This window comes from Herbaspirillum sp. CAH-3 (genome assembly GCF_009668275.1).
GTDB classification, from domain to species: domain Bacteria; phylum Pseudomonadota; class Gammaproteobacteria; order Burkholderiales; family Burkholderiaceae_D; genus Herbaspirillum; species Herbaspirillum aquaticum.
In genome coordinates, this window is sequence record NZ_VSWE01000007.1 from 114397 (window position 1) to 172067 (window position 57671).

Consider the following 57671-nt stretch of genomic DNA (forward strand, 5'->3'; position numbering starts at 1 on the left):
GGGGCAGGGCGGCGATCTTGCCGGCATCCGCCAGCGCGCCATGGGTCTCGATCAAGACCTGCACCGGCAGCTGCGCGCGGCCGGCCGCATTGGCGGCCCGATTGATGCTCTCCAGGGCGCGCAGGACGTCGTCGACCCCTTCGGGCTTGGGCAACATCACGTAAGCCAGTTCGCGCGCAGCCGCACCGCAGATGATGGCCACGTCCTGCTCGAAATGCGCATGGCCCACGTCGTGCAGGCGCGCGCCGATGCGGCGGTGGACATTGCCGGGGGCGGCGATGAGCGAGGCGACCAGTTCGGCGTGCGCGGTTTCATTGCCGGCGGCAGCGCCATCTTCGCAGTCGAAGGTGATGTCGAACAAGGGACCGAGCTCCTGCTGCAGGGCCATCGACTTGCGCATCAGCTTTTCGGAGCCGGCGTAGTGATCGCACACCGGAAGCGAAACCGGTTGCTGGGCACCTGGGAACAAGACCTGGGAAGGATGCATTGCTGCGATTGAGAGCGGGGTAAGGTTGTCGGAACGGTTGATGTCACGTACTGCAAAACTTCAAAACTGCAAAACGATCGGCGCGGCACCCGTACAGGGCCGCCGCGCCGTGGTCAATTAGCCGACCAGGTGCTTGACGCCTTCGCGCTCTTCCAGCAGTTCCTTCAGGGTGATGTTGATGCGCTCTTGCGAGAACTCATCGATCTCCAGGCCCTGGACGATCTTGTACTCACCGTTTTCGGTGGTCACCGGGAAGCCGAACATGGTGCCTTCGGGGATGCCGTAGGAACCGTCGGAGGGGATACCCATGGTGGTCCACTTGCCGTTGGTGCCCAGCACCCAGTCACGCACGTGGTCGATGGCGGCGTTGGCAGCCGAAGCGGCCGAGGACAGGCCACGGGCTTCGATGATGGCGGCGCCGCGCTTGCCGACGGTGGGCAGGAACACGTTCTTGTTCCATTCCTGGTCGTTGATGGTGTCCTTGACGGAGGCGCCATCGGCGGTCGCGAAGCGGTAGTCGGCGTACATGGTCGGCGAGTGGTTGCCCCACACGCACAGCTTTTCGATGGCCGAGACCGGCTTGCCGATCTTGGCAGCCACTTGCGACAGCGCGCGGTTGTGGTCCAGGCGCAGCATGGCGGTGAAGTTCTTGGCCGGCAGGTTGGGGGCCGACTTCATGGCGATGTAGGCGTTGGTGTTGGCCGGGTTGCCGACCACCAGCACCTTGACGTTGCGCGATGCGACGGCGTCCAGTGCCTTGCCCTGCACGGTGAAGATCTGGGCGTTGGCTTCCAGCAGGTCCTTGCGCTCCATGCCGGGGCCACGGGGACGGGCACCGACCAGCAGGGCGATGTCGGCATCCTTGAAGGCGGTCATCGGATCGCTGTGGGCGGTCACGCCAGCCAGCAGGGGGAAGGCACAGTCGTCGATTTCCATGATGACGCCCTTGAGCGCCTTCTGAGCCTTCTCATCGGGGATTTCCAGCAGTTGCAGGATGACCGGCTGGTCTTTGCCCAGCAGGTCGCCGTTGGCGATGCGGAACAGCAGGGAGTAACCGATCTGACCGGCGGCGCCGGTGACGGCAACACGCATGGGGGCTTTAGCCATGTTGAATCTCCAAAAGAGGTGATGAAAAAAAGCATTCAGACTGCAGCGAAGCGCAGCTTGCGGTCACGTCGCGCAAGGCGCGGCAGGGCCGTGTAGCGGTTGCTTCAGGGGTGCGCATGAGAAATGCGCGGTTTTCCTCGAATTCTTGTTAGGCCGCCATGATACCGTCGAAAACGCAGCGAGTCAGTTGCTTTCGGACCGGGCTCTGCCGACAAATCAAAAACCTGTCAAACTTGTGTTCTGCCTGCAGAAAACAGCCGCGCCGGAATGGTCTTGATGAGAGCGATTCTCGTTATCGTCTACTGACCGGTAGATCGCTCCCTGCCTGCCTTGCGGCTCTTCAGGTTGCTCGCGAGTGTAGGCTTGCGAAAGACTGCTGTCAATCAATATCTTATGTCTTATATAAGACATATTATTGCCTAGTTTTTGCTGGACGCCGGAAGGAGTTTTGTGGTGAAATTCGAGGTTATGAGCTCGATCCTGCCCAATTCGAACAACGTCGACGCGCACGCCGCGGGGGCGGGTGCTGCCAGTCCGGCGCCCACCTTCAGTCCGTTGTACCAGCAGATCAAGGCGCTCATCATGCAGCGCCTCGAAGCAGGGGAGTGGAAACCCGGTGAGCTCATTCCCAGTGAAGTCGAACTGGGTAGCCGATTCAAGGTCAGCCAGGGCACGGTGCGCAAGGCCATCGACGAACTGGCTGCTGAAAACCTGGTGGTGCGCCGCCAGGGCAAAGGGACCTTCGTGGCCACCCATCACGAGACCCAGGCGCAGTTCCGTTTCCTGCGGTTGATGGCCGACAGCGACGAGCCGCAGCGTCCCGAAAACAAGATCATCGAAGTCAAGCGCGTACGCGCCTCGGCCGAAGTGGCGCGTCAGCTCGACATGAAGTCGGGCGACTCCGTCATTTTCATTCGCCGGGTAAAATCCTTCAACGGCACTCCCATCATCCTCGAAGACATCTGGCTGCCTGGCGCCATCTTCAAGGGGCTGACGGCCGAGCGCCTCATGGAATACCGCGGGCCCCTGTATGGCCTGTTCGAGTCCGAGTTCGGCACGCGCATGATCCGTGCCGAAGAACGCATCCGTGCCGTCGGGGCGGATCCGGATGCCGCAGAGTTTCTGGGCGTGACGCCCCAAACGCCGTTGCTGAGTGTGGAGCGGGCTTCATTTACCTATGGCGACAAGCCGGTGGAAATGCGGCGCGGTCTGTACCTGACGACGAATCATCATTACCAAAGCGAGTTGAGCTGAGCAAACCGAAACCGGTCATCGCCGGGGGTGGACGGGCCTTGCCTGTCCAGCGCAGAAGGGCTGGTGTCAAGCCTTTTCGGCATGCTGCGAAGCGCAATAAAAGTTGATGGTGATTTCGAAAATCGGCGAAAATTGCATGATTGTTTTAAACTGAGGAGAACCTTGTATGTCTGAAGCCGCTAAACCACAACGGCCGCAATTTCGTAACATACACCTAACCCAAATTGCCGGCTATCGCATGCCCTTGGCCGCTCTGGTCTCGATCATGCACCGCATCAGCGGTCTGTTCCTGTTCCTGATGCTGCCTTTCATCCTGTTCCTGTTGGACAGCAGCCTGCTCTCGGAAGGTACTTTCGCCTATCTCAAGGGCTTCGTCTCGGGCTGGTTCGTCAAGCTCGTCATCCTGGCGCTGTCCTGGGCCTACCTGCATCACTTCTGCGCCGGCATCCGCCACCTGATCATGGACAACCACGTTGGCCTGGACAAGGACAGCGCACGCAAGTCCTCGGCAACTGTCCTGGTGGTCAGCATCGCGCTGATGATCCTGGTCGCATTGAAACTGTTCGGAGTGTTCTGAAAATGGCTGATAACAACATCGGACCCAAGCGCCTGGTCGTCGGCGCCCACTATGGCCTGCGTGACTGGCTGGCGCAACGCGCGACCGCCGTCGTCATGGCCGTCTACACCGTCATCCTGCTGGTGTGCTTCTTCACCTCGACCAACTTCAGCTACCAGGGCTGGGCGGCGCTGTTCTCGCATCAATGGTTCAAGGTGGCCACCTTTGCCGTGTTCATGGCGCTGTTCTTCCACGCCTGGATCGGCGTGCGTGACGCCCTGATGGACTACGTCAAGCCCGTTGGTACCCGCCTGGTCCTGCAAGTTGCCACTATCGTGTGGCTGATCGGTTGCGCTGGCTACGCTGCGCAGATTCTCTGGAGAAACTAATCGTGGCTGCTATCAAATCCGCCATCACTACCCGCCGCTTTGACGCGGTCATCGTCGGCGCCGGTGGCTCCGGCATGCGCGCCTCGCTGCAACTGGCCGAAGCCGGCCTGAACGTCGCTGTCCTGTCCAAGGTCTTCCCGACCCGCTCGCACACCGTGGCTGCCCAAGGCGGCATCGGCGCTTCGCTGGGCAACATGTCCGAAGACAACTGGTACTGGCACATGTTCGACACCGTCAAGGGCTCGGACTACCTGGGCGACCAGGACGCCATCGAGTTCATGTGCCGCGAAGCACCGAAGGCCGTCTACGAGCTGGAACACTTCGGCATGCCCTTCGACCGCAACCCGGACGGCACCATCTACCAGCGTCCCTTTGGCGGCCACACCGCCAACCTGGGCGAAAAGCCGGTGCAGCGCGCCTGTGCGGCCGCAGACCGTACCGGTCACGCGCTGCTGCACACCCTGTACCAGCGCAACGTGCGCGCCAAGACCCACTTCTTCGTGGAGTGGATGGCGCTGGACGTGATCCGCAACGAAGAGGGCGATGTCCTCGGCGTGGTGGCGCTGGAAATGGAAACCGGCGAAATCATGATGCTGCACGCCAAGACCACGCTGTTCGCCACCGGCGGCGCAGGCCGCATCTGGGCTGCATCGACCAATGCCTTCATCAACACCGGCGACGGCATGGGCATGGCGGCACGTGCCGGCCTGCCGCTGCAGGATATGGAATTCTGGCAGTTCCACCCGACCGGCGTGGCCGGCGCGGGCGTGCTGATCACTGAAGGCGTGCGCGGCGAAGGCGGCATCCTGATCAACAGCAACGGCGAACGCTTCATGGAGCGCTATGCGCCGACCCTGAAGGACCTGGCCCCGCGTGACTTCGTCTCGCGTTCGATGGACCAGGAAATCAAGGAAGGCCGCGGCGTCGGTCCCCACAAGGATCACGTGCTGCTGGATCTGCGCCACATCGGTGCCGATACCATCAAGAAGCGCCTGCCCTCGATCCTGGAAATCGCCCACAAGTTCGCCAACGTCGACGCGACCAAGGAACCGATCCCCGTCGTGCCGACCATCCACTACCAGATGGGTGGCATCCCCACCAACATCCACGGCCAGGTGGTCGCGCCCAAGGGTGGTTCGATGAAGGAAGTGGTGCAGGGCATGTACGCCATCGGCGAATGCGCCTGCGTGTCGGTGCACGGCGCCAACCGCCTGGGTACCAACTCGCTGCTGGACCTGGTGGTCTTCGGCCGCGCAGCCGGCAACCACATCGTCGGCAGCCGCCTGCAGGACCAGAGCCACAAGCCGATCCCGGCCGGCGCCCTGGACCGCTCGCTGGAACGCATCGCTCACCTGGAAAGCAGCACCGGTTCCGAACGTGTGCAGGACGTGGCCAACGACATCCGCGCCACCATGCAGAAGTACTGCGGCGTGTTCCGTACCGATGCCCTGTTGAAGGAAGGCGTTCAAAAGATCATGGAACTGGACGAGCGTCGCAAGCACGTCTCCTTCAAGGACAAGTCCAAGGTCTTCAACACCGCCCGCGTGGAAGCGCTGGAACTGGACAACCTGATCGAAACCGCCAAGGCCACCATCACCTCGGCCGAAGCCCGCAAGGAATCGCGCGGCGCCCACGCGCAAAGCGACCACGAGCAGCGCGACGACGTGAACTGGCTCAAGCATACGCTGTGGTTCTCCGAGGGGAATCGTCTCGACTACAAGCCGGTCAACATGCAGCCGCTGACCGTCGAGACTTTCAAACCTAAAGCACGTACTTTCTAAGAGGTCGCAACATGACTCGCACCCTGAAATTCAAGATCTATCGTTACGATCCGGACAAGGACGACAAGCCGTACATGCAAGACCTGACGGTGGAGCTGAAGCCCACCGACAAGATGCTGCTCGATGCCCTGCAACGCATCAAGTCCGACGTCGACGATTCTCTGGCGCTGCGCCGCTCCTGCCGCGAAGGCGTGTGCGGTTCCGACGCCATGAACATCAACGGCAAGAACGGCCTGGCCTGCATCACCAACCTGAACGAGCTGACCGAACCCATCGTTCTGAAGCCGCTGCCTGGCCTGCCGGTGATCCGCGACCTGATCGTGGACATGACCAACTTCTTCAAGCAATACGATTCGATCAAGCCCTACCTGATCAACGACAGCATTCCTCCCGAAAAGGAGCGCCTGCAGTCGCCCGAACAGCGTGAAGAGCTCGATGGTGTCTACGAGTGCATCCTGTGCGCCTGCTGCTCGACTTCCTGCCCGTCGTTCTGGTGGAATCCGGACAAGTTCGTCGGCCCCGCTGGCCTGCTGCAAGCCTACCGCTTCATCGCCGACAGCCGCGACGAAGCCACCGGCGCGCGCCTGGACAACCTGGAAGACCCGTATCGCCTGTTCCGTTGCCGTTCCATCATGAACTGCGTCGATGTCTGCCCCAAGGGTCTGAACCCCAACAAGGCCATCGGCAAGATCAAGGAACTGATGGTGCGCCGTTCGGTGTAAGCCGGATCGGCGTGTTGCCTGCCAGACCCGCCGTGCATGGCGGGCGGCAGCAAGGGGGAGCAGGGCTGCAAGCGGCTTCCCCGACCGGTTCCTTCAGTTTTGGCCCGGTTGAAGTGAATGGAAAGACTAGAAATGAGCGAGTTCATGACTGAACAGCGTCACCAGGATGATCCGGCCAAGCGGGCGCGACTGCGCTGGCGTGCGCGCCGCGGGCTGCTGGAGAACGATCTGATCCTCACCCGCTATCTCGACGCCAACGAGGCGCAGATGAGCGACGACGAGGTGGATGCCTTCTCGCGCCTGATGGACCTGACCGACAACGACTTGATGGACTTGCTGCTGGCCCGCAAGGAGCCCGAAGCGGCGGTTGACCTGCCCCAAGTGCATGCGTTGCTGAAGAAACTGCGTACTGCCTGACTGTTGCACGAATATTGCGCCTGGCCACAAGCCAGACCGATTTTGCCCGATCGCGGCCTGTTCCCACTCGCCACCCGGCGCATCTGAACCACGATGACGCCCGGCTTGCGGTCGCGGCGTTTGATTAACGGTTTCACCATCCCAGCAAAAGGAAAAGCTATGTCCAATACCGATATCAAAGCTACCCTGTCGTTCTCCGACGGCTCCCCGTCCGTAGATTTTCCTATCTACAAGGGCAGTATCGGCCCTGATGTGATCGATATCCGCAAGCTCTACGGCGCCACCGGCAAGTTCACCTATGACCCGGGCTTCATGTCCACCGCTTCCTGCAACTCGTCCATCACCTACATCGATGGCGACAAGGGCGAACTGCTGTACCGCGGCTATCCGATCGAACAGCTGGCAGTGAACTGCGACTTCCTGGAATCCTGCTACCTGCTGCTGCACGGTGAACTGCCCAATACCACCCAGAAGGAAGAATTCGTCAAGACCGTGACCCAGCACACCATGGTGCACGAGCAGATGAACTTCTTCTTCCGTGGCTTCCGCCGCGATGCGCACCCGATGGCCGTCCTGACCGGCTCGGTGGGCGCGCTGTCGGCCTTCTACCACGACTCGCTGGACATCTCCAACGCCAACCACCGCGAAGTCTCGGCCATCCGCATGATCGCCAAGCTGCCGACCCTGGTGGCGATGGCCTACAAGTACAGCATCGGCCAGCCCTTCGTGTACCCGCGCAATGACCTGTCCTACACGGCCAACTTCATGCGCATGATGTTCGCCAATCCGTGCGAAGAGTATCAGGTCAACGAAGTCCTGGTGCGCGCACTGGACCGCATCCTGATCCTGCACGCCGACCACGAACAGAACGCCTCGACCTCGACCGTGCGTCTGGCCGGCTCCTCCGGTGCCAACCCGTTCGCATGTATCGCCGCCGGTATCGCCTGCCTGTGGGGCCCTGCCCACGGCGGTGCCAACGAAGCTGCACTGAACATGCTGGAACAGATCGGTTCCGTGGACAAGATCCCCGAGTTCATCAAGCAAGTGAAGGACAAGAACTCGGGCGTGAAGCTGATGGGCTTCGGTCACCGCGTCTACAAGAACTACGATCCGCGTGCCAAACTGATGCGCGAAACCTGCTACGAAGTGCTGAACGAGCTGGGCCTGCACGACGACCCGCTGTTCAAGCTGGCCATGGAGCTGGAAAAGATCGCCCTGGAAGACGACTACTTCGTCTCCCGCAAGCTGTACCCGAACGTCGACTTCTACTCCGGCATCGTGCAGCGCGCCCTGGGTATCCCGACCTCGATGTTCACCTGCATCTTCGCCATGGCCCGTACCATCGGCTGGATCGCCCAGTGGAACGAAATGATCTCGGATCCGGAACAGAAGATCGGTCGTCCGCGTCAGCTGTTCGTGGGCTCGCCGCGCCGCGACGTTCCCCCGATCGACAAGCGCTGATTGCCGGATGTTGTCCGCCTGCCTTGTCGGGCGGACAACAAACGCGTCGCCAACGCCACGTTTCCCGTCTTCCGGGAGTGATCGGAGGAGGGCAGCGAGGCCCGCGCAGCAAGGCTTTGCGGGCGGGCGTTGGTGGGTGGAAACGCCTGTTGCTTCATGTTTCAAATAAAAAAGCGAATCCTTTAGGATTCGCTTTTTTATTTGATATTAGGAGATATAATTCCGATGCGCTGACTGGATGACACACAGAAGTTCAGGTAGACAAGGTCCTTCCCCCACAACTTGATGCAATCCGCTAACCGGTCAGGCCGTGTCGCGGAAGGTGTAGAAACCCGCTAATCTCGCGAAGCGCGAAGAAAGGTGAGCAAATGACAAAGCTCTACGAGCAATACAACATCAACTCCTACCTGTTCGGTGGGAATGCTCCGTACATCGAAGAACTGTACGAAGCCTACCTGAACAACCCCGGCTCCGTCCCTGACAACTGGCGTGCATACTTCGACGCCGTGCAACACGTCCCCGCCACCGACGGCTCCACCCGTCCCGATGTGGCCCACGCTCCGGTGATCGCTTCCTTCGCCGAACGTGCCAAGCACGGCCCGATCCGCACCGTCATCGCTTCCGCCGACTCCGATATGGGCCGCAAGCGCGTCGCTGTCACCCAGCTGATCGCCGGCTACCGTGATCTCGGTTCCCGTTTCGCCAACCTGGACCCGCTGCAACGCCAGGAACGTCCCAACATCCCCGAACTCGATCCCTCCTTCTACGGATTCACCGATGCCGACATGGACATCGTGTTCAACATCAACAACACCTACTTCGGCCCGGAAACCGCATCCCTGCGCGACCTGCTGCAGATGCTGCGCGACACCTACACGCGCTCCATCGGTGCCGAGTTCACCTACATTTCCGACATGTCGGAAGTGCGCTGGCTGGAAGAGCGCCTCGAGCCGACCCGTGCCGTGCCCAGCTTCTCCTCCGAGAAGAAGAAGCACATCCTGGAGCGCCTGACCGCTGCAGAAGGCCTGGAGCGCTACCTCCACACCAAGTACGTCGGCCAGAAGCGCTTCTCGCTGGAAGGCGGCGAGTCCTTCATCGCCTCCCTGGATGAAACCATCCAGCGCGCCGGTGAAAAGGGCGTGCAGGAAATCGTGATCGGCATGGCCCACCGCGGCCGCCTGAACGTGCTGGTCAACATCCTGGGCAAGACCCCGCAGGAACTGTTCTCCGAATTCGAAGGCCGTCACGCTGACGACCTGCCGGCCGGTGACGTCAAGTACCACCAAGGTTTCTCCTCCGACGTCTCCACCCCTGGCGGCCCGGTCCACCTGTCGCTGGCCTTCAACCCGTCCCACCTGGAAATCGTCAACCCGGTGGTCGAGGGTTCGGTCAAGGCACGTATGGATCGCCGCGGCGACAAGGATGGTTCGCAAGTGCTGCCGATCCTGGTGCACGGCGACGCCGCCTTCGCCGGCCAAGGCGTGGTGATGGAAACCCTGAACCTGGCACAGACCCGTGGCTACGGCACCGGCGGCACGGTTCACATCGTCATCAACAACCAGATCGGCTTCACCACTTCCGACCCGCGAGACTCCCGTTCGACCCTGTACTGCTCGGACGTGGTCAAGATGATCGAAGCCCCGGTGCTGCACGTCAACGGCGATGATCCGGAAGCCGTCGTGTTCGCCACCCAGATCGCTGTCGACTACCGCATGAAGTTCAAGAAGGACATCGTGGTCGACATCATCTGCTTCCGCAAGCTGGGCCACAACGAGCAAGATACCCCTGCTCTGACCCAGCCGCTGATGTACAAGAAGATCGCCCAGCACCCCGGCACCCGCAAGCTGTACGCCGACAAGCTGGTGACCCAGCAGACCATCCCCGCCGATGGCGGCGAAGAGCTGGTCAAGGCCTACCGCGCTGCGATGGACGCTGGTAAGCACGCCATCGATCCGGTGCTGACCAACTTCAAGAGCAAGTACGCCGTCGACTGGCTGCCGTTCCTGAACCGCAAGTGGACCGACGCGGCCGAAACTGCCGTCCCGCTGGCTGAACTGAAGCGCCTGGCCACCAAGATCACCTCCGTGCCGGAAGGCTTCAAGGTCCACTCGCTGGTCGAGAAGGTCTTGAACGACCGCGCCGCCATGGGCCGTGGCGAAATGAACCTGGACTGGGGCATGGGCGAACACCTGGCCTACGCCAGCCTGGTGTCCTCCGGCTATGCCGTGCGCCTGACCGGCCAGGATGCCGGCCGTGGCACCTTCACCCACCGTCACGCCGTGCTGCACGACCAGAACCGCGAGCGTTGGGATGCCGGTACCTTCATCCCGCTGCAGAACGTGGCCGAGAACCAGTCCACCTTCACCGTGATCGACTCGGTGCTGTCCGAAGAAGCCGTGCTGGCCTTCGAATACGGCTACTCGACTGCTGAACCGAACACCCTGACCATCTGGGAAGCCCAGTTCGGCGACTTCGCCAACGGTGCCCAGGTCGTGATGGACCAGTTCATCAGCTCCGGCGAAGTGAAGTGGGGCCGTGCCTCGGGCCTGGTGCAGATGCTGCCCCACGGCTACGAAGGCCAGGGTCCGGAACACTCCTCGGCACGTATCGAGCGTTACCTCCAGCTGTGCGCCGACAACAACATGCAGGTCGTGCAGCCCACTACCGCTGCGCAGATCTTCCACCTGCTGCGTCGCCAGATGATCCGCCTGTTCCGCAAGCCGCTGATCATCATGACCCCGAAGTCGCTGCTGCGTAACAAGGATGCCGGTTCCCCGCTGTCTGACCTGGCCAAGGGTTCGTTCCAGACCGTGATCCCGGAAGTCGATGAAACCATCGACGCCAAGAAGGTCAAGCGCATCGTCGCCTGCTCGGGCAAGGTGTACTACGACCTGGTCAACGCCCGCAAGGAACGTGGCCAGACCGATACGGCCATCATCCGCGTCGAGCAGCTGTATCCGTTCCCGCACAAGGCGTTCGCCGCTGCCCTCAAGCAGTTCCCGAACTTCAACGAACTGGTGTGGGCACAGGACGAGCCGCAGAACCAGGGCGCATGGCTGCAGATCCAGCACAACATCTTCGAGAATCTCTCCGAAGGTCAGAAGCTGGCCTATGCAGGCCGCCCGGCCAGCGCCTCGCCGGCCGTCGGTTACTACGACAAGCACTACGCGCAGCAAAAGGCACTGATCGAAACCGCCTTCGCCAAGCTCAAGGGCTTTGTGCTGACCAAGTAATCATCGATGCAAACGGGACGCGCTGCGAGGGCAGTGCGTCCCTGTTTCCATAAGAACGAAATCACCCGAAAATCGGAGAATCCTGAAAATGGCTCAAATCGAAGTAAAAGTCCCGCAGTTGTCGGAATCCGTTGCCGAAGCAACCCTGCTGCAATGGCACAAGAAGGTTGGCGAACCGGTTGCCCGTGACGAAAACCTGATCGACATCGAGACCGACAAGGTCGTGCTGGAACTGCCCTCGCCGGACGCCGGCGTGATCACCCAGATCATCAAGGCCGACGGCGCCACCGTCGTGGCCGGTGAAGTGATCGCCATCCTGGACACCGACGCTTCCGCACAAGTGGCCCCGACCGAAGTCAAGGCTGCCCCGGCACCGCAAACGACCAACGAACCGACCCCGGTTGCCGCTCCCGAGCTGGCCTCCAAGGGCGACGTCGCCATGCCCGCCGCTGCCAAGCTGCTGGCCGACAACAACCTGTCGACCTCGCAAGTCACCGGCACCGGCAAGGATGGCCGCGTGACCAAGGGCGACGTGCTGGGTGCCCTGTCGGCTCCCGCCGCCGCACCTGCTGCCGCTGCCAAGCCGGCCCTGGCGCAAGTGGCCGCACCGGTCAAGGCTGGCCTGGAAAGCCGTCCGGAACAGCGCGTGCCGATGAGCCGCCTGCGTGCCCGCGTGGCCGAGCGTCTGGTGCAATCGCAATCGACCAACGCCATCCTGACCACCTTCAACGAAATCAACATGCAGCCGGTCATCGACCTGCGCAACAAGTACAAGGACAAGTTCGAGAAGGAACACGGCGTCAAGCTGGGCTTCATGTCCTTCTTCGTCAAGGCAGTCGTGCACGCCCTGAAGAAGTACCCGATCGTCAACGCGTCGGTCGATGGCAATGACATCGTCTACCACGGCTACTTCGACATCGGCGTGGCCGTCGGTTCGCCGCGCGGCCTGGTGGTGCCCATCCTGCGTGATGCGGACCAGATGTCCATCGCTGACATCGAGAAGAAGATCGGTGAATTCGGCCAGAAGGCCAAGGACGGCAAGCTGTCCATCGAAGAACTGTCGGGCGGTACCTTCACCGTCTCCAACGGCGGCACCTTCGGTTCCATGCTGTCGACCCCGATCATCAACCCGCCGCAATCGGCGATCCTGGGCATCCACGCCACCAAGGAACGCGCTGTGGTTGAAAACGGCCAGGTCGTGGTCCGTCCGATCAACTACTTCGCGCTGTCCTATGACCACCGCATCATCGACGGCCGCGAAGCCGTCCTGTCGCTGGTCGCGATCAAGGAAGCTCTGGAAGATCCCGCACGCCTGCTGCTGGATCTGTAAGCAACCGGCCATCACGGCGTGAGCGAGGCGCTGAACGGCCCCCAGGCATTCAGCGCCTTTTTGCATCCGCTTTGGACCAAGAGACCAAAGCGGATGCGCACAACGAATCAGGAATACACACATGAGCAAGAATTTTGACGTAGTCGTCATCGGTGGCGGCCCCGGCGGTTACATCGCCGCCATCCGCGCAGCGCAACTGGGCTTCAACACCGCCTGCATCGACGAATGGAAGAATGAAAAGGGCGGTCCCGCACCCGGCGGCACCTGCACCAACGTCGGTTGCATCCCTTCCAAGGCGCTGCTGCAATCCTCCGAACACTATGAGCATGCCAGCCACGGCTTCGCCGAGCACGGCATCGAAGTCAAGGGCCTGGGCCTGAACCTGGAAAAGATGCTGGGCCGCAAGAACACCGTGGTCAAGCAGAACAACGACGGCATCCTGTACCTGTTCAAGAAGAACAAGGTCGCCTTCTTCCACGGCCGTGGCTCCTTCGTCAAGGGCGATGCCAATGGCTACGAGATCAAGGTCGCCGGCGCTGCCGAAGAAACCATCACTGCCAAGCACGTGATCGTGGCAACCGGTTCGAACGCCCGTGCACTGCCGGGCGCCGAGTTCGACGAAAAGCTGATCCTCTCCAATACCGGCGCACTGTCCATTTCTGAAGTGCCGAAGAAGCTGGGCGTGATCGGTGCCGGCGTGATCGGCCTGGAAATGGGTTCGGTCTGGCGTCGCCTGGGCGCGGAAGTGACCGTGCTGGAAGCGCTGCCGACTTTCCTGGGGGCCGTCGATGAACAGATCGCCAAGGAAGCCCACAAGCTGCTGACCAAGCAGGGCCTGGCCGTGAACCTGGGTGTGAAGATCGGCGCCATCAAGACCGGCAAGAACAGCGTCTCCGTGGAATACACCGATGCCAAGGGCGAAGCCCACACCGGCGAATTCGACAAGCTGATCATCTCGATCGGCCGTACCCCCAACACCATTGGCCTCAACGCCGAAGGCGTGGGCCTGAAGCTGGACGAGCGCGGCTTCATCGCCGTGGACGGTGACTGCAAGACCAACCTGCCCAACGTCTGGGCAGTGGGTGACGTGGTGCGCGGCCCGATGCTGGCCCACAAGGCCGAAGAAGAAGGCGTTGCCGTGGCCGAGCGTATCGCTGGCCAGCATGGTCACGTCAACTTCAACACCATTCCCTGGGTCATCTATACCTCGCCGGAAATCGCCTGGGTCGGCAAGACCGAGCAGCAGCTCAAGGCCGAAGGCGTGCAGTACAAGGCCGGTACCTTCCCGTTCCTGGCCAACGGCCGCGCCCGTGCGCTGGGCGATACCTCGGGCATGGTGAAGTTCCTGGCCGATGCCAAGACCGATGAGATCCTGGGCGTGCACATCGTCGGCCCGATGGCCTCCGAGCTGATCTCCGAAGCCGTCGTGGCGATGGAATTCCGTGCGTCGTCCGAAGACATCGCACGTATCTGCCACGCTCACCCGTCGCTGTCGGAAGCCACCAAGGAAGCGGCCCTGGCCGTGGACAAGCGCGCATTGAACTTCTGATGCGCGATCAGTGCGACAATACGGGTCGCCGACGCCTGGCCAGCCCCTGGGGCTGGTCGCGTCCGAGTTGCCCGCATAGTGCGCATTGAGATGCCAACCCAATGGGCGAGCCTGGCTCGCCCATTGTCGTTTTACAAGACCACACCATGGATGTCCGTCAATTCTACGAACAGTCGCTGTCCCAGCGCGGTTATCAACCTGATGAAGCGCAGCTGCGCGCCATTGAGCGCCTGCAGCGCGCCTATGAGGAATGGGTCGCCTACAAGGCCCAGCGCGCCTCCACCTTCAAGCGCCTGATCAGCCGCCCGGCCGTGCCGCGTGGCGTCTACATGTGGGGCGGGGTAGGGCGCGGCAAGTCCTTCCTGATGGACAGCTTCTATTCCGTGGTGCCGGTGGTGCGCAAGACGCGCCTGCACTTCCACGAGTTCATGCGCGATGTGCATCGCCAGCTCGATGAATTGAAAGGGATCTCCGACCCCCTCGATGAAGTCGCCAAGCGCATCGCCAAGAAGTACCGCCTGATCTGTTTCGACGAGTTCCACGTCTCCGACATCGCCGATGCGATGATCCTCTACAACCTGCTGAAGGGCTTGTTCGATCACGGTGTGTCCTTCGTGATGACATCCAACTATGAGCCGAGCACGCTCTATCCGGATGGCCTGCACCGCGACCGCATGCTGCCGACCATCGCGCTGCTGAAGGAAAAGCTGGACGTCATGAACATCGATGCCGGCATCGACTACCGCAAGCGCGTGCTGGAGCAGGTGAAGGTGTACCACACGCCGCTCAACGCCAAGACCGATGAAGAATTGCGCGCTGCCTTCGCCTCAGTGGCCGAGGCGGCCGATGAAGATCCGCGCGTCCACATCGAGGCGCGCGAGATCCGCGCCCTGCGCCGCGCGGGCAGTGCGATCTGGTTCGACTTCGCCACGCTGTGCGGCGGACCGCGTTCGCAGAATGATTACCTGGAACTGGCCAGCCGGTTCCAGACGGTGATCCTGTCGGGCATTCCGCGCATGTCCGCGGCCATGTCCTCGGAAGCGCGCCGCTTCACCTGGCTGATCGACGTCTTCTACGACCACAAGGTCAAGCTCATCATGTCGGCTGCGGTGGAACCGGACGAGCTTTACACCGTCGGTACCCTTTCCAACGAATTCCACCGCACCGTTTCACGTATCATTGAGATGCAGTCGAAGGAATACCTGGATGCGGATCGCCGCTCGATTGCCGACAGCCTCTCCTGAAGAACCACCTGATGAACAAGAAATCCATGCAAGGTCTTTTTGCCGATGCCAAGGGCGTCACCTCTTCCCTGTGCGGCCTGATGCTGGCCCTGGCCACCGGTGCCAGCGCAGCGCAGGGGCAGGCGTCGGCCACCGCCGCCTCGGGCGCGCAGCCCGCACAGACCCAGGCGCAGGGGCAAGCCAGCGGCCAGCCGCAGGTCAGCCCGGCCCCGCAGGCGGCGCCCGCCTCGCCGGTGCCTTCCATGAGCCGTGAGCGCTTCGATGAACTGGAAGCCCGTCAACCGATCGGCCAACGTTTCCCCGCCGGCTCCATCAAGTCCGACGAAACTGCGCAGAAAGCACTGGACGAAGCCGCAGAAGACCGCCAGGTCGCCGAACTGCGTTACATCCTCGACCAGCGAGCCTGCTATCCCAAGTTCCTGGTGGCGGACTGCCTGGAGGCCGCGCGCGACCGCAAGCGCATGACCGACAAGGGGATCAAGGCCGTGGAATACGAGGCCAAGGTATTCCAGCGCCAGGCCACCGTGGACGACCGCGATCGCTCCCTGGCCGAGCAGCGGGCCAAGGACGAGGAAGATTCCGCCCGCCGCCTGGCCGACCAGAAGCAGAAGGAAGCCGATTCCGCCCGCAAGGTACAGGAAAGTCGTGCCAAGAACAGCGAAGTCCAGCAGCGTATCGACCAGAACAAGAACGTGCCGGCCGATTATCGTGTGCGCCAGCATGAAGCTGAAGTCCAGCGCAAGCAGGCCGAGGAAGCCGCGCGTGCGCCGTCGCGTGCAGCCAATGCCGCCGAACGCCAGCGCCGCATCCAGGAGGCCGAGGAGCACCGCCTGGAGGTGGAGCGCAAGAAGGCCGAGAACGAACGCGAACGCGCCGAACGCAAGCAGAAGCAACAACAGGATCAGCAACAGCAGCAGCAACAGCAGCAATCGCAGCAGCCCGCCGCCAAGTAAGCCATCCTGTCGCTGGCCCCTTCGTCCGCAGGCCTACGCCGATTTGGCGTGGGCCTGCGGGTGCATTACACTAGCAAGCACATCAGCAACCAGCCGCCATCATGACCAGTACGCATCGCGAAGACATCCAGCGCCGCATCATCGAACTCGAAGTCGAGCACCGTGATCTCGATAGCGTGATCGACATGCTCATCCGCGATGCCCGTTCCGAAGACCTGCAACTGCGCCGCCTCAAGAAGCGCAAGCTGCAACTGAAGGACCACATCGCGCTGCTGAAGATGCAGCTGGTCCCCGATATTCCCGCCTGAACCCCGTTGCGCGCCTGCCGTGGCGGGCGCGCTTCTCGACATTCCGGGCCTGCTGGCCTGCGTCTTTCATGCGAGTCGGGGGTGTGCCGCCGACTCCGCGTAAAATAGCGCCTTGTTCCCAATGACGTGCAAGCCGCGCCGGTATCGCCGATGCCCGCGCCGCACGTGTTTTCCTACAGGTTTGCCGCAGTGACAGCTCCCGAAGCCCCCGCCCACAACGTCGACAGTCGCACCGTTTCCGCCGAGACGGAGGGCGCCGCGCCCGAAGAACATGGTCTTCATGATGCCGAGGTCGAGCGCCTGTTCGGTGAAGGCGGTCCGCTGGGCGGTGCCGTCGGCAGCTATCGTCCACGCCATGCCCAGACCGAGATGGCCAAGGCCATTGCTGACGCCATCGCCAACCAGGGTACGCTGATCGCCGAGGCCGGCACCGGTACCGGCAAGACCTTTGCCTACCTGGTCCCGGCATTGCTGTGGGGTGGCAAGACCATCGTCTCTACCGGCACCAAGACCCTGCAGGACCAGCTCTTCAATCGCGACATCCCCACCGTGCGCAAGGCTCTGCATGCGCCCGTTTCGGTGGCGCTGCTCAAGGGGCGCAGCAATTACGTCTGCCACTTCCACCTCGAGCGTACCCTCCAGAACGGCCGCCTGACCGCACGCGAGGATGTGGGCTACCTGCGCGAGATCTCGCGCTTCGTCAAATCCACCTCCTCCGGCGACAAGGCCGAGCTGACCAAGGTGCCGGAGACGGCGTCGGTATGGAATCTGGTGACCTCGACCCGCGATACCTGTTTCGGGGCTGAGTGCCAGTACTACCAGGATTGCTTCGTCATGAAGGCGCGCAAGGAAGCCCAGCAGGCTGATGTAGTGGTGGTCAACCATCACCTGTTCTTCGCGGATGTAGCCCTGAAGGACACCGGCATTGCCGAACTGCTGCCCTCGGCCAATACGGTCATCTTCGACGAAGCGCACCAGTTGCCGGATACGGCCACCCTGTTTTTCGGTGAGACCATCTCGACCTCGCAGATTCTCGAACTGTGCCGCGACGTACTGGCCGAAGGCCTGTCGCACGCCCGCGATGGTGCCGATTGGGCGCGCCTGGTGGCGCCGGTGGAGCGGGCGGCACGCGATCTGCGGCTGGCTTTTCCGGAGGAATCGGTGCGCCTGGCCCTGAACCAGATTGCGCCGTCCAGCGCATTCTTCCCGGCGCTCGACACCCTGAAGGATTGCATGGACGACATGATCGCCGTGCTCGAAAAACAGGCCGAGCGAGCCGAGACCATCGAGCAGTGCCGCGACCGCGCCAATGAATTGCTGCGCCAGCTTGAAAACTGGGGCACGCCCGACGAGCTGGCCAAGATCCAGGCCGAAGCCGCCGCCAAGGCAGCGGCCAAGCCCGCCGACAACAAGCAGGAGGCAGCCGGCGAGGAACAGGAGGAGCCGCCGGCCCAGAAACCGTTCTACGTGCTGTGGGTGGAGGCCTTCCAGTCCTCGCTGCAACTGCACCGCACGCCGCTGTCGATCGCGCCCATCTTCAACAAGCAGCGCGAGGGTACGCCGCGTTCATGGATCTTCACTTCGGCGACACTGGCAGTGAAGAAAGATTTCAATCACTACGCAGCCCAGATGGGCCTGTGGAATGCGCCGGCGCAATCCTGGCCGAGCCCTTTCAATTATGCCGAGCAGGGCTTGCTGTACGTGCCGCAGAACCTGCCGCAGCCCAATTCGTTTGAATACACTGACGCCGTCATCGACGCCGCCTTGCCGACCATCGAGGCTGCCGGTGGCCGCTGCTTCTTCCTGTGCACCACGCTGCGCGCAGTCAATCGCGCAGCCGAGCGGCTGCGTTCCGAATTCGAGGCGCGCGGCCATGACTTCCCGCTGTTCGTGCAGGGCGAAGCGGGACGTACGGAGTTGCTGGATCGTTTCCGCGCCGCTGGCAATGGCGTGCTGATCGGCAGCCAGAGTTTCTGGGAAGGCGTGGATGTGCGCGGCGATGCACTGTCGCTGGTCATCATCGACAAGCTGCCGTTCTCGCCGCCGGACGATCCGGTGCTGGCGGCCCGTATCAGCGAGATGGAAAAACAGGGCCTGAACGGCTTCGTGCACCATCAGCTGCCGGCGGCCATCATCAACCTCAAACAGGGCGCCGGGCGCCTGATCCGTGACGAGGGTGACCGTGGCGTGCTGATGATCTGTGATCCGCGCATCATCACCAAGAATTATGGCCGCCGCATCTGGCAGAGCCTGCCGCCTTTCAAGCGCACGCGCGAGCTGGAGGTGGTGCAGGCCTTCTTCCGGGAGCAGGATGCACGCCGCGCCGCTGCCGCTGCCGGCGAGGACGCTGCTGCGGAGAGCTGAGATGGCCGATCACACCTCGCTGGTGCCCGTGCGCGCCTCCGAACTCGCCCTGGGCCGCCCCGCGCCCTGGCCGATCTACAACGACGCCGGCAAACTCTTGCTGGCCCGCGGTACCCTGATCGACACGCCGGACCAGTTGGCCGGGCTGATCGAGAATGGCCTTTACCGCAATGCCCACTGGATTGCCGAGCCGGATACCGAATCCGTGCCGCTGCCGCAGGCGCGCGATGTCTTGCGCAAGAAACAGGGCGGCAAGAAGCCCCTGAAGCCCTCTGCGGCAGTGCGCGGCCAGGAAACCGTCATCACGCTGGACGAGGTGCGCTGGCAGATTGGCGATACCTTGTGGCTGCAATTTGCCGACGATGCCGCGCAGCGCTATGCGGTGTCACTGGTGGGCTGCCTGCCCAACCGCAGCATCCTCGTCACGGCGCCACAAAAGGACGGCAAACAGCTCTTCGTGCGCGAGGGCCAGGCCTTCGTGGTGCGTGCCCTGACTGGTCGCCGTGCCTATGCTTTTGCGGCGCAACTGCTGAAATACCAACAGACGCCCTTCGTTTATCTTCATATCTCGCTGCCTAAAGAGGTACGTTCCACCGTCATCCGCCAGGCCACCCGCGTACCCGTGGGGGCCGAAGGCTATCTGGCGGTGGATGGCAGCCAGCCGCTGGCGGCCAGCGTGATCGACCTGAGCCTGGCCGGTGCTTCAGTGGTGGCGACCTCGCTGTCCGGCAAGGTGGCAGCGAAGAAGGGTGTCACAGGCAAGCTGCGTTTCGTGGCCTCGGTGGCGGACCAGCAGTTGCCGCTGGAACTGCCGGTGGTCCTGCGGGCGGTGGAGTCTTTGGGGGAGGCCGATTTCCATCAGTACGGGGTGGAATTTGCCCAACTGACGGTGCGCGACAGGCTGGTGCTGTCGGCCTATGTCTACCAGGAACTGACGCTGCAGGAATAGCCGGTGCAACAGGGCAGGAGAATGTCAGGAGGAGAGGCTGTCCAAAGCTCTGCTTCGGTTAAAATTCAGCCCATGAAAATCCTCATCAGCAACGACGACGGCTACCTCGCGCCCGGCATCAATGCCTTGGCAGAAGCCCTCGCACCGATCGCCGACATCACCGTGGTGGCCCCCGACAGCAATCGCTCGGGCAGCTCCAACTCCCTGACGCTGGATCGCCCGCTGTGGGTGGAGCAGGCCGCCAACGGCTTCTATTACCTCAATGGCACGCCGTCGGACTGCGTCCACGTGGCGCTGACCGGCTTGCTCAAGGAGCGTCCGGACCTGATCGTCTCCGGCATCAACCAGGGCCAGAACATGGGCGACGATACGCTCTATTCCGGCACGGTCGCGGCCGCCACCGAAGGTTTCCTGTTCGGCATTCCTTCCATTGCGTTTTCGCAACTGCACAAGGGCTGGGGCGAGCTGGCGTCGGCCGCGCGCATCGCCCGCGAGATCGTTGAGCGCCGCTTAGACAGCCTGCCCAAGCCTTACCTGCTCAACGTCAACATCCCCAATCTGCCGTATGCGCAGATCAAGGGCAGCATGGCCACCCGCCTGGGCAAGCGCCACATGTCCGAGCCGGTGCACAAGCTGACCGACCCGCATGGCCGAGACCTGTACTGGATCGGCCCGGCCGGGGCCGCCAAGGATGGCGGCGAGGGCACCGATTTCCACGCGACGGCCAATGGCTACGTCTCCATCACGCCGCTGCAGATCGACCTGACGCACACCGCACAACTGGACAATCTCAAGAAAGCGCTTGCATGAGCGACAAGCCCAGCCGCTTCCCGCTGAGCCTGTCCTCGGTGGTCGACAAGAAAAAGACCGCCAATGCCGGACGGGATGCGGCTGGCCGCCCCCAGGCCACGACCCAGACCGCGGCCAAGAACGCCGCCCAGTCCTCGCAGCGTGCGGCCTTGAAGCCGGTGCAGCAGGGCTTGGCCCAGGCGCTGCGTCCGCCCCCGGCACCGCCCCGCGCTCCGGTGGCGCCGGCCCAGCCGCTGCTGAGCGCCGCCCCGGTGCCGCGCACGGCTGTCAGGAACGTGATGACGGTGACCCAGACCAATGCTTCTCATCATGCCTCGCCCTTGGCCTCGGAAGCGGTGCGCAAGGCCATGGTGGCGCGCGTGGCCAAGCAGGGGGTGGCCGATGCCAAGGTGCTGGCTGCGCTGGAGGCGGTGCCGCGCCACATGTTCGTGGAGCCCGGCCTGGCCAGCCAGGCCTATATTGATGCGTCGCTGCCGATCGGGCATCACCAGACCATTTCACAGCCCTATATCGTGGCGCGCATGATCGAACTGATGCGCCAGAACCGCAACGGCGGCCGCCTGGACCGCGTTCTGGAGATCGGTACCGGCTGCGGCTACCAAGCCGCCGTGCTGTCCCGGGTGGCGGGCGAGGTGTATTCCATCGAGCGCATCAAGCCCTTGCATGAACTGGCCAAGACCAATCTGCGTCCCTTGCGCGTGGCGAACATCCGCTTGCATTACGGAGATGGTATGCTTGGCCTGCCGCAGGTTGCGCCGTTTGATGGCATCATCCTCGCGGCGGCAGGGCTCGAAGTGCCGCAGGCCCTGCTGGAGCAGCTGGCCATCGGCGGCAGGCTGGTAGCACCGGTGGGCGAGCGCCAGCAGGTGCTGGAACTGATTGAACGTGTCGGCCAGCGCGACTGGCGCCGTACCACACTGGAACAGTGCCATTTCGTGCCGCTGCGGCCGGGAACGGCGTAGGCCGGCAAAGCCCGGCATGAGCGGGACGCAAGGAGCAGAACCGGCGGATATCAGGTCCGCCACGCATCATCGAACAGGGAGCGGGCGGCAACAAGCACAAGCATCCAAGCCGCGGGTCGATGAAAAGAGCGGATGGGCAGGCGAGGGGGCCGCATTTCCCTGATGAACTTCTGGCGCTGGCTGCGTGTCAACTAGCGTCGTACAAAATCTAACGTAAGAGCATGAAGAAAATTCGTTTGGCTGTATTGGGCAGTGTCGTCAGTTTGCTGGCCGCCTGCGGCTCGACACCGAATCAGCAGCCGGCGCCCGTCGTCGACCGCACCACCAGCACCGTCAAGCCGGCCGACGCTGTGGCCGCGCCGGCTGCGCCGGTTCCCTCGGGACGTGGCTATTACACGGTCAAGAAGGGCGATACGCTGTATCGCATCGCCTTGGACGTCGGGCAGAACTGGCGCGACATCGTCGCCTGGAACAACCTGACCAACCCGAACGACATCAAGGTTGACCAGGTGCTGCGCGTGGCGCCGCCTGACCGTGCCGGACCGGCCCAGACCGCGACCGTGGCTGCCGCACCGGGTGCAGGCCTGGATGTGAAGCCGCTGGGCGCACCGGGTGCGGCTGCGCCGGCCGCGGCACCGATGGCCTCGGGCAGCAACAAGACCGGTCCGCGCGGCGACAAGCGCGCCTATTCGGACAGCGCCCTGGCTGAACTGGAAAAGCCCGATGCCCCGCCGGCAGCGGCACCTGCTGCGGCACCCGCCGCAGCGGCCAAGCCGGAAGCCCCGCATGCAGCTGACAAGCCGGCTGCGGCGAGCCAGCCAGCCGCCGCTGGCGACGATGAAGGCGTGAGCTGGATGTGGCCGGCCGAGGGCAAGGTGGTCGGTACCTTCGAAGGTGGCAAGAAGGGCGTAGATATTGCGGGCAAGGATGGCCAGGCCGTCCTGGCAGCAGCAGGTGGCAAGGTCATGTATGCCGGCAGCGGCATCCGTGGTTATGGCAACCTGGTGATCATCAAGCACACCAACAACCTGTTGTCGGCCTATGCCCACAACAAGACGATCCTGGTCAAGGAAGGCCAGGCGGTGACCAAGGGACAGAAGATCGCTGAAATGGGCAAATCCGACAGCGACAGCGTCAAACTGCATTTCGAGATCCGCCAGCAGGGTAAACCTGTTGATCCTTCAAAATACTTACCGCCACGCTAGCGTATGACAAGCAATCGCCGCGATCACTTGCCAGACCAGGACCCTCGTGAAGAGGATATGGACGATCCCATCGAGGAGATCGATGAACCGGAAGTGATCGACGGCGATGCCGCTGACCAGCCCCAGGAAGCGGCCCCGGCCGAAGGTGTGGACGAGCTCAAGAAGGTGCTTGCTGCCGAACTCTCTACCGACACCACCCAGCATTACCTCAACAAGATCGGTGCCAAGCCGCTCCTGACGGCGGCAGAAGAGCTGCATTTCGCTACCCAGGCCAAGGCCGGCGAATTCGTGGCGCGCCAGAAGATGATCGAGCACAACCTGCGGCTGGTGGTGTCGATTGCCAAGCACTACATCAACCGCGGTGTGGCCCTGCTGGACCTGATCGAAGAGGGCAACCTTGGTCTCATGCGCGCCATCGACAAGTTCGAGCCGGAGCGCGGTTTCCGCTTCTCTACCTACGCCACCTGGTGGATCCGCCAGAGCATCGAGCGCGCCATCATGAATCAGGCCCGTACCGTGCGGCTTCCCGTACACATGGTGCGCGAGCTGAACCAGATCCTGCGTGCAAAGTATCACCTCGAAGCTCAGCAACGTGACGGAAGAGACGCCAGCGCCGAAGACATCGCGCACCTGGTCGATCGCCCGGTGGAAGAGGTGCAGGATGTGCTGGCCCTGTCCGAACACGCAGCCTCGCTGGATACCCCGCTGGATAACGACCCTCAGGCCAGCCTGATGGATCTTCTGCCCAGCGCCGTCGAAGAGCATCCCGATACCCGCGCCGAGAGCCAGGAAATGGCCTTGCTGATCCGCGAGTGGCTCAAGAGCTTGTCTGAAAAACAACGCGTCGTGGTAGCGCGGCGCTTTGGGCTGGATAACGACGATCCCTCGACGCTGGAGCAGCTGGCCGGCGAGATGGGCATTACCCGTGAACGCGTGCGCCAGGTGCAGCAGGAGGCCCTGGTCAAGCTCAAGCGCCTGTTGACTTCGCGCGGCGTGAGCCGCGACGCTCTGTTCTAGGGCGCATCCGGTTCAATGCCGTGGTTTTCTGCCTGCGGGCAGGGGCCGGATGCGCTTGCTGCTTCCCTCGCGGTCCCGGATCGCGGACAATACCGCTTTTGTTTTCGGCAGCGGGCTTCGGTCCCACCCTGTGGTTTCCCTCATGCAACAAGACATCATCATTGAAATCAAGTCGCTCGACATGGACGGGCGCGGCGTTGGTCACCTCGAAAACGAGGATGGTACGCAAGGCAAGGTCATCTTCGTCGAAGGCGCATTGCCGGGCGAACGGGTCAGTTTCCAGTCCTATCGCAAGAAACCCAAGTGGGAAGCGGGCGTGATGACCACGCTGCATAGCGAGTCTTCGCTGCGGGTGAAGCCCAAGTGTGACTACTTCGGCACCTGCGGCGGCTGCGCCATGCAGCATCTGGAGCCATCGGCCCAGGTCGCCATGAAGCAGCGCGTGCTGGAGGACAACCTCTGGCACCTGGGCAAGACCAAGGCTGAGGTCATGCTGCGTCCGATTTACGGGCCGACCTGGGGGTATCGCTATCGAGCCCGTATCTCGGTGCGCCACGTGGCCAAGAAGGGTGGGGTGCTGGTGGGTTTCCACGAAAAGCGCTCGTCTTTCATCGCCGATATGAAGACTTGTGAAATCCTGCCGCCCAATGTCTCGGCCATGCTGGTGCCACTGCGTGAACTGGTGGCGGCGCTGTCGATTCGTGACCGCATGCCGCAGATCGAGCTGGCCGTGGGTGAGGGTGATCATGGCAACAAGGTCACCGTGCTGGTGTTGCGCATCATGGAGGCGCTGAGCCCGGCCGATGAAACCCTGCTCAAGACCTTTGCTGACGAGCACAAGATCGAATGGTGGTTGCAGACCAAGGGGCCGGATACGGCGGCACCTTACTATCCGGCACAATCGCGCTTGCAGTACAACTTGCCTGAATTCGGCATCCGCATGCCGTTCAAGCCCACCGATTTCACCCAGGTGAATCACCAGATCAACCGTGTTCTGGTGGCTCGTGCACTGCGCCTGCTGGATGTGCAGCCCCAGGATCGCGTGGCCGACCTGTTCTGTGGACTTGGCAACTTCACGCTGCCCATCGCCACCCTGGCACGCGAAGTGGTCGGGATCGAAGGCAGCACGGCCCTGACCGAGCGCGCGCTGGACAATGCCAAGGTCAATGGCGTCGATGCCAAGACCAGCTTCTATTGCCGCAACCTGTTCGAAGCCAAGCCGGAAGATTTCGTCGCGCTGGGCAAGTTCGACCGCATGCTGATCGACCCGCCGCGCGAAGGCGCCATGGAGGTCTGCAAGGCCCTGGTGGAATTGCCGCCGGAGCAGCAGCACCTCAAGCCCAAGCGCATCGTCTATGTCTCCTGCAATCCCGCTACGCTGGCGCGTGACGCCGGCATGCTGGTGCATCTGGGTGGTTATGCACTCAAGTATGCTGGTGTGGTGAACATGTTCCCGCATACGGCCCACGTGGAATCCATCGCCGTCTTCGATTTGCCTGAGTGAGACTGCGGACCGCGGACTGCGGACTGCGGACGAAAAAAATGCCGGCTCGCGCCGGCATTTTTTATTGCTGCTGATGCAATGTTTTTCGATGTCAGTCGCGATTGCCGCCGACGATGCCCAGGATGGACAGCAGGTTGGCAAAGACGTTGTAGACGTCGAGGTAGATCGCCAGCGTGGCCGAGATGTAGTTGGTTTCGCCGCCGTTGACCACTTGTTGCACGTCATACAGGATGTAGGCCGAGAAAATGGCGATGGCCACCACCGAGATGGTCAGCTGCAGCGCCGGCAGGTGCAGGAAGATGTTGGCCAGCGAAGCCACCAGGATCACCAGCACGCCTGCGAAGAGCCACTTGCCCATGCCCGAGAAGTCGCGCTTGGAGACGGTGGCGATGGTGGCCATGCCGCAGAAGATGATGGCGGTGCCGCCAAAGGCGGTCATGATCAGTCCAGCACCGTTGGAGAAGCCCAGCGTGTACTCGATCAGGCGCGACAGCATCAGGCCCATGAAGAAGGTGAAGCCCAGCAGGAAGGCCACGCCCCAGCCGGTATTCTTGGTCTTCTCGATGGCGTAGAAGAAGCCGAAGGCGATGGCCAGGAACAGCACGAAGCCGATCATCGGGCTGGCGGCGAACAGGCTGAAGTGCATCTGCACGCCCAGCCAGGCGCCCAGCACGGTCGGGATCATCGACAGCGCCAGCAGCCAGTAGGTGTTGCGCAGAACGCGGTTGCGGGTGGCCAGGCTCGTGGTCGAGTGGCCGAAGGTCGTGTCCAGTTGATTCATATGTCCTCCGAAGCGTTGAATGCGAGCCAGAGAATAGCACGACGGCTCACTGCTAAGACAAGTCTTCCCTCGCTCTGGTTCGAGATGCGGGCACTTTATATGAAGCCCGCCTCCTGCACGGCCTGGCTGGTTTCAGTGGGCAAGTGCCCGCATGCGGTGTCAAACAAGGTGAATTGACATGATATCTGATGGTTTCATGCTAAAATACAAGGTTCATTGAATTATCAATTCTTGGCTTTAAGCCATTATTTTTATTGGAGTTTTTCTCATGGCAATTGAACGCACCCTGTCGATTATCAAGCCCGACGCTGTAGCCAAGAACGTGATCGGCCAGATCTACAGCCGTTTCGAAAACGCCGGCCTGAAGGTCGTCGCTGCTCGCATGGCCCAACTGTCCCGCGCTGAAGCTGAAGGTTTCTACGCTGTGCACCGCGAGCGTCCCTTCTTCAAGGACCTGGTGGACTTCATGATCTCCGGCCCGGTGATGATCCAGGTGCTGGAAGGCGAAGGCGCCATCCTGAAGAACCGCGACCTGATGGGCGCTACCGATCCGAAGAAGGCTGAAAAGGGCACCATCCGCGCCGACTTCGCTGACTCCATCGACGCCAACGCCGTGCACGGTTCGGACGCTGAAGAAACCGCCAAGGGCGAAATCGCCTACTTCTTCCCGGCGCTGAACGTTTATTCGCGTTAATCTGTTCCTGTTTTCCATCGGTCTTCCGGGCTGGGGCGGAAACCGGCACCGCAATCCCTGCGGCGTCTTTCTGCCTTGGTCCCGACCGCAAGCATCATGACTACAGCTCTCACCAATCTGCTGGATATGGATCCCGCGCAACTCGTCGCCTACTGCGGCGAGTTGGGTGAGAAGCCGTTTCGTGCAAAGCAGTTGCAGCGTTGGATACACCAGTTCGGCGTGTCTGATTTCGATCAGATGACCGACCTGGCCAAATCGCTGCGCGACAAGCTGAAGACCCGTGCCGAAGTCCGTGCACCGGCCATCATCAGCGACCATACTTCCACCGACGGCACACGCAAGTGGCTGGTCGACGTGGGCCAGGGCAATGCGGTGGAAACCGTGTTCATTCCTGAAGAAAACCGCGGCACGCTGTGCGTATCGACGCAGGCGGGCTGTGCCGTGAATTGCCGCTTCTGCTCGACCGGCAAGCAGGGCTTCAACCGCAATCTCACCGTGGCCGAAATCATTGGCCAGCTGTGGATGGCGGAATTCGAATTGCGCAAGACCAAGGGTATCGAAGGCGGCCCCAAGGGTGAGCGCCAGATCACCAACGTGGTGATGATGGGCATGGGCGAGCCGCTGCTCAACTTCGAGCCGACCGTCACCGCCTTGCGCCTGATGCTGGACGACAATGCTTACGGCCTGTCGCGCCGCCGCGTTACGCTGTCCACCAGCGGCGTGGTGCCGATGATCGACAAGCTGTCGCAAGAGTGTCCGGTGGCGCTGGCCGTCTCGCTGCACGCGTCCAACGATGCGCTGCGCGACTCGCTCATTCCGCTCAACCGCAAGCACCCGCTGCGCGAGCTGATGCTGGCCTGCAAGCGCTATCTGGAATTTGCGCCGCGCGACTTCATCACCTTCGAGTATTGCATGCTCGATGGCGTCAACGACACCGACACCCATGCCCGCGAACTGGTCGCGCTGGTGAAGGAAGGCGAGACTGCCATCCCTTGCAAGTTCAACCTGATTCCCTTCAACCCCTTCCCCGAGTCGGGCTTGAAGCGCTCGCACAATCCGCGCATCAAGGCGTTCGCGCAGATCCTGATGGATGCCGGCATCGTGACCACCATCCGCAAGACCCGTGGCGACGATATCGATGCCGCCTGCGGCCAGTTGGCTGGCGAAGTGAAGGATCGTACGCGGGTGCAGGAACGCATGCAGAAAATGGCCGAATACCAGGCCAAGTTCGGCAAGGACTTCGGCCGCATCGTGGAGATCTCCGGGTGACGGCAGGGTGGTCCCATGTCCTTGCTGGTCCTGCGGTACCAGCCTTCGCCGCCGTGGCGAGGGATCAGTTGCCGCTTTTTACAGAATGGGTAACGGGGGCGTCGATGTTGCGCTGGGGCGCAGGCATCGCACGTCCTTTTTGTGTTTTTGCTGAAATGATCGTCCGTTCTGCCGTTATCGTTCAGGATGGGCTGAAGTTGTCGAATTTCCCCGGAGGGACGCGGCAGGTGCCGCGCAGGGACGCTCCAGAAGAATCCGGCCAGGGCCGGCTAAAAAAAGCTTTTCCATGTGGAGCATTTGATGAGTGATCAACAAATGAACGAAATGTCGTCGCAGCAACCGCAAGATCCTGGTCCATCGTCCCCGGCCCAGGTCTCGCCCGGTGCCGCGCTGGCGGCGGCGCGTCAGAAGAAGGGCTGGACCATCGAGCAGGTTGCCAGCCTGGTGAAGCTGGCCCCGCGCCAGATCCAGGCGATCGAGGCGGACAACTACGCCGCCTTGCCGGGCCTGGCCGTGGCGCGCGGCTTCGTGCGCAGCTATGCCAAGGTGCTGGGGCTGGATGTGAATGCCGTGACGGCCGCCTTGCCACAGGAATCGGCCGTGCAGCAGCGCGACCACATCGTGCCGCAGCATCAGCTCTCCACGCCATTCTCGGAAGGTCCGCTGCCGGCCATGATGATGAGCACGCGCGGGAACAGCTCGGCCTTGCCCATCGTCGCCGGTGTGGTGGTGGTCGCCCTGCTGGCGGGTGCCGCCGCCGTGCGCTGGACTGATCTCGGTGCCAATGTGCCGCAGCTGGCCTTCCTCAAGTCGCATCACGACGACGCGGCAGCGGCGCCGGGTAATGCTCCGGATGCGCAGAATGCACAGCCGGCCGAGACTGCTTCCACCGAAACGCCGGTCAATGCCCGCGTTGAAACGATCACGCCCGCAGCTGCCGAGGAGTCCGCCAAGCCGGCTGCTCCCGTGGCTGAAACGTCCGCGCCGGTAGCCCAGGCGCCGGTGGCAAGCAAGCCGGAACCAGTGCAGCCCGCCACGCCAGCGGCCAACCAGCCGGCTTCCACGCCGGCCCCGGCTGCTGCTTCCGCGCCTGCGCCAGCCGCATCGGCGGCGCCCGGCCAGATGGCCTCGACCACTGTCCCGAGCGGCCTGAACATCGTCAACAGCAAGGATCTGCTGCGCCTGACTTTCCGCGAGGATTCCTGGGTGGAAATCCGTCGTGCTGACAAGAGCACCGTGATTTCGCGCCTGCTCAAGGCCGGCACCACCGAGACCTTCGATGTCTCGGATGCGACGACCCTGATCATCGGCAACGCCGCCGGTGTCGACGCCAGCCTGCGCGGCCAGCCGCTGGACCTGAAAACCCCGGGCGGCAGCAATGTTGCACGCCTGAACCTGAACTGAGTCGACTGCCTATCATGTCTTCCTCCCCGATCGCCTCCGGGCCCCTGGCCCGCCGCAACAGTCGCCGCGTGGTCATCAGCCATGGGGCGCGCGAGATCATCGTGGGTGGCGGTGCCCCGGTCATGGTGCAATCCATGACCAACACCGACACCGCGGATGCCATCGGGACCGCAATCCAGATCAAGGAGCTGGCCCGCGCCGGCTCCGAGATCGTGCGCCTGACCGTCAATACGCCCGAGGCCGCCGCTGCCGTGCCGGCCATTCGCGAGCAGCTCGACCGCATGGGCGTGGATGTGCCGCTGGTGGGCGATTTCCACTACAACGGCCACACCCTGCTGACCGATTATCCGGACTGCGCCCAGGCGCTTTCCAAATACCGTATCAATCCCGGCAACGTAGGCAAGGGTGCCAAGCGCGATACCCAGTTTGCCCAGATGATCGAAGTGGCTTGCAAGTACGACAAGCCGGTGCGCATCGGCGTGAACTGGGGCAGCCTGGACCAGGCGCTGCTGGCACGCATCATGGACGAAAACGCCGGTCGCGCCGAGCCGTGGTCGGCCCAGGCGGTGATGTATGAAGCCTTGGTCACCTCGGCCATCGAAAACGCCCAGCGTGCCGAGGAGCTGGGCATGTCGGGTGACAAGATCATCCTGTCCTGCAAGGTCTCCGGTGTGCAGGACCTGATCGCGGTCTATCGCGAGCTGGCGCGCCGCTGCGACTATCCCTTGCACCTGGGCCTGACCGAGGCCGGCATGGGCAGCAAGGGCATCGTGGCCTCCACGGCGGCGCTGTCGGTGCTGCTGCAGGAAGGCATCGGCGACACCATCCGCATCTCGCTGACCCCCGAGCCGGGCGGCGACCGGACCAAGGAAGTGGTGGTCGGCCAGGAAATCCTGCAGACCATGGGCCTGCGCAAGTTCACCCCGATGGTGATCGCCTGCCCGGGTTGCGGCCGTACCACCTCGACCGTGTTCCAGGACCTGGCCGACAAGATCCAGACCTTCCTGCGCGAGCAGATGCCGGTCTGGAAGGGCAAGTATCCCGGCGTGGAAGCCATGAACGTGGCCGTCATGGGCTGCATCGTCAATGGCCCCGGTGAATCCAAGCACGCCAACATCGGCATCAGCCTGCCGGGTACCGGCGAGTCGCCGGCGGCACCGGTGTTCATCGACGGCGAGAAGAAGGTGACCCTGCGCGGCGAACGCATCGCCGAGGAATTCCAGAACGTGGTGCTGGAATACGTCGAATCGCATTACGGTCAGGGTAGCCATTCCTGATCACCGTGGAGCCCGCCGCCGTCGGGCGTTGCGGGCCATGCAGTACACTTGCGCTGGTGCGTCGCACGAAAGATGCGTCAGATTCCAGCTTCCAGAAATGAAGTAAAAAGCAAAAACTCCGGGTTTCGGTATGTCAGAACAAAAGAAAGTCGAAAAAATCGTTGGCGTCAAAGGCATGAATGACATCCTGCCGGCCGACGCACCACTGTGGGAACTGTTCGAGAACACCGTGCAATCGGTGCTCAAGAGCTACGGTTTCCAGCAGATCCGCACCCCCATCGTCGAGCCGACCGCACTGTTCGCGCGCGGCCTGGGCGAGGTGACCGACATCGTCGAGAAGGAAATGTATTCCTTCACCGATTCCATGAACGGCGACAACCTGACCCTGCGTCCGGAAAACACCGCCGGCGTGGTGCGCGCAGCCCTCGAACACAACCTCACCTACGACGGTCCCAAGCGTCTGTGGTACGTCGGTCCGATGTTCCGCCACGAGCGTCCGCAGCGCGGCCGTTATCGCCAGTTCCACCAGGTCGGCGCCGAAGCCGTGGGCTTCAGCGGCCCGGATATCGATGCCGAACTGATCATGATGTGCCAGCGCCTGTGGGATGACCTGGGCCTGTCCGACATCCGCCTGGAACTGAACTCCATCGGCAACGCCGAAGAGCGCAACAAGCACCGCGCCGACCTGATCGCCTACTTCGAACAGCACAAGGACCTGCTGGACACCGACGCCCAGCGCCGCCTGCACGCCAACCCGCTGCGCATCCTGGATACGAAGAATCCTGCCATGCAGGAGATGGTGAATGCCGCTCCCAAGCTGCTGGATTACCTGGGTGAAGAATCGCGCGCGCACTTCGAGGGCGTGCAGAAGATCCTGCGCCACAACAATATTCCCTTCACCATCAACCCGCGCCTGGTGCGCGGCATGGACTACTACAACCGTACCGTGTTCGAGTGGGTCACCGACCAGCTGGGCTCGCAAGGCACCGTCTGTGGCGGTGGTCGCTATGATCCGCTGATCGAAATGTTCGGCGGCAAGCCGACCCCGGCCTGCGGCTTCGCCATGGGCGTGGAACGCCTGCTGGAGCTGATGAAGGCCAATGGCGAGCAGTACGCGCCGAACCAGTGCGACGTCTACCTGGTCCATCAAGGCGAGGATGCACAGTTGCAATCTTTTGTCCTGGCTGAACGTTTGCGGACTGCCGGGCTCGATGTTGTGCTACATTGCGCATCGTCCAATGGTGGTGGATCGTTCAAGGCGCAGATGAAGCGCGCCGACGCCAGCGGTGCTGCCTTTGCCGTGATCATCGGTGAAGACGAGCTCAAGGCCGGGTCCGCCACCGTCAAGCACATGCGCGAAGGCAATGCCGAGGAAGGCCGCGCCAACCAGAGCAACATGGCTTTCGACGGCGTGGTCGACTACATCGTGGAACAGATCGTGGGCGATCATGACCATGATCACGACCACGTGCACTATCACCCCTGAAGACCCGTCCACCTCGACCGTCAACTTATCTAAACGCAGAGTTACATGGCATACGATCTCGAAGAACAAGAACAGCTTGATTCCATCAAGGCCTGGTGGGCGAAGTACGGCAACCTGGTGACCTGGGCGCTGATCATCGCGCTGGCCGCCTACGCCGGATGGACCGGCTGGAATACCTGGCAGGGCCGCCAGTCGGCGCAAGCCTCGGTGCTCTACGAAGAACAGCAGAAGTCGCTGGCCGCCAAGGACAATGCCAAGGTGCAACGCGCCGCCGCCGACATCCAGGACAAGTTCAGCGGCACCGCCTACGCCGAGATGAGCGCCCTGGTGGCAGCCAAGTCGGCGTTCGACGCCAATGACCTGGATGCGGCCAAGAAGCAGCTGCAATGGGTAATCGACCACGGCCGTGGCAAGGAATACAAGGCCATCGCCGCCGTGCGCCTGGCTGGCGTGCTGCTCGATGCCAAGTCGTATGACGAAGCGTTGAAGGTCTTGTCGGGTGACTATCCCGCCCAGTTCGCCGGCGCCATCGCCGACCGCAAGGGTGATGTGCTGGCAGCCCAGGGCAAGCGCGACGAAGCCCGTAGCGCCTACAAGCTGGCGCTGGAAAAGAGCGACGCCAAGGATCCGGGCCGTCAGCTGATCCAGATCAAGCTCGACGCCATCGGCGGCGAAGCGCCCAAGGCCTGAGGCCTGCGCTGGCGCCATTGACTCAATGCTCCGGGACCCGGTTCGCTATGGCGCACCGGCGGCCCGCCGGGTTGCGGGTGCAACCCGGGAACTGAATCGCAATCCGATCGCGAATCCATCCATCGCTTAGAGGAAACAGAATATGCGTAGTGTGACAGCCACTGCTGCCAAGGCAACATCCTTTGCTCGATCCCGTAGCGCCGGCAAGCTGGCGCTGAATGTGGCCGCCATGGCGGCCGTGGTGGCCTTGTCCGGCTGCTCGCTGTTCTCCAGCAAGAAAGATCCGAATCCGCCGGCCCCGCTGGTCGAATTCACCCAGAGGATGCGTGCCCAGGCGGCCTGGACGGTATCGGTCGGCAAGGCCGGCAGCTATCAGTTCAGCCCGGCTTTCGCTTCTGGCAGCGTCTTTGCCGCCGCCAATGATGGCACCGTGGTGCGCATCAACGCCCAGAATGGCCAGACCTTGTGGCGCAGCCGTGCCGAAGGCAACCTGACGGCCGGTGTCGGCAGCGATGGCAGCACCGTGGTTGTGGTGGGTGAAAAGGGCCGTATCCAGGCCTTCGACGCCGCCTCCGGCAAGGCCACCTGGAGTGCCCAGGCACCCAGCGAAGTGCTGTCGGCCCCCGCTGTGGGAGAGGGCTTGGTAGTCATTCGCAGCATCGACAACCGCGTGACCGCGTATGATGCCGACAATGGCAGCCAGCGCTGGATGGTCCAGCGCAACGTGCCTTCGCTGACCCTGCGCAATGCGCCGGGCATCGTGATCGGTTCGCAGACCGCCTTCGTAGCCCTGCCGGGTGGCCGCTTGTCGGCCCTGGCACTGAACAACGGCGGTCCGCGTTGGGAAGTGGCGGTGGGTGATCCGCGCGGTACCACCGAGCTGGAGCGCATCTCCGACGTGTCGGGCGTGCCTGCGCTGGGTTCGCGTGATATTTGCGCAGTGTCGTACCAGGGCCGTATCGGCTGCTTCGATTTGCTCAACGGCAATGTGCGCTGGATCAAGGAGTTTTCCAGCGATGTCGGCGTCAATCTGGATGACGCCTATGTCTACGCGGCCGATGTCGGCGGTGCCGTCACCGAGTTCGCGCGCGATACCGGTGCCGTCATCTGGCGCAACGACCGCCTGAAGAATCGCCAGCTGTCCAGCCCGATCGCAGTGGGCCGTGCGGTGGCGGTGGCTGACTTCCAGGGTTATATTCACTTCCTGTCGCGGGAAGATGGTGCCTTCGTGGCCCGTCTGGCTACCGACGGCAGTGCTGTCCAGGCGCCTCCGGTTTCGACCGGTTCGTCTGTCGTTTTCCAAACCAAATCAGGAACCGTGGTCTCCGTCGCCGCCGAGTAATTGGCAGTGACGTACGACCCCCAAGAAAAGAAATGAAACCGGTAATTGCACTTGTAGGCCGTCCCAACGTCGGCAAATCGACGTTGTTCAACAGGCTCACCCGCAGCCGCGATGCGCTGGTGGCGGACCTGCCCGGCCTGACGCGCGATCGTCACTACGGCGAAGGCCGGGTCGGCGAACGTCCGTTCCTGGTGATCGATACCGGTGGCTTCGAACCCGTCGCCAAGGACGGGATCATGTATGAGATGGCCAAGCAGACCAAGCAGGCAGTGGTCGAGGCCGACATCGTGGTGTTCATCGTCGACGGCCGCCAGGGATTGACGCCGCACGACAAGACCATCACCGACTTCCTGCGCAAGTGCGGCCGTTCCGTGCTGCTGGTGGTCAACAAGTCCGAGGGCATGAAGTACACCTCGGTCACCGCCGATTTCTACGAGCTGGGCATGGGCGATCCTTACGTGATCTCCGCCGCCCACGGTGACGGCGTGGCTGACCTGGTGCAGGAAGCGCTGGATCAGGTCGAAGCCCAGCGCGCCCAGGAGCCGGAAGTCGAAGAGCCGGCCGTGCGCGGCACCAAGATCGCCATCGTTGGCCGCCCCAACGTGGGCAAGTCGACCCTGGTCAACACCCTGCTGGGCGAAGAGCGCGTGATCGCCTTCGACATGCCGGGGACTACGCGCGACTCCATCGAGATTCCCTTCGAGCGCGAAGGCCGTCATTACACCCTGATCGATACCGCCGGCATCCGCCGCCGCGGCAAGGTCTTCGAGGCTATCGAGAAGTTCTCCGTAGTCAAGACCCTGAAATCGATTTCGGACGCCAACGTCGTCCTGCTGCTGCTGGATGCGCAGCAGGATATTTCCGAACAGGATGCCCACATCGCCGGTTTCGTGCTGGAGTCGGGCAGGGCGCTGGTGGTCGGTGTGAACAAATGGGATGGGATGGAAAGCGACCAGCGCAACCAGATCAAGATGGATCTGGAGCGCAAACTGAATTTCCTTTCCTTCGCCAAGTTCCACTTCATCTCGGCCCTGAAGTCGACCGGTATCGGTCCGCTGATGAAGTCGATCGATTCGGCCTACGCGGCCGCCATGGCCAAGCTGAGCACCCCGCGCCTCACGCGCGCGCTGGAAGAGGCGCTGGAGCACCAACAGCCGCGCCGCAAGGGTTCGATCCGCCCCAAGCTGCGCTATGCGCACCAGGGTGGACAAAATCCCCCGGTGGTGGTGATCCACGGCAATGCCCTGGAAGCCATCGACGACAACTACAAACGTTATCTGGAGAAGCACTTCCGGGAAACTTTCTCCCTGGTGGGCACTCCACTGCGTATCGAGTTCAAGTCGGGCAAGAATCCTTTCATCCGGCAGGAAAAATAATCGTAAATCCTGCTATTCGATCAATGTTTTTGGCGTTGGAGCGAAAATCGTTTAAATTGAATAGCATAAAGTTGGTCAAGCACTTGATATTCCTTGAAGTGCCTCCAAGTCCTAATCACAACAACACCGTGGAGCTGCCATGAGCAACAAAGGGCAATTGTTACAAGACCCATTCCTGAACGCATTGAGAAAAGAGCACGTTCCCGTCTCTATCTACCTGGTCAACGGCATCAAGCTGCAAGGCCATGTGGAGTCTTTTGATCAATACGTGGTCCTGCTGCGTAACACCGTTACGCAAATGGTTTACAAACACGCCATCTCTACCGTCGTGCCTGCACGTGCGGTCAACCTCAGTCTCGAATCCTCGTCCGACGAATAATGGTCTACCTGGCCGGCTTGACGCCGTGGGCATTTTGACATGCGTGCCGCGTTAGTCGGCCTGGACTTCGGCAAGAACGATTTCGCCGCTAGTCTGGATGAGCTCTTCCTCCTGGCAAAATCGGCTGGTGCGGAACCGGTGATTACCATCACCGGCCGCCGTGCCAGTCCGGATGCCGCTCTCTTTGTTGGTACCGGCAAGGCGCAAGAAGTTGCGGACGCCGTCGCCGATCTCCAGCTCGAACTGGTCATTTTCAATCACGCCCTTTCACCGGCCCAGCAACGCAACCTGGAGCGGGTCCTGAAGGTGCGCGTGCTCGACCGTACCAGCCTGATCCTCGATATCTTCGCGCAACGCGCCAAGAGCCACGAAGGCAAGGTGCAAGTCGAACTGGCCCAGTTGCAGCACCTGTCCACTCGCCTCATCCGCGGCTGGACTCACCTGGAGCGCCAGAAGGGCGGTATCGGCCTGCGCGGTCCTGGGGAAACGCAGCTGGAAACCGACCGCCGCCTGCTGGGCGAGCGCGTCAAGGCGCTGCGCGCAGTGCTGGCCAAGCTGCGCCGGCAGCATGCCACGCAGCGTCGTGCGCGCGGGCGCAGTGAAACGTTCTCCGTCTCGCTGGTGGGCTATACCAACGCCGGCAAGTCGACCATCTTCAACTCGCTGGCCAAAGCCGGCGTGTATGCCGCCAACCAGCTCTTCGCCACGCTGGATACGACTTCCCGTCGCGTCTACCTGGGCGAGGTCGGGCACGTGGTGATTTCGGACACCGTGGGTTTCATCCGCGAATTGCCTCACCAGCTGGTGGAGGCGTTTCGGGCGACCTTGGAAGAGACTATCCACGCCGACTTGCTGCTGCATGTGGTGGATGCCGCCAGTCCGGTACGCATGGAGCAGATCGAGCAGGTCAACCTGGTCTTGAAGGAAATTGGTGCCGACCACGTGCCGCAGATCCTGGTCTGGAACAAGATCGACGCCGCCGGTCTGGAACCGACGGTCGAGTATGACGAGTATGGTAAAATCCAGCGGGTTTTCGTCAGTGCCAAGTCTGGTGCTGGCCTGGATCTGCTGCGCGAAGCGATCGCCGCTTCGCTCAAGGCCGCCTTGGAGGCCAGGGGTCGCAGCCGTTCCCAGCCAGTCGATTCCGAAGACATGCACGCTTGAGCCGTTCGAGGGGACGGCTCGTTGCACGTTCCTGGCGCGCATTCCTCCCAGATTCTCTTAATCCATCACTTCAGCCGGAACGCAAACGCATGCTTGTGTCTTTATTCAGGAAAATCGGTGTCAAGTTTTCGTTGAACGACCCCCAATGGGGACGTGGTTCGCAGAACGACAACCGCGAGAATCAGAATAACGGAAGTAACGGCGACAAACGGCCCGAAAAACCGTCCGGCAACAACGACGGTCCGCCTGACCTCGACCAGCTCTGGCGCGACTTCAACCAGCGCATCGCCGGCCTCCTGGGCCGCAAGGGCGGTGGTGGTTCCGACGGCGGCAACAGTGGCGGCGGCTTCAATCGGGGCGACGTCAAGGGTGCCGGCATCGGCGTGGGCGTCATCGCCGTGATCGTGGCCTTCCTCTGGCTGGCCAGCGGCTTCTTCATCGTGCAGGAAGGCCAGACCGCCGTGGTCACTACCTTCGGCCGCTACAGCCACACCACGCTGCCGGGCTTCAACTGGCGCTGGCCGTATCCCATCCAGGGCCACGAGATCGTCAACATGTCGCAGGTGCGTACCGCCGAGATCGGTTATCGCGGCAATGTGCGCAACAAGCAGTTGAAGGAATCCCTGATGCTGACCGATGATGAAAACATCATCGACATCCAGTTTGCCGTCCAGTACAAGCTCAAGAATGCCGCTGAATGGCTGTTCAACAACCGTGATCCGGATGATTCCGTGCGCCAGGTGGCCGAGACGGCGATCCGCGAAATCGTCGGCCGCAGCAAGATGGACTTCGTTCTCTACGAAGGCCGTGAAAAGGTCGCGCTCGACGTGAGCCAGCGCATGCAGCAGATCCTGGATCGCTACAAGTCGGGCGTACAGATCACCAACGTCACCATGCAGGGTGTGCAGCCGCCTGAACAGGTGCAAGCCGCCTTCGACGATGCCGTCAAGGCGGGCCAAGACCGTGAACGCCTCAAGAACGAAGGCCAGGCCTATGCCAACGACGTGATCCCGCGTGCCTCCGGTGCCGCCTCGCGCCTGCTGGAAGAAGCCGAAGCCTACCGCTCCCGCGTGACCGCCAACGCCGAAGGTGATGCCTCTCGCTTCACCCAGGTCCAGGAAGCCTATGCCAAGGCCCCGGCCGTCACCCGCGACCGCATGTACCTGGAAACCATGCAGCAGATCTTCGCCAATACCACCAAGGTCATGGTCGATGCCAAAAATGGCAGCAACCTGCTGTACCTGCCGCTGGACAAGCTGATCCAGCAAAGCGCCTCCGACGCGGCCCCGACCAGCGGCAAGGCGCCGGCATCGTCGACCGTGCAGCCCTCGGCGGGCACGGCGTCCACCACTTCGACTGCAGGAAATGACACTGTGTATTCTTCCGAGCTGATGCGAGATTCGAGAAACCGCGATCCCCGTGATGCGCGTGATAGGGAGGTGCGCTGATGGGCCGCCTCGTCACTTCCGTCATCGTCGCCGTCGTGGCGATCTGGCTGGCTTCGTCCACCATCTTCGTGGTCGACCAGCGTTCCTCGGCCATCGTCTTTGCCCTGGGTGAAGTCAAGCAGGTCATCAGCGAACCCGGCCTGCACTTCAAGCTGCCGCCGCCGTTCCAGAACGTGATGTACCTGGACAAGCGCATCCAGACCCTGGATACGCCGGACGCCGACCGCTTCATCACCGCCGAAAAGATGAACGTGCTGGTCGATGCCTACGTCAAGTGGCGCATCGTCGATCCGCGCCTGTACTTCGTCAGTTTCGGGGCTGACGAGCGCCGCACCCAGGACCGCCTGTCGCAGATCGTCAAGGCGGCGCTGAACGATGAGATCACCAAGCGCACCGTGCGTGAAGTCATCTCCAGCCAGCGCAACAACGTCATGGATGCCATCCAGGCCCGCGTGGCCAACGAAGCCAAGCAGATCGGCGTGGAAGTCATCGACGTGCGCCTGCGCCGTGTGGACTACGTGGACCAGATCAACAACTCGGTGTTCGAGCGCATGAAGTCCGAGCGTGTGCGGGTGGCCAATGAGCTGCGCTCCACCGGCGCTGCTGAATCCGAAAAGATCCGCGCCGACGCTGACCGCCAGCGCGTGGTGATCCTGGCGGAAGCCTATCGCGAATCGGAAAAGATCCGTGGTGCCGGCGATGCCAAGGCGTCCCAGATTTACGCCCAGGCCTTCGGCCAGAACCCGGACTTCTACAAGTTCTATCGCAGCCTCGAAGCCTACCGCGCCAGCTTCAAGAACCGTCACGATGTCATGGTGGTGGATCCCAGCTCGGAGTTCTTCAAGTACTTCAAGGGAGTGGGCGGCGGCACTGCCAGCGCTGCGAAGAAGTAAAAATCCGCTTATCAGGCGATAATGTGAACAGTTCTGCGCCGCCGAGCAGGTCCGGCGGGCAGGACAAACCGGATGGATGCCGCTGGTAAAGGGCATCTTTCCTTTTTTGGTCTGACACAATGTGCCGGGATGCAATTTTCCCGGAACGCAAGAAGAGGGGCGGCAGGCATTCCCGGACCGCCCCGATTGTTCGTCTGGACGGCCGCTTGTCTTTTGGCTGTCCGCATCACGCAAGTACGCAAACCGTTTTTTTCTGCTTTGACTTTTGTTTATGCCTAACTGGCTTCTTCCCGAAAACATCGCCGATGTCTTGCCCTCCGAAGCGCGCAAGATCGAGGAACTGCGCCGGCGCCTGCTCGACAATTTCCGCCTCTATGGCTACGAAATGGTCATGCCGCCGCTGCTGGAGTACCTCGAATCGCTGCTCACCGGCGCCGGCCAGGACACCGACCTGCGCACCTTCAAGCTGGTCGACCAGCTTTCCGGCCGTACCCTGGGCGTACGCGCCGACATGACCACGCAAGTGGCGCGCATCGACGCCCACCTGCTCAATCGCGCTTCGGTCACCCGCCTGTGCTATGCGGGCAGCGTCCTGCATACGCGTCCGACGGGCTTGCACGCCACCCGCGAACCGATCCAGATCGGTGCCGAGATCTATGGCCATGCCGGCATCGAGGCCGATGCCGAGATCCAGGAACTGGCCTTGAATTCGCTGGCCCTGGCCGGCATGCGCACCATCCGCCTGGACCTGTGCCACGTCGGCGTGCTGCGCGCCATCATCGCAAACGACACCGATGCCAAGCGTGACGAAGCCCAGCTCTTCGGGCTGCTGCAGGCCAAGGACGTCCCCGGCTTGAAGGAAATCACCGCCTCTTATCAGGAAGGTACACGCGCCGCCTTGCTGGCGCTGCCCAACCTGTACGGCGATATTTCCGTCATCGCCCGTGCGCGCATCACCTTGCCGGCACTGCGCGGCATCGGCCAGGCGCTCGACGAGCTGCAGGCCCTGGTGGAACTGGCCGCCGGCCATGAAGGCGCGGCTGTCACCATCGATCTGGCCGACCTGCGCGGCTATCATTACCACAGCGGCGTGATGTTCTCCGCCTATGTGCCGGGCCTGCCCAATGCGGTGGTGCGCGGCGGCCGCTACGACCATGTGGGTGAAGCTTTCGGCCGTGCGCGGCCGGCGACCGGCTTCTCCCTGGACCTGCGTGAACTGGCACGACTGATGCCGGGCGCAGAACGAAAACGCGCCATCCTCGCCCCTTGGGGCAGGGACGCCGGTCTGCGTGAGAAAATAGCGCAATTGCGGCAAGCGGGAGAGATCGTGATCCAAAGCCTTCCCGGCCACGAAAACGATCAGGACGAATTCGATTGCGATCGCGCACTCGATTTCAGCAATGGAAACTGGATTATCAAAAACTTGGGTTGAGTCATGTTACAGAACAGCAATGCAAAGAATGTCGTCGTCATCGGTACGCAATGGGGCGACGAAGGTAAGGGCAAGATCGTCGATTGGCTGACCGATCACGCCCAAGGCGTGGTGCGTTTCCAGGGCGGCCACAATGCCGGCCACACGCTGGTCATCGGCGGCAAGAAGACTGCGCTGCAACTGATTCCCTCGGGCATCATGCGCGAAGGCGTGGCTTGCTACATCGGCAACGGCGTGGTGCTGTCGGTGCCCGACCTGCTGCGCGAGATCGACAAGCTCGAAGCCGCCGGCGTGGAAGTCTGCTCGCGCCTGAAGGTGTCGGACGCCTGTCCGCTGATCCTGCCGTATCACGTGGCCCTGGACGTGGCGCGTGAAGCTGCCCGAGGCGTGGACAAGATCGGTACCACCGGCAAGGGCATCGGCCCGGCCTACGAAGACAAGGTGGCCCGTCGTGCCATCCGCGTGGCTGACCTGTTGAATGAAAAGCGCTTTGCCGAAAAGCTGCTGGCCAACCTGGACTACCACAACTTCGTCCTGACCCACTACCTGAAGACCCAGCCGGTGGACTACCAGAAGACCCTGGACGAAGCCCTGGCCAATGTGCCGCGCATCAAGCCCATGGTCACCGACGTCTCCAGCGACCTGTACGCCATCCACAAGGCCGGCGGCAAGATCCTGTTCGAAGGCGCGCAAGGCAGCCTGCTGGACGTGGACCATGGCACCTATCCGTTCGTCACCTCCAGCAACTGCGTGGCCGGCAATGCCGCCGCCGGTGCGGGCGTGGGTCCGGGCATGCTGCACTACATCATGGGCATCACCAAGGCCTACACCACCCGCGTCGGTTCGGGCCCGTTCCCGGCCGAACTGCCGACGGATGCCGGCACCGGCAAGCACCTGGCGTCGGTCGGCCATGAATTCGGTACCGTCACCGGCCGTGCGCGCCGCTGCGGCTGGTTCGATGCCGCCCTGCTGAAGCGCTCGGTGCAGATCAATGGTGTCTCGGGCATGTGCCTGACCAAGCTGGACGTGCTTGATGGCCTGGAGTCGCTGAAGCTGTGCACCGGCTACAAGTTGAACGGCAAGACTGTCGACATCTTCCCGGTCGGCGCTGAAGAAGCCGCTGCCTGCGAGCCGATCTACGAAGAAATGCCCGGCTGGTCCGAGACCACCGTCGGCGCCAAGTCGCTGGACGCTCTGCCGGCCAACGCCCGCGCTTACATCAAGCGCATCGAGGAACTGGTGGGCGTGCCCATCGACATGATCTCCACCGGCCCGGACCGCGAAGAGACCATCGTCCTGCGCCATCCGTTCAAGTAATTCACCACGCAATCGCCCGCAAGGGCACAAGGCACTACGAAGCAATCAACAATATGAAGATCTCTGACGACAAAGACCTCTGGGTCTCCTGGGACGACTACAACCGCCTGATCGAACGACTGGCATTGAAGGTCTACGAATCCGGCTACCAGTTCGACCAGGTGCTGTGCCTGGCGCGCGGCGGCCTGCGCCCGGGTGACGTGATGTCGCGCATTTTCGATGTCCCGCTGGCCATTCTCTCGACCAGCTCCTACCGTGAAGCTGCCGGCACCATCCGCAGCTCGCTGGACATCGCCAAGTACATCACCATCACCAAGGGAACCCTGGGTGGCCGCATCCTGCTGGTGGACGACCTGGTCGATTCCGGCGTCACCCTGCAGAAGGTGATGGTCCACCTGAAGGAACATTACCCGTCCGTCACCGAGATCAAGAGTGCCGTGTTGTGGTGGAAGGCCTGCTCGGTCGTGGAACCCGATTTCCACATCGACTACCTGCCGACCAACCCCTGGATTCACCAGCCGTTCGAAGAATATGACGGCCTGGGTCCGCATCAGCTGGCCGCCTGGATCAAGAAGGGTGCCTGATCGTTCGCTTTGGATTGATTGAAGCTGACGTCAGACGTGAAAAGAGCTTGCCGCGGCAAGCTCTTTTTTTTCGTCCATTGATGGCAGTGTCAGCCCGTCAGGACCACGGAATGACCTTGCGTTCCTTGAAGGTATCGAAGAGCTGATAGAACATCTGCTCCGTCTCCACATACTCATGAAAGCCCAGGCGCCGGGCCTTGCTGCCGTCGCCGAACATGTCGTAGTCCCAGGAGAACACGAAATCGGCAAATTCCCAGGCCGACAGTGAAGCATAAGGATGCTGCTTCAAGCCGTGTGCCGTGATGATCCTTTCCCACAGGGGCGCCTTGTCCGCCATCACCTCGGCCAGTTTCAGTGGCAGCGGCGTGCCCACTTCCATGCCGAAATAACGGGCGATCCTGGGCCACATCTCGCTCCAACGGAACAGGTCGCCATTACCGATGTTGAAGGCCTGGTTGGCCGCCGCCTCGGTGGTGGCCGCCCACACGGTGCCTTTGGCCAGCAGGTGGGCGTCGGTCATCTCGACCAGCTTGTCGTAAGCCCCTGGCTTGCCGGGAAAGCGCAGCGGCAACCCCAGCGCCTTGCTCATGCAGGCATACAGCGCAATGGCCAGTGCCAGGTTCATCGGGTTGCCCAGGGCTGCGCCTCCCACGACTGCCGGGCGCGGTGCCGACCAGCTCCAGCCGCACCCGGATTCGACGCGCCGCTGCTCCAGCCAGCGCTGCTGGTCGAACATGAATTCGGGCGGCATGAACTGCGCATCGCTTTCGCGCGCCGGCGTCTTGAAGGGACCGAGATGGCCGCCATAGACCTTGTAGCCCTGCATCAGGCTGATATGGCGCAAGCCGGGGGCATAAGCCTCCACCGTCTGCACCGTGTTCTGCAGCATGGCCAGGTTGGGGGCCACCAGTTCGCTCCAGCTGGGGCGATGCTGATAGGCCGCATAGAACACGTGGGTGACCTGTTCCAGCGGGGCCAGTTGGCGTTTCGCATCGCTGGCATCGAGCAGATCCACGGAAACGTGGCGCAGCCGCTGTTCTTTGCGGTGCTCGCCACCCCGGCGCGAGAGGCCGATGACCTCCCACTGCGGCAGGGACAGCAGGTGCGCGATCAGCTGGCTGCCGATCACGCCGTGGGCGCCCACTACCAAGGCAGTCTGGCGCTGCGTTTGTGAGGCGTTTGGGGACTGGGTCATGGCAGGCTCCGTCAGTGATCAGAGGGGTGTGGAGCGTTCGGTGCGGACCAGGACTGCCGGACGGGCGTCCATCTTCCAGCTCACCAGCGCTACGGCGATCCCCGCCAGCGGCAGCAGCGCCGCGACGTAAGGCACGGCATGGAGGCCCGGACCATGATCGATGGTCACGCCACCCAGCCAGGCACCTGCAGCATTGCCCAGGTTGAAGGCGGCGATATTGGCCGAGGAGGCCAGGTTGGGCGCACCGGTCGCCTTTTCCAGCACGCGCATTTGCAGGGGCGGCACGGTGGCGAACGCTGCCATGCCCATCAGGCCCACGCCGATGATGGCGGCGATCTTGTTTTCATTGGTCAGTCCGAACAGCACCAGCACCACCGCCAGCAGCACCAGGCTGCCCAGCAGGGTGGCCATGAGCTTGCGGTCTGCCAGCTTGCCGCCGGCCAGGTTGCCGATCACCAGTCCCAGGCCGAACAGCAGCAGGATGGGCGAGACCGCCGACGCCGGGAAGCCGCTGATGTCGGTCAGGATCGGGGCGATGTAGGTAAAGGCCGCGAACACGCCGCCAAAGCCCAGCACCGTCATCAACAATCCCAGCATGACCTGCGGGCGCATCAGCACGCGCACTTCCTTGCCGAAGTCGGCTTCTTCACCGCCTTGCGAGCGCGGTACCAGCACGGCGGTCGCAGCCAGCGCGATCACGCCGATGACGGTGACGGCCCAGAACGTGGCGCGCCAGCCATAGATCTGGCCCAGCCAGGTGCCGAAGGGTACGCCCAACACGTTGGCCACCGTCAGGCCGGTAAACATCAGGGCGATGGCCGAGGCCTGCTTTTCCTTGGGAACCAGGCTGGTGGCCACCACCGAGCCGACACCAAAGAAGGCGCCATGGGCGAAGGAGGCCACCACGCGCCCGATCATCAGGGTGGCATAACCCGGCGCGATGGCGCAGGCCAGGTTGCCGATGACGAAGACCACCATCAAGGCGATCAGCAAGGTCTTGCGCGGTAGGCGTCCGGTGGTCGCCGTGACCAGCGGGGCGCCCACGAACACGCCCAGCGCATAACCGGTCACCAGCAGGCCGGCCGAGGAGAGGCTCACGCCCAGGTTGGTCGCTACCTCTGGCAGCAGACCCATGATGACGAACTCGGTAGTCCCGATGGCGAATGCGCTGATGGTCAGCGCCCAAAGTGCAATTGGCATGGCAATCCTTGATAGGTGAGGGGGGCAGGCCGGCCGATCCGGAATGGATTGCCAGCGATATGAAGGATTGTGCGCGCAGTCTTTGTTGAGAAAAATGCAGTTACAATCAAAGAATATTTGATCCGGAGTCAACAATGAGCATTCAATCCGAGGAATTGCGCACCTTCGTCGCCGTGGTGGAGGCGGGCACGCTCTCGGCGGCCGCCGAAGTGCTGGAGCAAACCACCTCAGGGGTGAGCCGGGCGTTGTCGCGGCTGGAAGAGAAGCTGGGTGCGAGCCTCTTGACCCGCACCACGCGCCGCATGGAACTGACCGAAGAGGGCGAAGCCTTCCTGGAGCAGGCGCGCGCCATCCTGGCCGCCATGGAGCAAGCCGAAGACACGGTGCGCATGCGCACCCGCAAGCCGGTTGGCAAGCTGCGTGTGGATGCGGCCGTGCCTTTCATGCTGCATTGTATTGTTCCGCATGTAGGGGCTTTCCGCGCAGCCTATCCGGACATCGAACTGGAGCTGACCACCAATGACCGCTTCATCGACCTGGTGGAGCAGCGCGCCGACATTGCCATCCGCATCGGTGAACTGCAGGATTCCACCCTGCATGCACGGCCCCTGAGTTCGGCGCGCCTGAACATCGTGGCCAGTCCCGATTACCTGGCCCGCCACGGCGCGCCGGAGTCGGTGGAAGCGCTGGAACAGCACCAGCTGATCGGCTTTTCCCAACCCGACCTCCTCAATCACTGGCCGCTGCGCCACACCGCTGGAGACCGCTACCAGGTTCGTCCGGCGATCCGCGCCTCCAGCGGCGAAACCCTCCGCCACCTAGCCTTGCAGGGGCAGGGCATCGCCTGCCTGTCCGACTTCATGACCGAAGCCGACCTCGCAGCGGGGCGGCTGGTGCGGGTGCTGGATCATTACGATAGTGGCTTTCGCCAGAAGATTTCGGCCGTGTATTACCACAACACCCAACTGTCCCGGCGCATCAGCTGTTTCCTCGATTTTTTGCAATGCAAGCTGTAAATCGGAAACGTTTTGCCGTTATTCCAGTCTGAGCGCCAACTGCCGTCAGGGGGAAGGATCCTGTGGCTGTCATCAAGACAACAAGACAAGATTGATCCGGAGAGAACAAGATGAAGCAAACGGAAAACGGCATGGCCACAGGCCGTCCATCGATGGCGGCCATGTGCCGCGCACCGCTGCAGGGGCTGTTGCTGGCCGGCGCGGCCTTGCTCAGCCTGGGCACGGCCAGCGCGCTCACCGCACCGGCTGCGTATGCGGCCAATGCCAGCGTGCTGTCCTTTTCACCGCAGGGCGAAGTGCAGCGCATCCGCCAGGTGCGGGCGCGCTTCTCGGAATCCATGGTCAAGTTCGGCGACCCCAAGGCGGCCTCGCCCTTCGACGCCGATTGCGCCATCAGCGGCACGGCACGCTGGGCCGATGACAAGAACTGGGTCTACGACTTCGAGCGCGATTTGCCACCAGGCACCCGCTGCAGCTTCAACCTGCGCGCGGATGCGCGTTCCGTCGCCGGCAATACGGTCGGCGGCAAGACCCGCTTCCAGTTCAGTACCGGCGGCCCGGCGGTGAGCCGCGTCGAACCTTACAGCAGCGCAGTGATCGCGGAAGACCAGGCCTTCATCCTGTTCCAGAACGGGCCGGCCACCGAGGCCACGGTGCGCGAACACCTGTATTGCGAAGCCGAAGGCATCAATGAGCGCATCCCCACCAAGGCCGTCGGCGACGCGGATCGCAAGGCCTTGCTGCAGCAGTTCGCCAAAGGCGTGGACCCGGCGTCGGTGACCATCGTGCAGTGCCAGCAGCGCCTGCCCAACGAGGCGCACGTGAAACTGGTCTGGGATCGCGGCATCGCCGCGGCCAACGCGCCTTCCATCGTCACCTCCAAGCCGCAGGTCTTCAATTTCCAGGTGCGCAGCGAATTCGCCGCCAGCCTGTCGTGCCAGCGCGAGAACGCCAACGCCGCCTGCTCGCCCATCCTGCCGGTCACCTTGTCGTTCTCGGCCCCGGTGCCGCGCAAGCTGGCCGAACAGGTGGTGATGAACGCCACCACCGGCAAGATCAAGCCGACCCTGGAAGGCGACAAGGATGAAGCCGTGCGCGAACTGCGCTTCAAGCCGCCGTTCCCGGAGAAATCCGACTTCACCATCAGCCTGCCATCCGGCTTCAAGGATGAAGATGGACGCGCCCTGGCCAATGCGGGCGCCTTCCCGCTGAAATCGGCGCTGGCCGATTTCCCGCCGCTGGCCAAATTCCCGGCCGCGCCCTTCGGCATCATCGAACTCAATGCCGATCCCACGCTGCCGGTCACGCTGCGCCGCGTGGAAGCCGGGCTGCTGGTGCGCGGCAAGGATGGCCGCGCCATGCCCGGCCAGGTCGCCGACCTGAAGGTCGATGGCGACAAGGCCGTCATCGCCTGGCTCACGCGCCTGAACAAGTTTCACGAGAAGTGGGGCGATCCCAAGAAGGTCGACACGCGCAGCGTCAGCCTGCTCGCCAAGGAACCAGGTGCCAAGAAACTCGATCTGCCCGCACAGAAGGACGCCAAGGAGGGCGAATGGCCCTTTGAAGTGATCGGCATTCCCCTGAAGGACCCCGGTTTCTACGTGGTCGAACTGGAATCCCAGAAGCTGGGCGCGTCGCTGCTGGGCAAGCCGCAACCGATGTATGTGCGCACCAGCGCGCTGGTGACCAACCTGTCGGTGCACGTCAAGCTGGGCCGCGCCAATGGCGCAGTCTGGGTGACCCGGCTGGATGATGCCAAGCCGGTGGCCGATGCCGAGATCCGCGTCTCCAATTGCGACGGCACCCAGCTCTGGCAAGGCAAGACCAACGCCAGCGGGGTGGCCATGATGCCGGTGCTGGAAGATGCCTGCGTCAACCGTGGCTACAGCGCGGAGAACGCCGACAAGATCAGCGGCCTCTTCGTGAGCGCGCGCAAGACCGACGAGAAGGGGCGCCAGGACATGGCCTTTGCGCTGACCTCGTGGAACGAGGGGATCGAATCCTGGCGGTTCAATTTGCCCACCGACATGGACAAGTCGGCCACCACCCGCGCCACCACCATCTTCGACCGCACCCTGTTCCGTGCCGGCGAGACGGTCTCGATGAAGCACGTGATCCGCACCGAGACCATGCAGGGCTTCGGCCTCATGCGCAAGGAAGACCTGCCCACGCGCGTGCGCATCAGCCATCTCGGCAGCGGCCAGCAATACCAGTTCCCGCTGAGCTGGCGCGGCAACAAGAGCGCCGAGACCAGCTTCACCCTGCCCAAGGAAGCCAAGCTGGGCAGCTATGAGGTCGTGCTCGACCAGGGCACCGTGGACACCGCTGCCAGCAGCAATGCCAATGGCCCATCCGATGACGGCGACAATGAATCCGGCTACGGCCGTGGCACCTATGTCACCGGCAGCTTCCGTGTGGAGGAATTCCGCCTGCCCTTGATGCAGGGACGCATCACGCCACCCAAGGGCGCGCAAGTGGCCATCAAGGAAATGCCGCTGGATCTGCAGCTGAACTACATCAATGGCGGTGCGGCTGCCAACCAGGCGGTGCGGGTGTCGTCGTTGTTGCGGTCACGTTCGGTCAACATCACGGGTTACGACGGTTTCTCCTTCGATGCGCCGCGTAATGACGATGACAGCAATGCTGATGACCAGAAGATCGTCGCCGACAAACTCGCCGTCACGCTCGACAAGAACGGTGCCGGCCGCGCCGTCATCGGCAAGCTGCCCGCGCTGCAACGCCCGCAGGAACTGCTCACCGAGATGACCTACAGCGACCCCAATGGCGAAGTGCAGACCATCTCCAACGTCACGCCCCTGTGGCCGTCGGCGGTGGTGGTGGGCCTGCGCACCGGCAACTGGGTCTCGGTCAAGAAAAAGCTCACGCTGACCGCCGTCACCCTCAACACCGCAGGCCAGCCGCAAGCTGGCGTGCCGGTAGAAATCCGTGGCCTGGCGCGCAAGACCAATTCGCACCGCAAGCGCATGGTCGGCGGCTTCTACGCCTATGAAAACGACGAGAGCAAGCAGGACCTGGGCAAGCTCTGCTCCGGCAAGAGCGATCAGCACGGCATGTTCACCTGCGATACCGAATTGTCCGAAGCGGGCAATGTGGAATTGATCGCCAGCGCCAAGGATGGCAATGGCAATGCGTCCGCCGCCCGTTCCTCGGTGTGGGTCACCGGACGCGGCGAAGTCTGGTTCGATGGCGAGAACCAGGACCGCATCGACATCCTCCCCGAGAAAAAGAACTACCAGCCCGGCGAGACCGCCAACTTCCAGGTCCGCATGCCGTTCCGCTACGCGACCGCCCTGGTCGCGGTGGAGCGTGAGGGCGTCATCGATACGCGCGTGGTGCAGCTGTCCGACCAGGACCCCACCATCAGCGTGCCGATGAAGGCCGAGTATGGCCCCAACGTGTATGTGTCGGTACTGGCCGTGCGTGGTCGCATGCGCGAGGTGCCGTGGTATTCCTTCTTCATCTGGGGCTGGAAGGAACCGATCAACTGGTGGCATGAATTCCGCGAGTACCAGGGTCCGGGCCCCATCGTCGATCTCTCCAAACCGGCCTGGAAATTCGGCATCGCCGAAGTCAACGTCGGTGATGCGGGCCATCGTCTGCAAGTGGCCGTCAGCACTGACAAGCCGGCTTATCCCATCCGTGCCACGGCCAAGGTGCAGGTGCAGGTGAAACTGCCCAACGGCAAGCCCGCCGCCGGTGGCGAATTCGCCCTGGCCGCCGTCGACGAGGCACTGCTGGAGTTGCAACCCAATGGCAGCTGGGACGTGCTGCGCGCCATGCTGCAACGACGCAGCTATGGCGTCGAAACCTCGACGGCCCAGATGCAGGTGGTCGGCAAGCGCCACTACGGCAAGAAGGCCACGCCTGCCGGTGGCGGCGGTGGCCGTGCGCCCACGCGCGAACTGTTCGATACCTTGCTGGTATGGAAGCCCAATGTCACCCTGGATGCCGAGGGCAGGGCGCAGCTGGATGTGCCGCTCAATGATGCGCTGACCTCCTTCCGCATCGTCGCCATCGCCGAGAATGGCATCAGCGATTTCGGCACCGGCGGCATCAGCATCCGTTCCACGCAGGATGTGCAAGTGATCTCCGGTCTTCCACCGTTGGTACGCGAGGGCGACAGCTTCAACGGCAGCGTCACCGTGCGCAACACCACCACGCACGATATGACGATCAAGGTCGCCGCCCGTGCGCAAGGCAGTACCCCGGCGAGCACGCTGGCGCTGCCTGAACGCGAGGTGAAGATTGCTGCCGGACAGTCGGCCGAAGTCATGTGGCCGGTGCAGACGCCGGAGGGCATCAGCCAGCTGGCCTGGGAAATCAGCGCCCAGGAGCAGGGCGGCCAGAAAGCACGCGATGCGATGAAGTTCACCCAGCGCGTGGTTCCGGCCGTACCGGTGACGGTGCAGCAGGCCACGCTGTTCCAGCTCGACAAGAGTGCCGCCATCAATGTGGCGCGACCTGCCGACAGCCTGCCGGGACGCGGCGGCCTTGCGCTCTCGCTCAAGCCCAGCCTGGCCGGTGGCAGCGATGCGCTCACGCGTTACTTCGTCAACTATCCCTTCGCCTGCCTGGAGCAGAAGACCTCCAAGGCCATTGGCCTGCGCGATGAGGCCGCATGGCAGAAGATCGTGGCGGACCTGCCGACCTATCTGGATGGCGATGGCCTGGCGTATTACTTCCCGCCCGCCGACAGTGGCGCGCGCCGTGGCAGCGATACGCTGACGGCCTATCTGCTGGCCGCTACCAACGAAGCCGGCTATGCCATTCCGCAAGCCAGCCGCGACAAGATGCTCGATGGACTCGCGGCCTTCGTGGAGGGCAAGGTGATGCGCGATTTCTGGTCGCCGCAGAAGGACCTGGACGTGCGCAAGCTGGCCGCCCTGGAAGCGCTGTCGCGCTACAACCGTGTGCAGCCGGCGATGCTGGGCTCGATCCAGGTCAACCCCAACGCCTGGCCGACTTCCGGCCTGCTGGACTGGATCGGCATCCTGCAGCGCGTCTCCGCCATCCCCGAACGCGACAAGAAACTGGAGCAAGCCGACCAGATCCTGCGCGCCCGCCTGAACTTCCAGGGCACGCGCATGGGCTTCTCCAATGAAGAGGGCGATTACTGGTGGTGGCTCATGAGCAGCGCCGATGCCAACGCCAACCGCCTGATCCTGCTGGAGCTGAACAATCCCGCCTGGCGCGAGGACCTGCCGCGTCTGATCGCAGGTGCCATCGGCCGCCAGCAGCGCGGGCACTGGAGCACCACCACGGCCAACGTCTGGGGCAGCCTGGCGCTGGAGAAATTCGCGCGCAAGTTCGAATCCGAACCCGTCACCGGCACCACCCGCGCCACGCTGGAGCAGAACGGTGCCAGCACGTCCACCCAGAGCCTGGCCTGGAGCGGTGCTGCCAATGGCGGCAAGCTGCAGTTGCCCTGGCCGGAAGGCAATGCGCAGGGTGGCAGCGTGCGGCTGGCGCAAGAGGGTAACGGCAAGCCCTGGGTGACGCTGCAGAGCCTGGCAGCAGTTCCCTTGAAGCAGCCTTTCGCGGCCGGCTATCGCATCACCCGCAAGGTCGAGGCCATCGAGCAGAAGCAGGCCGGTGTATATACACGCGGCGACGTGCTGCGCGTGACGCTGGACATCGACGCGCAAGCCGAGATGACCTGGGTCGTGGTGAGCGACCCGGTGCCGGGCGGTGCGACCCTGCTGGGTTCCGGCCTGGGCCGCGACTCCGCCATCGCGCAGGGCAAGCAGGAGGCTCCGCGTGATCGCGGCATGGGCTGGCTGGCCTATGAAGAGCGCAGCTTCGAAGCCTATCGCGCGTATTACGAGGCCATGCCCAAGGGCCGCACCAGCATCAGCTACACGGTGCGCCTGAACAATGCGGGTGATTTCAACCTGCCGCCCACGCGGGTAGAAGCGATGTATGCACCTGAGATGTTCGGTGAAATCCCCAACGGCAAGCTGGTCGTGAAGGCGGCGCAGTGATGCGCATGACCGCATGCAGTGTTCGGCCCGGCGCGCTGGCTTCGATGAGCGCGCTGGTGCTGGCCTTGTTGATGCCGGCTGCGGCCAGTGCCGTCCCCTCCTTCAGCGAAGTGCAGCGCGACTTCCTGCCGTCGGAGGCCAGCCTGCTGGACCGCAATGGCGAGCTGTTGCAGCGCATGCGCGTGAACATGGACGAGCGCAAGTTGTCCTGGGTCAACGTGGAGGACGTCTCCCCGGCGCTGCGGCATGCCCTGGTCGCCTCCGAAGACCGGCGCTTCTACCAGCACAGCGGCATCGACTGGAGCGCCGTGGCGGCCTCGGCCTGGGGCAACCTGTGGAATACCAAGACACGCGGCGCCTCCACCATCACGATGCAACTGGCGGGTTTGATCTATGACGATCTGCGCCGCAAGTCCGGTGCGCGTTCGCTCACGCAAAAGGTATCGCAGGCATGGATTGCCCAATCGCTGGAGCGCAACTGGCGCAAGGACCAGATACTGGAAGCCTATTTGAACCTGGTCGCTTTCCGGGGCGAGCTGGTGGGCGTGCACGCCCTGTCGCGCGTGATGTTCGGCAAGCATCCCAGCGGACTCGACCAGGGTGAAGCCGCCATCGCAGTGGCACTGATCCGTGCGCCCAATGCGACACCGCGCCGCGTGGCCGAACGCGCCTGCGCCATCCTCAAGGAAGAGGGTGCGGGCGAGCAGTGCAGCGGCATGGACGGGCGCACCGAGCTGGCGTTGGCGCGCGTGTCGGCCAAGCGGGATTTGCCGGGGACGAGCGATTCACCGCAGCTGGCGCCGCATCTGGCCCGCAAGCTGTTGAATGCACCGGGACAGCAATTGCGCTCCACGCTGGATGCGCCCTTGCAGCGCTTTGCCACGCAAGCCCTGCGTCATCAACTGGCCGGACTGGCCGAGCGCAACATCGAGGATGGCGCCGTCATCGTCATCGACAACGCCACCGGCGAGGTACTGGCCTGGGTCGGTTCCAGCGGCCCGCTGTCGGCCGCCGCCAATGTGGATGGGGTAGTGGCGCAACGGCAGGCGGGCTCGACGCTCAAGCCCTTCCTCTACGAACTGGCCATCGAAAGGAAGTGGCTGACGGCCGCGTCCCTGCTGGATGATTCCCCGGTCAACCTGGCCACCTCGGCCGGGCTCTACATTCCGCAGAACTACGACAAGCAATACAAGGGACTGGTGAGCCTGCGCACGTCGCTGGGTTCCTCGCTCAATATCCCTGCCGTGCGCACCCTGGTGATGGTCACGCCCGAGCGTTTCTTCCGCCGCTTGCAGGCGCTGGGTTTCAACCTGCGCGAGAGCGGCGATTATTACGGCTACAGCCTGGCGCTGGGCAGCGCCGACGTCACGCTGGCCAACCTGGCCAATGCCTATCGCGTGCTGGCCAACCAGGGCCGCTACACGCCTTTGCGCACGCGCTTGGACGAAGCACGCACGCCAGCGCGCGCCACGCAGGTGATGGATGCCGATGCGGCCTGGATCGTCGGTGACATCCTCTCCGACCGCAGTGCGCGTGCGCGCACATTCGGCCTGGAGAATGCGCTGTCGACGCGGATCTGGACGGCAGTCAAGACCGGCACCTCCAAGGACATGCGCGACAACTGGTGTGTCGGCTATTCCTCGCGTTATACCGTAGGGGTATGGGTCGGAAACGCCTCCGGCGCGCCGATGTGGGACGTCTCCGGAGTGACCGGTGCGGCGCCGGTGTGGCAGGAAGTCATGCAATATCTCCATGAACGTGGCCGCAACGGCGCACGCGATGCGGGCAACGGCCCGCCCGCAAAACCGGCCGCCGTGCAGGCGCAGACGATCCGTTACGAGCAGGATGTGGAAGCGGCGCGCACCGAATACTTTTTACCGGGCACCGCCCAGGCCGAGATCCGCCTGGCGCATGCACGCGATATTCGTCCGGCCATCACTTATCCCACGACAGGCATGCTCGCTGCGCTGGACCCTGATATCCCGGCGGCGCGGCAGCGCATCCGCTTCCGCGCCCAGGGCGCGCCTGCAGGCAGCCGCTGGGTGCTGGATGGGAAGATGATGCCGCAGGAGGTCATGCAATCGGGCAGGGTGCAGGCGCAGAAGGTAGCGGCCAGCGCCACCGCCGCCGGGGAAGAGGCGCTGGACTTCGACTGGATGCCCTGGCCCGGCAAGCATGTGCTGGTGCTGCAAGACAAGCAGGGCAAGCCGCTCGATAGCGTGCGCTTCGAAGTCAGGGGCGCGGTGGTGCGCAATGAACCCAAGGCAGGCGCAACGGCGCGCAAATGAAGCGCGCGGCGCAAGGTTGCGCAGATCGCTGTGGACCCTAGCGCTTGCTGCCGCGCTTGCCGGTCTGCAGCAGTTCGCGCATGGCCTGCAAGGGCAGTTCGCGGCTGCGGCCCCGGCGCAGCACCAGGGAAAACTGCGACTGGTAGCCAAACTCGGACGGCAGCAAGACTTTCAATCGTCCTTGCTCCACCCATGACTGCGCATAGTGCTCCGGCAGGTAGCCGATGTAGCGGCCCGAGAGGATCAGGATCAACTGCGCTTCCATGCTTTCCACCGTGGCCACGCTGCGCTTGAAACCGTGCCGGCTCAATTCCGTCTGGCTCCAGTAACTGCGGCTGACCACGCTCATTTCCGAGACGGCCGAGGCGCGCAGGTTGCGCTGCTGGAAGCAGGGATGCCGGTCGCTGCAATACAGCCACTGCTGCTCGCGGTAGAGCGGCTGGTAGACCAGGCCGTTGGCCTTGGCGGGGAAGAAGCCCACCGCGATGTCGAGGTCGTTGTCCAGCAAGCCCTTTTGCAGTTCGTAGGGGCTGCGGATGAGCAGGTTCAGGTGCATGCCCGGAAACCTGCTGGAAAAGACCCCGATGGCCTCCGCCATCGGCAGGGAGGGATCGGTCACCGTCGTATCCAGCACCCCTATCTTCAGCGTGCCGCCCAGTTCACCCTTGAGCGACTGGGTATAGCGTTCGAAACTGTCCACCTCGCCCAGCACGCGCAGCGTTTCCGAGAGCAGCAATTCACCCTTGTCGGTGAGCGCGAAGCCACCCCGGCCACGCCGGCAGACGGTGAAGCCGACATCGCTTTCCAGCTGGGCCATGTAGGTGCTGATGGCCGAGGTCGTCAGGTTGAGCTCCTGCTGGGCACGGGCAAATCCCTGGTGGCGGACCACTGCGGCAAATATGCGCAGCAACTTGAAATCGATGCCTGGGGTCATGGAGAAATCATCGTTGGAGGGGGAGCGGGGCGCACAAGCGCTGCCCGGAATCAGTTTCGAATTTTAACAACTTATTATTTGAATACAGCTATCTTTTGAGAACTATCGGCCATTGTATATTCGCTTCGTCGCAGCCTGAAGTTGCTGCCAGAACAAGGGTGATACGCAATGTCCAAAGTCTTCCACCAGCCCCAAAGCGGTAACGACATGCCGCGCTTTGCCGGCCGTTCGACCATGATGCGCCTGCCTGCGATGGACAGTGCCGCGGGCCTGGATGCGGCCTTCATCGGCGTGCCGCTGGATATCGGCACCTCCCTGCGCGCGGGCACGCGCTTCGGTCCGCGCCAGATCCGTGCGGAATCGGTGATGATCCGCCCCTACAACATGGCCACCGGTGCCGCGCCTTTCGATTCCCTGTCGGTGGCCGACATCGGCGACGTTGCCATCAATACCTACAACCTGCTCGAATCGGTGCGCGTCATCGAAGCAGCGTATGACGGCCTGTTGGCGCATCCGGTCATTCCGCTCACGCTGGGCGGCGACCACACCATCACCTTGCCGATCCTGCGCGCCATTGCACGCAAGCATGGCCCGGTGGGCCTGGTGCATGTCGATGCCCATACCGATACCAATGACGACATGTTCGGCGAGAAGATCGCCCATGGCACCACCTTCCGCCGCGCCGTGGAAGAGGGCTTGCTCGATTGCAAGCGGGTGGTGCAGATCGGCCAGCGCGCGCAAGGCTACGCCAGCGGTGATTTCCAGTGGGGCGTGGACCAGGGTTTCCGCCTGGTGCAGGCCGAGCAATGCTGGCATCGCTCGCTGACACCGCTGATGGAAGAAGTACGCGCCCAGATCGGCGCCGGGCCGGTCTACCTGAGCTTCGACATCGATGGCATCGACCCCGCCTGGGCGCCCGGCACCGGCACCCCCGAAGTGGGCGGACTGACTTCCATCCAGGCCCTGGAAATCGTGCGCGGCTGCCGTGGCATGAATCTCGTGGGCTGTGATCTGGTGGAGGTCTCGCCGCCCTATGACTTGAGCGGCAATACCTCGCAGCTGGGCGCGAACCTGCTCTACGAGATGCTGTGCGTGCTGCCCGGCGTGACCTACCGCTGAGCGGCCCGCCATGGAGCTGAAGATATTTCGCAGCGGCTGGGGCATGCAAGAACCCTGGAGCCGCTGCGTGACCGAACTGCGCGAGGCCGGCTGCAGCGGCCTGGAAGCGCGCCTGCCCATGACGGTGCAGGAGCGGCATGCATTGCGCGATCGCTTGCGCGCCGAGGCGCTGGATTACATCGCCATCGTCTTCAGTGGTGTGGACGTCGTTCCACGCCAGGCTGACCGGCCGGAAATCCATTTGCAGCACCTGGCGCGCGCCTTTGACGCCGCAGCCGAACTGCAGCCGCGTTTCGTGAACCTGCTGGCCGGCAACGACCGCTGGCCCTTGTCGGAACAAGTCGATTTCCTGGGACGGGCGCAGGCCCTGGCTGATGATGCGGGCGTGCCCTGCAGCTTCGAGACCCATCGTGCCAGTTCGCTCTACAGTCCCTGGGTCACGCTGGACATCGTGCGCCAGCTGCCCCGGCTGCGCTATACCGCCGACATCAGCCACTGGGTCGTGGTGTGCGAGCGTTTGCTGGATGATCCGCTGGATGACCTGACGCCCTTCCTTGAGCGCGTACACCATGTGCAGGCGCGCGTGGGCTATGCGCAGGGGCCACAGGTGCCCGATCCAGCAGCCCCCGAATACGCCCCCGAGCTGACATTCCACCAGCGCATCTGGGAGTCGGTCTGGTCCTTCCAGCAAGCCAGCGGCCATGCCACCAGCACGCTCACCCCGGAGTTCGGTCCGGACGGCTACCTGCACCTGCTGCCCTATACCCGTAGCCCGGTGG

Annotated in this window: 46 protein-coding genes (2 of these 46 only partly in view); 40 read left to right on the top strand and 6 right to left on the bottom strand. The window is 62.9% G+C overall.

Annotation, left to right across the window (positions count from 1 at the left end; translation table 11 throughout):
- On the bottom strand, nt 1-487 hold the 5' portion of the coding sequence (locus FYB76_RS10660; RefSeq protein WP_154133625.1) for a CoA ester lyase. The gene continues 515 nt to the left of window position 1, outside the view; 487 of the gene's 1002 nt are visible here — the first part of the coding sequence; its start codon is at nt 485-487; its stop codon lies off the left edge, out of view.
- A gap of 117 nt (nt 488-604) precedes the next feature.
- Nucleotides 605-1594 (bottom strand): malate dehydrogenase, encoded by a 990-nt coding sequence (locus FYB76_RS10665; protein ID WP_034350453.1) that lies wholly within the window; start codon nt 1592-1594, stop codon nt 605-607.
- Nucleotides 1595-2062: 468 nt separating this feature from the next.
- Here FYB76_RS10665 and FYB76_RS10670 point away from each other — a divergent pair, with 468 nt between their 5' ends.
- The 20 genes from FYB76_RS10670 to rlmD all read left to right on the top strand — a co-directional run bounded on the left by FYB76_RS10670 (nt 2063) and on the right by rlmD (nt 25602).
- Entirely contained in the window at nt 2063-2848 is a 786-nt protein-coding gene (locus FYB76_RS10670; RefSeq protein ID WP_088753353.1) for a GntR family transcriptional regulator, read from the top strand.
- A 166-nt stretch (nt 2849-3014) separates the two neighbouring features.
- Nucleotides 3015-3425 carry a succinate dehydrogenase, cytochrome b556 subunit gene (gene sdhC, locus FYB76_RS10675; RefSeq protein WP_034333991.1) on the top strand — a complete coding sequence of 137 codons (411 nt, stop codon included), beginning with the start codon at nt 3015-3017 and terminating at the stop codon, nt 3423-3425.
- A 2-nt stretch (nt 3426-3427) separates the two neighbouring features.
- Nucleotides 3428-3793 carry a succinate dehydrogenase, hydrophobic membrane anchor protein gene (gene sdhD, locus FYB76_RS10680; RefSeq protein ID WP_088753354.1) on the top strand — a complete coding sequence of 122 codons (366 nt, stop codon included), beginning with the start codon at nt 3428-3430 and terminating at the stop codon, nt 3791-3793.
- A gap of 2 nt (nt 3794-3795) precedes the next feature.
- Entirely contained in the window at nt 3796-5574 is a 1779-nt protein-coding gene (sdhA, locus tag FYB76_RS10685; protein WP_034333989.1) for a succinate dehydrogenase flavoprotein subunit, read from the top strand.
- 11 nt (nt 5575-5585) lie between these two features.
- Nucleotides 5586-6296 carry a succinate dehydrogenase iron-sulfur subunit gene (locus FYB76_RS10690; RefSeq protein WP_006463281.1) on the top strand — a complete coding sequence of 237 codons (711 nt, stop codon included), beginning with the start codon at nt 5586-5588 and terminating at the stop codon, nt 6294-6296.
- Between the two features lie 132 nt (nt 6297-6428).
- The gene (locus FYB76_RS10695) at nt 6429-6713 is read left to right on the top strand and encodes a succinate dehydrogenase assembly factor 2 (protein ID WP_008329929.1); all 285 of its coding nucleotides are present in this window, start codon (nt 6429-6431) and stop codon (nt 6711-6713) included.
- A gap of 159 nt (nt 6714-6872) precedes the next feature.
- Complete coding sequence (gene gltA / locus FYB76_RS10700) at nt 6873-8174, top strand: citrate synthase (protein ID WP_088753355.1); 1302 nt, start codon at nt 6873-6875, stop codon at nt 8172-8174.
- Between the two features lie 368 nt (nt 8175-8542).
- A complete protein-coding gene (locus tag FYB76_RS10705) occupies nt 8543-11407 on the top strand; it encodes a 2-oxoglutarate dehydrogenase E1 component (RefSeq protein ID WP_154133626.1) in 2865 nt (954 codons plus the stop codon).
- A gap of 88 nt (nt 11408-11495) precedes the next feature.
- Entirely contained in the window at nt 11496-12737 is a 1242-nt protein-coding gene (gene odhB / locus FYB76_RS10710) for a 2-oxoglutarate dehydrogenase complex dihydrolipoyllysine-residue succinyltransferase (protein WP_154133627.1), read from the top strand.
- A 121-nt stretch (nt 12738-12858) separates the two neighbouring features.
- The gene (lpdA, locus tag FYB76_RS10715; protein ID WP_058896043.1) at nt 12859-14286 is read left to right on the top strand and encodes a dihydrolipoyl dehydrogenase; all 1428 of its coding nucleotides are present in this window, start codon (nt 12859-12861) and stop codon (nt 14284-14286) included.
- A gap of 146 nt (nt 14287-14432) precedes the next feature.
- Nucleotides 14433-15530, top strand: coding sequence for a cell division protein ZapE (zapE, locus tag FYB76_RS10720; RefSeq protein ID WP_088753358.1), 1098 nt, complete (start codon nt 14433-14435; stop codon nt 15528-15530).
- 11 nt (nt 15531-15541) lie between these two features.
- The gene (locus FYB76_RS10725; protein WP_154133628.1) at nt 15542-16483 is read left to right on the top strand and encodes a hypothetical protein; all 942 of its coding nucleotides are present in this window, start codon (nt 15542-15544) and stop codon (nt 16481-16483) included.
- Nucleotides 16484-16584: 101 nt separating this feature from the next.
- Entirely contained in the window at nt 16585-16791 is a 207-nt protein-coding gene (locus FYB76_RS10730; RefSeq protein WP_006463294.1) for a YdcH family protein, read from the top strand.
- Nucleotides 16792-16941: 150 nt separating this feature from the next.
- Nucleotides 16942-19155, top strand: coding sequence for an ATP-dependent DNA helicase (locus tag FYB76_RS10735; RefSeq protein WP_154133629.1), 2214 nt, complete (start codon nt 16942-16944; stop codon nt 19153-19155).
- A 1-nt stretch (nt 19156) separates the two neighbouring features.
- Complete coding sequence (locus tag FYB76_RS10740) at nt 19157-20104, top strand: flagellar brake protein (protein ID WP_154133630.1); 948 nt, start codon at nt 19157-19159, stop codon at nt 20102-20104.
- A 72-nt stretch (nt 20105-20176) separates the two neighbouring features.
- A complete protein-coding gene (surE, locus tag FYB76_RS10745; RefSeq protein ID WP_154133631.1) occupies nt 20177-20914 on the top strand; it encodes a 5'/3'-nucleotidase SurE in 738 nt (245 codons plus the stop codon).
- Nucleotides 20911-21876: a protein-L-isoaspartate(D-aspartate) O-methyltransferase gene (locus FYB76_RS10750; protein WP_088753362.1), complete on the top strand. Its 966-nt coding sequence runs from the start codon at nt 20911-20913 to the stop codon at nt 21874-21876. Before surE ends, FYB76_RS10750 begins: the two co-directional genes overlap by 4 nt.
- 221 nt (nt 21877-22097) lie before the next feature.
- Nucleotides 22098-23081 carry a peptidoglycan DD-metalloendopeptidase family protein gene (locus tag FYB76_RS10755; protein WP_154133632.1) on the top strand — a complete coding sequence of 328 codons (984 nt, stop codon included), beginning with the start codon at nt 22098-22100 and terminating at the stop codon, nt 23079-23081.
- A gap of 3 nt (nt 23082-23084) precedes the next feature.
- Complete coding sequence (gene rpoS, locus FYB76_RS10760; RefSeq protein ID WP_088753364.1) at nt 23085-24098, top strand: RNA polymerase sigma factor RpoS; 1014 nt, start codon at nt 23085-23087, stop codon at nt 24096-24098.
- Between the two features lie 142 nt (nt 24099-24240).
- Nucleotides 24241-25602 carry a 23S rRNA (uracil(1939)-C(5))-methyltransferase RlmD gene (gene rlmD, locus FYB76_RS10765; RefSeq protein ID WP_154133633.1) on the top strand — a complete coding sequence of 454 codons (1362 nt, stop codon included), beginning with the start codon at nt 24241-24243 and terminating at the stop codon, nt 25600-25602.
- A 91-nt stretch (nt 25603-25693) separates the two neighbouring features.
- Here the strand turns inward: rlmD and FYB76_RS10770 are convergent, their stop codons facing one another.
- On the bottom strand, nt 25694-26383 hold the full coding sequence (locus tag FYB76_RS10770; protein WP_039785351.1) for a Bax inhibitor-1/YccA family protein: 690 nt from the start codon (nt 26381-26383) through the stop codon (nt 25694-25696).
- Nucleotides 26384-26651: 268 nt separating this feature from the next.
- Between FYB76_RS10770 and ndk the strand changes: the two genes are divergently transcribed.
- From ndk to FYB76_RS10845, 15 genes are all read left to right on the top strand, one after another.
- Entirely contained in the window at nt 26652-27077 is a 426-nt protein-coding gene (ndk, locus tag FYB76_RS10775) for a nucleoside-diphosphate kinase (protein ID WP_034333977.1), read from the top strand.
- Nucleotides 27078-27173: 96 nt separating this feature from the next.
- Nucleotides 27174-28346: a 23S rRNA (adenine(2503)-C(2))-methyltransferase RlmN gene (gene rlmN, locus FYB76_RS10780; RefSeq protein WP_034333976.1), complete on the top strand. Its 1173-nt coding sequence runs from the start codon at nt 27174-27176 to the stop codon at nt 28344-28346.
- Between the two features lie 300 nt (nt 28347-28646).
- Nucleotides 28647-29750 carry a helix-turn-helix domain-containing protein gene (locus FYB76_RS10785; protein WP_154133634.1) on the top strand — a complete coding sequence of 368 codons (1104 nt, stop codon included), beginning with the start codon at nt 28647-28649 and terminating at the stop codon, nt 29748-29750.
- 14 nt (nt 29751-29764) lie between these two features.
- A complete protein-coding gene (ispG, locus tag FYB76_RS10790; RefSeq protein WP_154133635.1) occupies nt 29765-31027 on the top strand; it encodes a flavodoxin-dependent (E)-4-hydroxy-3-methylbut-2-enyl-diphosphate synthase in 1263 nt (420 codons plus the stop codon).
- A 130-nt stretch (nt 31028-31157) separates the two neighbouring features.
- Complete coding sequence (gene hisS / locus FYB76_RS10795; RefSeq protein ID WP_088753368.1) at nt 31158-32513, top strand: histidine--tRNA ligase; 1356 nt, start codon at nt 31158-31160, stop codon at nt 32511-32513.
- A gap of 45 nt (nt 32514-32558) precedes the next feature.
- Entirely contained in the window at nt 32559-33203 is a 645-nt protein-coding gene (locus FYB76_RS10800; protein ID WP_154133636.1) for a tetratricopeptide repeat protein, read from the top strand.
- A gap of 142 nt (nt 33204-33345) precedes the next feature.
- Entirely contained in the window at nt 33346-34545 is a 1200-nt protein-coding gene (bamB, locus tag FYB76_RS10805) for an outer membrane protein assembly factor BamB (protein WP_154133637.1), read from the top strand.
- Between the two features lie 32 nt (nt 34546-34577).
- The gene (gene der, locus FYB76_RS10810) at nt 34578-35921 is read left to right on the top strand and encodes a ribosome biogenesis GTPase Der (RefSeq protein WP_088753371.1); all 1344 of its coding nucleotides are present in this window, start codon (nt 34578-34580) and stop codon (nt 35919-35921) included.
- 139 nt (nt 35922-36060) lie between these two features.
- Nucleotides 36061-36300 (top strand): RNA chaperone Hfq, encoded by a 240-nt coding sequence (gene hfq / locus FYB76_RS10815; RefSeq protein WP_006463311.1) that lies wholly within the window; start codon nt 36061-36063, stop codon nt 36298-36300.
- 39 nt (nt 36301-36339) lie between these two features.
- Nucleotides 36340-37464, top strand: coding sequence for a GTPase HflX (hflX, locus tag FYB76_RS10820; protein ID WP_088753372.1), 1125 nt, complete (start codon nt 36340-36342; stop codon nt 37462-37464).
- An 89-nt stretch (nt 37465-37553) separates the two neighbouring features.
- On the top strand, nt 37554-38912 hold the full coding sequence (hflK, locus tag FYB76_RS10825) for an FtsH protease activity modulator HflK (protein ID WP_154133638.1): 1359 nt from the start codon (nt 37554-37556) through the stop codon (nt 38910-38912).
- Nucleotides 38912-39805, top strand: a complete 894-nt coding sequence (gene hflC / locus FYB76_RS10830; protein ID WP_088753374.1) for a protease modulator HflC — start codon at nt 38912-38914, stop codon at nt 39803-39805. The genes hflK and hflC overlap by 1 nt, the downstream gene beginning before the upstream one ends.
- A 271-nt stretch (nt 39806-40076) precedes the next feature.
- Nucleotides 40077-41237: an ATP phosphoribosyltransferase regulatory subunit gene (locus FYB76_RS10835; protein ID WP_154133639.1), complete on the top strand. Its 1161-nt coding sequence runs from the start codon at nt 40077-40079 to the stop codon at nt 41235-41237.
- A 3-nt stretch (nt 41238-41240) separates the two neighbouring features.
- The gene (locus tag FYB76_RS10840) at nt 41241-42554 is read left to right on the top strand and encodes an adenylosuccinate synthase (protein ID WP_145603602.1); all 1314 of its coding nucleotides are present in this window, start codon (nt 41241-41243) and stop codon (nt 42552-42554) included.
- 53 nt (nt 42555-42607) lie between these two features.
- Nucleotides 42608-43138 carry a phosphoribosyltransferase gene (locus FYB76_RS10845; RefSeq protein ID WP_034332511.1) on the top strand — a complete coding sequence of 177 codons (531 nt, stop codon included), beginning with the start codon at nt 42608-42610 and terminating at the stop codon, nt 43136-43138.
- A 97-nt stretch (nt 43139-43235) separates the two neighbouring features.
- On the opposite strand, the gene FYB76_RS10850 is transcribed toward FYB76_RS10845, so the two are convergent.
- Nucleotides 43236-44333 (bottom strand): SDR family oxidoreductase, encoded by a 1098-nt coding sequence (locus FYB76_RS10850; RefSeq protein WP_154133640.1) that lies wholly within the window; start codon nt 44331-44333, stop codon nt 43236-43238.
- 18 nt (nt 44334-44351) lie between these two features.
- The gene (locus FYB76_RS10855) at nt 44352-45533 is read right to left on the bottom strand and encodes an MFS transporter (RefSeq protein ID WP_154133641.1); all 1182 of its coding nucleotides are present in this window, start codon (nt 45531-45533) and stop codon (nt 44352-44354) included.
- A gap of 134 nt (nt 45534-45667) precedes the next feature.
- Between FYB76_RS10855 and FYB76_RS10860 the strand changes: the two genes are divergently transcribed.
- The 3 genes from FYB76_RS10860 (at nt 45668) to pbpC (ending at nt 54839) form a co-directional block, all read left to right on the top strand.
- The gene (locus FYB76_RS10860) at nt 45668-46549 is read left to right on the top strand and encodes a LysR substrate-binding domain-containing protein (protein WP_154133642.1); all 882 of its coding nucleotides are present in this window, start codon (nt 45668-45670) and stop codon (nt 46547-46549) included.
- A 110-nt stretch (nt 46550-46659) separates the two neighbouring features.
- Nucleotides 46660-52551, top strand: a complete 5892-nt coding sequence (locus tag FYB76_RS10865) for an alpha-2-macroglobulin (RefSeq protein ID WP_154133643.1) — start codon at nt 46660-46662, stop codon at nt 52549-52551.
- Complete coding sequence (gene pbpC, locus FYB76_RS10870; RefSeq protein WP_154133644.1) at nt 52551-54839, top strand: penicillin-binding protein 1C; 2289 nt, start codon at nt 52551-52553, stop codon at nt 54837-54839. The genes FYB76_RS10865 and pbpC overlap by 1 nt, the downstream gene beginning before the upstream one ends.
- A gap of 37 nt (nt 54840-54876) precedes the next feature.
- Here pbpC and FYB76_RS10875 read toward each other — a convergent pair whose 3' ends face one another.
- Nucleotides 54877-55773: a LysR family transcriptional regulator gene (locus FYB76_RS10875; protein WP_088753381.1), complete on the bottom strand. Its 897-nt coding sequence runs from the start codon at nt 55771-55773 to the stop codon at nt 54877-54879.
- Nucleotides 55774-55941: 168 nt separating this feature from the next.
- Between FYB76_RS10875 and speB the strand changes: the two genes are divergently transcribed.
- Nucleotides 55942-56892 (top strand): agmatinase, encoded by a 951-nt coding sequence (gene speB / locus FYB76_RS10880; protein WP_154133645.1) that lies wholly within the window; start codon nt 55942-55944, stop codon nt 56890-56892.
- A gap of 10 nt (nt 56893-56902) precedes the next feature.
- On the top strand, nt 56903-57671 hold the 5' portion of the coding sequence (locus FYB76_RS10885; protein WP_154133646.1) for a sugar phosphate isomerase/epimerase. Its footprint extends 125 nt past the window's final position; the window shows 769 of its 894 coding nt (coding positions 1-769); the start codon lies at nt 56903-56905; its stop codon lies beyond the right edge, outside the window.

Excerpts from the sequence above, each read along its gene's own strand:
- rlmD (WP_154133633.1), top strand. The coding sequence starts at position 24,241 with ATGCAACAAGACATCATCATTGAAATCAAGTCGCTCGACATGGACGGG.
- sdhC (WP_034333991.1), top strand. The coding sequence starts at position 3,015 with ATGTCTGAAGCCGCTAAACCACAACGGCCGCAATTTCGTAACATACAC.
- FYB76_RS10670 (WP_088753353.1), top strand. The coding sequence starts at position 2,063 with ATGAGCTCGATCCTGCCCAATTCGAACAACGTCGACGCGCACGCCGCG.
- hflK (WP_154133638.1), top strand. The coding sequence starts at position 37,554 with ATGCTTGTGTCTTTATTCAGGAAAATCGGTGTCAAGTTTTCGTTGAAC.
- FYB76_RS10730 (WP_006463294.1), top strand. The coding sequence starts at position 16,585 with ATGACCAGTACGCATCGCGAAGACATCCAGCGCCGCATCATCGAACTC.
- FYB76_RS10855 (WP_154133641.1), bottom strand. The coding sequence starts at position 45,533 with ATGCCAATTGCACTTTGGGCGCTGACCATCAGCGCATTCGCCATCGGG.
- FYB76_RS10800 (WP_154133636.1), top strand. The coding sequence starts at position 32,559 with ATGGCATACGATCTCGAAGAACAAGAACAGCTTGATTCCATCAAGGCC.
- hflX (WP_088753372.1), top strand. The coding sequence starts at position 36,340 with ATGCGTGCCGCGTTAGTCGGCCTGGACTTCGGCAAGAACGATTTCGCC.
- gltA (WP_088753355.1), top strand. The coding sequence starts at position 6,873 with ATGTCCAATACCGATATCAAAGCTACCCTGTCGTTCTCCGACGGCTCC.
- FYB76_RS10690 (WP_006463281.1), top strand. The coding sequence starts at position 5,586 with ATGACTCGCACCCTGAAATTCAAGATCTATCGTTACGATCCGGACAAG.
- FYB76_RS10845 (WP_034332511.1), top strand. The coding sequence starts at position 42,608 with ATGAAGATCTCTGACGACAAAGACCTCTGGGTCTCCTGGGACGACTAC.
- FYB76_RS10740 (WP_154133630.1), top strand. The coding sequence starts at position 19,157 with ATGGCCGATCACACCTCGCTGGTGCCCGTGCGCGCCTCCGAACTCGCC.
- zapE (WP_088753358.1), top strand. The coding sequence starts at position 14,433 with ATGGATGTCCGTCAATTCTACGAACAGTCGCTGTCCCAGCGCGGTTAT.
- FYB76_RS10785 (WP_154133634.1), top strand. The coding sequence starts at position 28,647 with ATGAGTGATCAACAAATGAACGAAATGTCGTCGCAGCAACCGCAAGAT.
- rlmN (WP_034333976.1), top strand. The coding sequence starts at position 27,174 with ATGACTACAGCTCTCACCAATCTGCTGGATATGGATCCCGCGCAACTC.
- FYB76_RS10705 (WP_154133626.1), top strand. The coding sequence starts at position 8,543 with ATGACAAAGCTCTACGAGCAATACAACATCAACTCCTACCTGTTCGGT.
- lpdA (WP_058896043.1), top strand. The coding sequence starts at position 12,859 with ATGAGCAAGAATTTTGACGTAGTCGTCATCGGTGGCGGCCCCGGCGGT.
- ispG (WP_154133635.1), top strand. The coding sequence starts at position 29,765 with ATGTCTTCCTCCCCGATCGCCTCCGGGCCCCTGGCCCGCCGCAACAGT.
- FYB76_RS10695 (WP_008329929.1), top strand. The coding sequence starts at position 6,429 with ATGAGCGAGTTCATGACTGAACAGCGTCACCAGGATGATCCGGCCAAG.
- FYB76_RS10770 (WP_039785351.1), bottom strand. The coding sequence starts at position 26,383 with ATGAATCAACTGGACACGACCTTCGGCCACTCGACCACGAGCCTGGCC.
- FYB76_RS10875 (WP_088753381.1), bottom strand. The coding sequence starts at position 55,773 with ATGACCCCAGGCATCGATTTCAAGTTGCTGCGCATATTTGCCGCAGTG.
- FYB76_RS10755 (WP_154133632.1), top strand. The coding sequence starts at position 22,098 with ATGAAGAAAATTCGTTTGGCTGTATTGGGCAGTGTCGTCAGTTTGCTG.
- odhB (WP_154133627.1), top strand. The coding sequence starts at position 11,496 with ATGGCTCAAATCGAAGTAAAAGTCCCGCAGTTGTCGGAATCCGTTGCC.
- bamB (WP_154133637.1), top strand. The coding sequence starts at position 33,346 with ATGCGTAGTGTGACAGCCACTGCTGCCAAGGCAACATCCTTTGCTCGA.
- der (WP_088753371.1), top strand. The coding sequence starts at position 34,578 with ATGAAACCGGTAATTGCACTTGTAGGCCGTCCCAACGTCGGCAAATCG.
- FYB76_RS10835 (WP_154133639.1), top strand. The coding sequence starts at position 40,077 with ATGCCTAACTGGCTTCTTCCCGAAAACATCGCCGATGTCTTGCCCTCC.
- hisS (WP_088753368.1), top strand. The coding sequence starts at position 31,158 with ATGTCAGAACAAAAGAAAGTCGAAAAAATCGTTGGCGTCAAAGGCATG.
- surE (WP_154133631.1), top strand. The coding sequence starts at position 20,177 with ATGAAAATCCTCATCAGCAACGACGACGGCTACCTCGCGCCCGGCATC.
- hflC (WP_088753374.1), top strand. The coding sequence starts at position 38,912 with ATGGGCCGCCTCGTCACTTCCGTCATCGTCGCCGTCGTGGCGATCTGG.
- sdhD (WP_088753354.1), top strand. The coding sequence starts at position 3,428 with ATGGCTGATAACAACATCGGACCCAAGCGCCTGGTCGTCGGCGCCCAC.
- FYB76_RS10725 (WP_154133628.1), top strand. The coding sequence starts at position 15,542 with ATGAACAAGAAATCCATGCAAGGTCTTTTTGCCGATGCCAAGGGCGTC.
- rpoS (WP_088753364.1), top strand. The coding sequence starts at position 23,085 with ATGACAAGCAATCGCCGCGATCACTTGCCAGACCAGGACCCTCGTGAA.
- pbpC (WP_154133644.1), top strand. The coding sequence starts at position 52,551 with ATGCGCATGACCGCATGCAGTGTTCGGCCCGGCGCGCTGGCTTCGATG.
- FYB76_RS10735 (WP_154133629.1), top strand. The coding sequence starts at position 16,942 with ATGCCCGCGCCGCACGTGTTTTCCTACAGGTTTGCCGCAGTGACAGCT.
- FYB76_RS10665 (WP_034350453.1), bottom strand. The coding sequence starts at position 1,594 with ATGGCTAAAGCCCCCATGCGTGTTGCCGTCACCGGCGCCGCCGGTCAG.
- FYB76_RS10850 (WP_154133640.1), bottom strand. The coding sequence starts at position 44,333 with ATGACCCAGTCCCCAAACGCCTCACAAACGCAGCGCCAGACTGCCTTG.
- hfq (WP_006463311.1), top strand. The coding sequence starts at position 36,061 with ATGAGCAACAAAGGGCAATTGTTACAAGACCCATTCCTGAACGCATTG.
- FYB76_RS10840 (WP_145603602.1), top strand. The coding sequence starts at position 41,241 with ATGTTACAGAACAGCAATGCAAAGAATGTCGTCGTCATCGGTACGCAA.
- speB (WP_154133645.1), top strand. The coding sequence starts at position 55,942 with ATGTCCAAAGTCTTCCACCAGCCCCAAAGCGGTAACGACATGCCGCGC.
- FYB76_RS10865 (WP_154133643.1), top strand. The coding sequence starts at position 46,660 with ATGAAGCAAACGGAAAACGGCATGGCCACAGGCCGTCCATCGATGGCG.
- FYB76_RS10860 (WP_154133642.1), top strand. The coding sequence starts at position 45,668 with ATGAGCATTCAATCCGAGGAATTGCGCACCTTCGTCGCCGTGGTGGAG.
- ndk (WP_034333977.1), top strand. The coding sequence starts at position 26,652 with ATGGCAATTGAACGCACCCTGTCGATTATCAAGCCCGACGCTGTAGCC.
- FYB76_RS10750 (WP_088753362.1), top strand. The coding sequence starts at position 20,911 with ATGAGCGACAAGCCCAGCCGCTTCCCGCTGAGCCTGTCCTCGGTGGTC.